Annotated in this window: 48 protein-coding genes (2 of these 48 cut by a window edge); 21 read left to right on the top strand and 27 right to left on the bottom strand. The window is 49.8% G+C overall.

Annotated elements, in window-relative coordinates; translation table 11 throughout:
* On the bottom strand, positions 1-1,297 hold the 5' portion of the coding sequence (locus Q0577_RS00890) for a hypothetical protein (protein WP_298731850.1). The gene continues 218 nt to the left of window position 1, outside the view; 1,297 of the gene's 1,515 nt are visible here — the first part of the coding sequence; it begins with the start codon at positions 1,295-1,297; its stop codon lies beyond the left edge, outside the window.
* A gap of 271 nt (positions 1,298-1,568) precedes the next feature.
* Here Q0577_RS00890 and Q0577_RS00885 point away from each other — a divergent pair, with 271 nt between their 5' ends.
* Entirely contained in the window at positions 1,569-2,498 is a 930-nt protein-coding gene (locus Q0577_RS00885; RefSeq protein ID WP_298731848.1) for a TIGR01777 family oxidoreductase, read from the top strand.
* A 161-nt stretch (positions 2,499-2,659) separates the two neighbouring features.
* Here Q0577_RS00885 and Q0577_RS00880 read toward each other — a convergent pair whose 3' ends face one another.
* The 7 genes from Q0577_RS00880 to Q0577_RS00850 form a co-directional block, all read right to left on the bottom strand.
* Positions 2,660-3,868 (bottom strand): anthranilate synthase component I family protein, encoded by a 1,209-nt coding sequence (locus Q0577_RS00880; protein ID WP_298731846.1) that lies wholly within the window; start codon positions 3,866-3,868, stop codon positions 2,660-2,662.
* Between the two features lie 111 nt (positions 3,869-3,979).
* A complete protein-coding gene (locus Q0577_RS00875; protein ID WP_298731844.1) occupies positions 3,980-4,441 on the bottom strand; it encodes a hypothetical protein in 462 nt (153 codons plus the stop codon).
* A gap of 93 nt (positions 4,442-4,534) precedes the next feature.
* Positions 4,535-5,800, bottom strand: coding sequence for an adenylosuccinate synthase (locus Q0577_RS00870; protein WP_298731842.1), 1,266 nt, complete (start codon positions 5,798-5,800; stop codon positions 4,535-4,537).
* 67 nt (positions 5,801-5,867) lie between these two features.
* Positions 5,868-8,111, bottom strand: a complete 2,244-nt coding sequence (locus Q0577_RS00865) for a RelA/SpoT family protein (RefSeq protein ID WP_298731840.1) — start codon at positions 8,109-8,111, stop codon at positions 5,868-5,870.
* Between the two features lie 196 nt (positions 8,112-8,307).
* Entirely contained in the window at positions 8,308-9,087 is a 780-nt protein-coding gene (locus tag Q0577_RS00860) for a 2'-5' RNA ligase family protein (RefSeq protein WP_298731839.1), read from the bottom strand.
* Between the two features lie 45 nt (positions 9,088-9,132).
* The gene (locus Q0577_RS00855) at positions 9,133-9,852 is read right to left on the bottom strand and encodes a response regulator transcription factor (protein ID WP_298731837.1); all 720 of its coding nucleotides are present in this window, start codon (positions 9,850-9,852) and stop codon (positions 9,133-9,135) included.
* Positions 9,853-10,060: 208 nt separating this feature from the next.
* The gene (locus Q0577_RS00850; protein WP_298731835.1) at positions 10,061-11,494 is read right to left on the bottom strand and encodes an alpha-L-fucosidase; all 1,434 of its coding nucleotides are present in this window, start codon (positions 11,492-11,494) and stop codon (positions 10,061-10,063) included.
* Between the two features lie 83 nt (positions 11,495-11,577).
* On the opposite strand from Q0577_RS00850, the gene Q0577_RS00845 reads away from it, so the two are divergent.
* A complete protein-coding gene (locus Q0577_RS00845; protein ID WP_298731833.1) occupies positions 11,578-11,751 on the top strand; it encodes a DUF6728 family protein in 174 nt (57 codons plus the stop codon).
* On the opposite strand, the gene lpxB is transcribed toward Q0577_RS00845, so the two are convergent.
* The 8 genes from lpxB to metG form a co-directional block, all read right to left on the bottom strand.
* Positions 11,740-12,843 (bottom strand): lipid-A-disaccharide synthase, encoded by a 1,104-nt coding sequence (lpxB, locus tag Q0577_RS00840; RefSeq protein WP_298731831.1) that lies wholly within the window; start codon positions 12,841-12,843, stop codon positions 11,740-11,742. The genes Q0577_RS00845 and lpxB overlap by 12 nt on opposite strands.
* Positions 12,844-12,992: 149 nt before the next feature.
* On the bottom strand, positions 12,993-13,310 hold the full coding sequence (locus Q0577_RS00835; RefSeq protein ID WP_298731829.1) for a hypothetical protein: 318 nt from the start codon (positions 13,308-13,310) through the stop codon (positions 12,993-12,995).
* 35 nt (positions 13,311-13,345) lie between these two features.
* On the bottom strand, positions 13,346-14,119 hold the full coding sequence (surE, locus tag Q0577_RS00830) for a 5'/3'-nucleotidase SurE (RefSeq protein WP_298731827.1): 774 nt from the start codon (positions 14,117-14,119) through the stop codon (positions 13,346-13,348).
* 55 nt (positions 14,120-14,174) lie between these two features.
* Complete coding sequence (locus Q0577_RS00825) at positions 14,175-14,954, bottom strand: ABC transporter permease (RefSeq protein ID WP_298731825.1); 780 nt, start codon at positions 14,952-14,954, stop codon at positions 14,175-14,177.
* Between the two features lie 5 nt (positions 14,955-14,959).
* Positions 14,960-15,847 (bottom strand): ATP-binding cassette domain-containing protein, encoded by an 888-nt coding sequence (locus tag Q0577_RS00820; RefSeq protein WP_298731824.1) that lies wholly within the window; start codon positions 15,845-15,847, stop codon positions 14,960-14,962.
* Positions 15,848-15,942: 95 nt separating this feature from the next.
* The gene (locus tag Q0577_RS00815; RefSeq protein ID WP_298731822.1) at positions 15,943-18,342 is read right to left on the bottom strand and encodes a 3-hydroxyacyl-CoA dehydrogenase/enoyl-CoA hydratase family protein; all 2,400 of its coding nucleotides are present in this window, start codon (positions 18,340-18,342) and stop codon (positions 15,943-15,945) included.
* 12 nt (positions 18,343-18,354) lie between these two features.
* Positions 18,355-18,660, bottom strand: a complete 306-nt coding sequence (locus Q0577_RS00810; protein ID WP_298731820.1) for a four helix bundle protein — start codon at positions 18,658-18,660, stop codon at positions 18,355-18,357.
* 132 nt (positions 18,661-18,792) lie between these two features.
* Positions 18,793-20,886 carry a methionine--tRNA ligase gene (metG, locus tag Q0577_RS00805; RefSeq protein WP_298731818.1) on the bottom strand — a complete coding sequence of 698 codons (2,094 nt, stop codon included), beginning with the start codon at positions 20,884-20,886 and terminating at the stop codon, positions 18,793-18,795.
* A 161-nt stretch (positions 20,887-21,047) separates the two neighbouring features.
* Here metG and Q0577_RS00800 point away from each other — a divergent pair, with 161 nt between their 5' ends.
* Positions 21,048-21,953 (top strand): LD-carboxypeptidase, encoded by a 906-nt coding sequence (locus tag Q0577_RS00800; protein WP_298731815.1) that lies wholly within the window; start codon positions 21,048-21,050, stop codon positions 21,951-21,953.
* A 7-nt stretch (positions 21,954-21,960) separates the two neighbouring features.
* Here Q0577_RS00800 and Q0577_RS00795 read toward each other — a convergent pair whose 3' ends face one another.
* A complete protein-coding gene (locus tag Q0577_RS00795; RefSeq protein ID WP_298731813.1) occupies positions 21,961-22,773 on the bottom strand; it encodes a HesA/MoeB/ThiF family protein in 813 nt (270 codons plus the stop codon).
* Between the two features lie 21 nt (positions 22,774-22,794).
* Positions 22,795-24,156 (bottom strand): HAMP domain-containing sensor histidine kinase, encoded by a 1,362-nt coding sequence (locus Q0577_RS00790; RefSeq protein WP_298731811.1) that lies wholly within the window; start codon positions 24,154-24,156, stop codon positions 22,795-22,797.
* Positions 24,157-24,610: 454 nt separating this feature from the next.
* Here Q0577_RS00790 and Q0577_RS00785 point away from each other — a divergent pair, with 454 nt between their 5' ends.
* Positions 24,611-25,162 carry a YqgE/AlgH family protein gene (locus Q0577_RS00785; protein ID WP_298731809.1) on the top strand — a complete coding sequence of 184 codons (552 nt, stop codon included), beginning with the start codon at positions 24,611-24,613 and terminating at the stop codon, positions 25,160-25,162.
* A gap of 273 nt (positions 25,163-25,435) precedes the next feature.
* Here Q0577_RS00785 and Q0577_RS00780 read toward each other — a convergent pair whose 3' ends face one another.
* The 3 genes from Q0577_RS00780 to atpD all read right to left on the bottom strand — a co-directional run bounded on the left by Q0577_RS00780 (position 25,436) and on the right by atpD (position 28,453).
* Positions 25,436-25,693, bottom strand: coding sequence for a helix-turn-helix transcriptional regulator (locus Q0577_RS00780; protein WP_298731807.1), 258 nt, complete (start codon positions 25,691-25,693; stop codon positions 25,436-25,438).
* Between the two features lie 894 nt (positions 25,694-26,587).
* Positions 26,588-26,839, bottom strand: coding sequence for an ATP synthase F1 subunit epsilon (gene atpC, locus Q0577_RS00775; RefSeq protein WP_298731805.1), 252 nt, complete (start codon positions 26,837-26,839; stop codon positions 26,588-26,590).
* Positions 26,840-26,950: 111 nt separating this feature from the next.
* Entirely contained in the window at positions 26,951-28,453 is a 1,503-nt protein-coding gene (gene atpD / locus Q0577_RS00770; protein ID WP_298731803.1) for a F0F1 ATP synthase subunit beta, read from the bottom strand.
* 401 nt (positions 28,454-28,854) lie between these two features.
* On the opposite strand from atpD, the gene Q0577_RS00765 reads away from it, so the two are divergent.
* Positions 28,855-30,216, top strand: a complete 1,362-nt coding sequence (locus Q0577_RS00765; protein WP_298731802.1) for a DUF6600 domain-containing protein — start codon at positions 28,855-28,857, stop codon at positions 30,214-30,216.
* A 412-nt stretch (positions 30,217-30,628) separates the two neighbouring features.
* Here the strand turns inward: Q0577_RS00765 and Q0577_RS00760 are convergent, their stop codons facing one another.
* Positions 30,629-31,231, bottom strand: a complete 603-nt coding sequence (locus tag Q0577_RS00760) for a hypothetical protein (protein WP_298731800.1) — start codon at positions 31,229-31,231, stop codon at positions 30,629-30,631.
* A gap of 195 nt (positions 31,232-31,426) precedes the next feature.
* Between Q0577_RS00760 and Q0577_RS00755 the strand changes: the two genes are divergently transcribed.
* A complete protein-coding gene (locus tag Q0577_RS00755; RefSeq protein WP_298731798.1) occupies positions 31,427-32,587 on the top strand; it encodes a hypothetical protein in 1,161 nt (386 codons plus the stop codon).
* 101 nt (positions 32,588-32,688) lie between these two features.
* On the opposite strand, the gene Q0577_RS00750 is transcribed toward Q0577_RS00755, so the two are convergent.
* A complete protein-coding gene (locus Q0577_RS00750; protein WP_298731796.1) occupies positions 32,689-34,815 on the bottom strand; it encodes an ATP-binding protein in 2,127 nt (708 codons plus the stop codon).
* Positions 34,816-35,129: 314 nt separating this feature from the next.
* Here Q0577_RS00750 and Q0577_RS00745 point away from each other — a divergent pair, with 314 nt between their 5' ends.
* The 8 genes from Q0577_RS00745 (at position 35,130) to Q0577_RS00710 (ending at position 44,131) form a co-directional block, all read left to right on the top strand.
* Positions 35,130-37,202, top strand: coding sequence for a hypothetical protein (locus Q0577_RS00745; RefSeq protein ID WP_298731794.1), 2,073 nt, complete (start codon positions 35,130-35,132; stop codon positions 37,200-37,202).
* A 41-nt stretch (positions 37,203-37,243) separates the two neighbouring features.
* Positions 37,244-39,130, top strand: coding sequence for a DNA polymerase III subunit gamma/tau (locus tag Q0577_RS00740; protein WP_298731793.1), 1,887 nt, complete (start codon positions 37,244-37,246; stop codon positions 39,128-39,130).
* 154 nt (positions 39,131-39,284) lie between these two features.
* Positions 39,285-40,946, top strand: a complete 1,662-nt coding sequence (locus Q0577_RS00735) for a pyruvate dehydrogenase complex dihydrolipoamide acetyltransferase (protein WP_298731791.1) — start codon at positions 39,285-39,287, stop codon at positions 40,944-40,946.
* A gap of 175 nt (positions 40,947-41,121) precedes the next feature.
* Entirely contained in the window at positions 41,122-41,511 is a 390-nt protein-coding gene (locus Q0577_RS00730; protein ID WP_298731789.1) for a VOC family protein, read from the top strand.
* A gap of 73 nt (positions 41,512-41,584) precedes the next feature.
* Positions 41,585-42,091, top strand: a complete 507-nt coding sequence (locus Q0577_RS00725) for a MarR family transcriptional regulator (protein ID WP_298731788.1) — start codon at positions 41,585-41,587, stop codon at positions 42,089-42,091.
* Between the two features lie 56 nt (positions 42,092-42,147).
* Positions 42,148-43,092: a TIGR01777 family oxidoreductase gene (locus Q0577_RS00720; protein WP_298731786.1), complete on the top strand. Its 945-nt coding sequence runs from the start codon at positions 42,148-42,150 to the stop codon at positions 43,090-43,092.
* Positions 43,093-43,126: 34 nt separating this feature from the next.
* Entirely contained in the window at positions 43,127-43,510 is a 384-nt protein-coding gene (locus Q0577_RS00715; protein WP_298731784.1) for a CoA-binding protein, read from the top strand.
* A gap of 144 nt (positions 43,511-43,654) precedes the next feature.
* Positions 43,655-44,131: a ribonuclease H-like YkuK family protein gene (locus Q0577_RS00710; RefSeq protein ID WP_298731782.1), complete on the top strand. Its 477-nt coding sequence runs from the start codon at positions 43,655-43,657 to the stop codon at positions 44,129-44,131.
* A gap of 260 nt (positions 44,132-44,391) precedes the next feature.
* Here Q0577_RS00710 and yihA read toward each other — a convergent pair whose 3' ends face one another.
* Positions 44,392-45,000, bottom strand: coding sequence for a ribosome biogenesis GTP-binding protein YihA/YsxC (gene yihA, locus Q0577_RS00705; RefSeq protein WP_298731780.1), 609 nt, complete (start codon positions 44,998-45,000; stop codon positions 44,392-44,394).
* A gap of 144 nt (positions 45,001-45,144) precedes the next feature.
* On the opposite strand from yihA, the gene ubiE reads away from it, so the two are divergent.
* From ubiE to Q0577_RS00670, 7 genes are all read left to right on the top strand, one after another.
* A complete protein-coding gene (gene ubiE, locus Q0577_RS00700) occupies positions 45,145-45,879 on the top strand; it encodes a bifunctional demethylmenaquinone methyltransferase/2-methoxy-6-polyprenyl-1,4-benzoquinol methylase UbiE (RefSeq protein WP_298731778.1) in 735 nt (244 codons plus the stop codon).
* On the top strand, positions 45,852-46,562 hold the full coding sequence (locus Q0577_RS00695; protein ID WP_298731776.1) for a porin family protein: 711 nt from the start codon (positions 45,852-45,854) through the stop codon (positions 46,560-46,562). The genes ubiE and Q0577_RS00695 overlap by 28 nt, the downstream gene beginning before the upstream one ends.
* 96 nt (positions 46,563-46,658) lie before the next feature.
* On the top strand, positions 46,659-48,005 hold the full coding sequence (locus Q0577_RS00690; protein WP_298731775.1) for a dihydroorotase: 1,347 nt from the start codon (positions 46,659-46,661) through the stop codon (positions 48,003-48,005).
* Between the two features lie 184 nt (positions 48,006-48,189).
* Complete coding sequence (locus Q0577_RS00685) at positions 48,190-49,518, top strand: DNA mismatch repair protein MutS (protein WP_298731774.1); 1,329 nt, start codon at positions 48,190-48,192, stop codon at positions 49,516-49,518.
* A 151-nt stretch (positions 49,519-49,669) separates the two neighbouring features.
* Positions 49,670-50,587 (top strand): AraC family transcriptional regulator, encoded by a 918-nt coding sequence (locus Q0577_RS00680; protein ID WP_298731773.1) that lies wholly within the window; start codon positions 49,670-49,672, stop codon positions 50,585-50,587.
* 43 nt (positions 50,588-50,630) lie between these two features.
* Positions 50,631-51,062 (top strand): MauE/DoxX family redox-associated membrane protein, encoded by a 432-nt coding sequence (locus tag Q0577_RS00675; protein WP_298731771.1) that lies wholly within the window; start codon positions 50,631-50,633, stop codon positions 51,060-51,062.
* A gap of 66 nt (positions 51,063-51,128) precedes the next feature.
* Positions 51,129-51,488, top strand: a complete 360-nt coding sequence (locus Q0577_RS00670; protein WP_298731769.1) for a hypothetical protein — start codon at positions 51,129-51,131, stop codon at positions 51,486-51,488.
* Positions 51,489-51,540: 52 nt separating this feature from the next.
* On the opposite strand, the gene Q0577_RS00665 is transcribed toward Q0577_RS00670, so the two are convergent.
* The 3 genes in view from Q0577_RS00665 to Q0577_RS00655 are tightly spaced (at most 19 nt apart) and all read right to left on the bottom strand, a layout consistent with a single transcriptional unit that may run on beyond the window.
* Positions 51,541-52,806, bottom strand: coding sequence for a TlpA disulfide reductase family protein (locus Q0577_RS00665; RefSeq protein ID WP_298731767.1), 1,266 nt, complete (start codon positions 52,804-52,806; stop codon positions 51,541-51,543).
* 19 nt (positions 52,807-52,825) lie between these two features.
* On the bottom strand, positions 52,826-54,187 hold the full coding sequence (locus tag Q0577_RS00660; protein WP_298731765.1) for a RagB/SusD family nutrient uptake outer membrane protein: 1,362 nt from the start codon (positions 54,185-54,187) through the stop codon (positions 52,826-52,828).
* Between the two features lie 13 nt (positions 54,188-54,200).
* A protein-coding gene (locus tag Q0577_RS00655) for a SusC/RagA family TonB-linked outer membrane protein (RefSeq protein WP_298731764.1) crosses the window boundary here: on the bottom strand, positions 54,201-57,671 show its 3' portion. 9 nt of this gene lie beyond the right edge of the window; 3,471 of the gene's 3,480 nt are visible here — the last part of the coding sequence; the start codon falls outside the window, past its right edge; it ends in the stop codon at positions 54,201-54,203.

The following is a 57,671-nucleotide window of genomic DNA, read 5'->3' as shown; positions in this document are numbered from 1 at the left end:
CGCTGCCGATGTTCACCAGCATGTAAGACAGGTACAGATCTGCCCCATCGTCAAACTGGCTTTTACGTACAAAATTGCTCCATTGCAGCTTGCCTTCCGGGTCAAAAGACAGGACGGCCACATTATCGTAATGATAGCGGTTGCCCTGTGAGTTGTTCCATCCCCAGGGACTGTAATACCAGGGGGAGTAAGGTGAATAGTAGTAGGAATACGGGGAAGACATGCCGTAAGGGCCGTACATGTAATTCCAGCGGTTCCAGGGCTGATAGCGCGAAGTGGTATAGAAAGATTCTGCCGTGATCAGGAAGCCCCCGTCTTTGGTATTGATGATCTTCCTGATGAAGTAATCGTTAAAGGCTGCATTGGTGGAAGATTCTCCCCTGGCGTTCATCTTCAGCTCGGGCGTAAAGGGGCTGAGCTTTTCATACACCAGCTGTTTCTGCGCAAAGTCATATTTGGCAATATACATGCCGTCCACATTCCCTCTTTTCTGTTTGTAGTAGAAGGCGCTTACCAGCAGGGTGTTGGAGTTGTTATCCAGCTTCATCTTCACTTCATCCAGCATCTGCTGCTGCAGTTGCAGGGGCGTAACCTCGAAAGAGTCTACCGCAGAGCGTTTGATGATCACGTCTGCCTTGATGGTATAATCCCGGTTGCTGGTACGTTCCAGGCGGTTAAATATCAGGTCGCCGCTGTTGGCCAGGGTAAAATTGCTCAGGATCGCCTTCTTTTCCATTGGCAGGGAAAGGCGGCTGTTATTCACGAAATTGAAGGAGCTGTCGTACTGGAAGGTGTAGAACACATTGTTGTCTTCCTTGTCCTGGTTGATCTTGTAGATCATGATCCGCCCCTTATCCTCTGAATATTCTACGGAATATACCTTGTTCTCCTTGGAGTAAAAACCAATACGGGTAGAATCTACCACGATGGGGGCCTGGTCAAACCGGCCTTCGGGGTTCATGGTGGCGCAAACGCTGTACACGGCATCTTTGCGCTGGAACTGGTATATCATGAATACTTTACCGGGGTAGGCAATAAAGTCAACACTGATCACTTTCTTGGGCAGGAAATCCAGCTTTACCCTTTCTTTCAGCTGCATGGCATTATCATATACGGACACGGCATTATCACCACGATCGCTCTTGTATACCAGGATATTGCCGCCAACACGGCCAATGATCTCAAACTCAGTGCTTTTATAGTCGTCACGCTCCGGTTCTGAATAGGTTATTTTCTGGGCCATCAGGGATCCTCCACAAAAAAGCAGGCAAACCAGGAGAGAAAATCGGTATAGCATTAGTATATGTTTTAAATAATGTGGTAACGTAAATACATCTAATATTGTTGTAGGCTGCGGGTACCTGACCTGATAAAATTTTACCAGTCAAACCTACACGAAAATTTGCGTTTCGCAAAGGGGGAAATAGTCCATGGTCAATAGTCCATCGTCCATAGCATGTTCCTGTACTGCAGGCGACCTCCTTAACAGGTCAGGCTATGGACGACGGACCATCGACTATCGACTATTTTCACTACTTTTAGCTAAATATTGAACCGTTCTTAGCCTGATGGAAACAGTGTTAATTACCGGTGGCACAGGATTAATAGGACAAGCGCTTACCAATCTGCTTACGGAACATGGATATCAGGTGATCATCCTGAGCCGCCAGCCACATACGGACAACAAAAATACCGAAAACAACCTGGTTAGTTATGCCGGGTGGGACATTCGCCGCCAGACCGTTGATACAGCGGCTTTGGCAGCCGCCGATCATATTGTGCACCTGGCAGGGGCCAATGTGGGCGCCAGAAGGTGGACAGCAGCCTACAAGAAAGAGATAATGGAAAGCCGCACCCTCAGCAGCCAGCTGTTATTCAAAGCCCTGGAACAGCATCCCAATAAGGTCAAAAAGGTCATCAGCGCATCGGGCACCGGCTACTACGGTGAGTATGACGGCAATAAAAGTTCCTTTACAGAAAGCTCGCCCGCTGCAGGCGATTTCCTGGGTACTACCTGCCAGGCCTGGGAAAACGGCGTGCTCGAAATGGAGCGCCTGGGTAAACAGGTTGTGATTTTCCGCACGGGCATTGCACTGAGCAGAGCCGGCGGCGCACTCAAAGAATTCTACAAACCCTTACAGTTCGGCTTTGCCACCATACTGGGCAACGGGGAGCAGTGGGTCAGCTGGATACACCTGCAGGACCTCATCCGCCTTTATTTCAATGCTATTGTGAACCCCCGGCTGCAAGGCATCTTTAACGCCGTAGCACCGCAGCCTGTACACCATAAAGAACTGATCCTGACCATGGCCAGGGCCGCCAAAGGTAAAAGCTTTATAACCGCCTATGTGCCTGCCTTTGCCTTAAAACTGGCGCTGGGTGAAATGAGTGTGGAAGTGCTGAAGAGCGTACGGGTATCTTCACAGAAAATCCAGGACACCGGTTTTGTCTTCTCCTACCCTAATATTGAAACCGCCATGGAACAATTGTTCTTGTAATTCCAAAGTCCGAACACCAAGAGGTAAAATCCAAATTCCAAATAACAAACTCCAAATTCCAAAAACGCGCAGATCTTCGAGAAGATCATTTTGGAATTTGGAATTTGTTATTTGGATTTTTATCTCCTGGAATTGGGCTTTTGGAATTTACCCCGGGATTTCTAGTGGTTCATCACCAGCATCATGGCCTCGGCTTTCAGGAGGCATTCTTCCCATTCTTTCAGGGGATCGCTGTAGAAGGTGATGGCGGAGCCGGTGGAGAAAGAAAGGTAATTGCGGGATGCATTGTACAGTATACTTCTGATCACCACATTGAGGTCAAAATCTCCCTCAGGGGTGATGTAACCAAGGGCGCCGGAGAAAAGTCCGCGGCGGGTTTGCTCATATTGTTCAATGAGCTGCATTACGCGGAATTTGGGCGCGCCGGTCATAGAGCCCATGGGAAACGCATGCCGCATGGCCGCTGTGAAAGGTACGCCTTGTTCACGGATGGCTTTAACGGTAGAGATCATGTGGTGCACCTGTGTGAATGAATAGATGCCGAACAGTTCTTCTACGGTTACACTACCTGAGCTGGCGGCGTGTGCCAGGTCATTGCGCACCAGGTCTACTACCATTACATTCTCTGCACGTTCCTTGGGGCTGTTGTAAAGACGGCTGCGCGCCAGCGCATCTGCATCGTTATCAGCAAGGCGGCGTGTTGTGCCCTTTATAGGTTGTGAAATGAGGGTACTGCCCTGCTGCTGCAGAAAGCGTTCGGGACTGGAACAAAGCAGGTACCGCTCACCCACGCGGTAGTAGGCAGCAAAGGGAGATGGTGAAACGCGGTTCAGTTTATCGAATAACGTTAAGGGATGTACGCGAATATCTGTAATGTAATTTTCGCGGCAGAAATTCACTTCATAGCAATCACCGCGATGTATGTGATCCTGCAGGGCTTTTACGGCGCTGAGATAATCCTCCCGGGAAATGCGGGCCTGCAGCGCAGGGGCGGATACTGCAGCGGCAGCCTGCTCTACCTGTCCGGGCATTTGCAGACAGGCCTCATAGATCTCCTGCGCCTGTTCCCGGTTCAACTCCTCCCCGCCTATCTGGACGGAATGCGGCTGCAGCAGCATAACAATGCGCGGGCGAAAGAAATACAGGTCGGGAAAACCAATACCATCGGGATGTACAGATGGGGCCATGCCTGCAGTTTCACCATTAAGATCATAGGCCAGGTGTCCGAAGAGCCAGTCCTGCCGGCTGTCATGGAACTGCTGTAAAGATGTGAATGCGGAGCCGGCGGGCAGTGAGAGATATTCGATGGCGTCTGCACCCAGCAGTGCCTCATAACGGTTATAGGGTGAGGGATACCCGTTATTGTCCAAAAAACAGCAAATGTTGAACCGGTTAGACCAATTCAACATTTGCTGTTTAAAAATCTTATGATTTGCTACTGGGAAATCGTGAAATATCCTGATAATGCTTTGTTTTAAAGCTTAGAAATCATCATCGTCATCATCGAAGCCCCTGTCGTTGAACAGATCCATGTCTTTGAACTCATCGTCAAAGCCCAGATCATCGTCATCGTCAGCAGATTTCTTACCGGGACGGCCACGCCTTGCTTTAGGCTTGGGCATGTCGAACTCTTCGAAGTCAGGATCATAGTTTTCATCCTGGTCTCCTTTCTCCCATGCATCATCATCATCGTCTATATCGCTATCATCATCGATATCGTCGTCATCATCGTCATCGTCGACTTTACGTTTGCCTCTTGAGGGTGCCGCATCTGATTTTTTAGAAACACCAGATTTACGGGGAGTTTCCTCCTCATCATCTTCCTCATCCTCGTCATCTACTTCTTTTTTAGGCTTGCTTGCAGCTTTGGGGGAGGCGCCTTTGGTTGATTTGGCAGAAGTAGTTTTTTTGGTCTCTTTTTCTTTATCAGATTTCGATTTCATAATAGGTTCACTTATTTCTTTAGCGTAAAGTTTTAACAGTTTTTTTTATTCGCCAAATTTTTTTTCTCTCTTTTTTTTAGTAATTTTTTGAATTCATTTTTCCAGTACCTGATCTCTGCCAGGCCCGTTGGAAACGAATTTCACGGGCACTTTCAAATATCCTTCCACTGCAGTTACAAATGCTTTCATTTCGGCAGGTAACTCGTTGTATTGCTTACTGTTGGCTGCCGCTTCATCACTCCATCCTTTATGTTTCTCCCATATAGGCTTTACTGTCAGTCCATTCAGCTGAAAAGGCATCTGGCGGGTTTGTGTGCCATTCACCTCATAGGCAGTACAGGCATACACTTCGTCAAAGGCGTCCAGCACATCGCTTTTGGTCATTACCAGCTGGGTAACGCCGCTGAGCATGCAGGTATAATCCAGTGCTACCAGGTCTATCCATCCGCAGCGGCGGGGACGGCCCGTGGTGGCGCCGAATTCACGGCCTATTTCTCGCAGCTTTTCGCCGGTGGCGTCATGCAGCTCTGTGGGGAAGGGACCGCTGCCTACACGGGTACAATAGGCTTTGGTAACGCCGATCACTTCACGGATCCATTTGGGAGCGATGCCCAGACCGGTGCAAACTCCCGCAGAAATAGTACTTGAAGAAGTAACGAAGGGATAGGTACCGAAGTCCACATCCAGCATACTACCCTGCGCACCTTCGGCCAGTACCTGTTTTCCTGCCTGCAGCTTTTCGTTCAGGAAGTATTCTCCGTTAACAATATTCATGGTTTTCAGGAACTCCACGGCAGAGAAGAACTCTTCTTCCCATGCAGAAATATCTTCATTGAAATGATATCCATCCAGCAGGTGCTGATGTTTTGCTTTCAGTTTCTCATACCTTTCCCTGAAATCGGGCAGAAGCACATCGCCCACACGCAGGCCATTACGGCCGGTTTTATCCATATAAGCGGGACCGATGCCTTTCAGTGTAGAGCCTATCTTCTCGTGGCCTTTAGCCGCTTCTGAGGCCTTATCCAGCGCACGGTGGGTAGGAACGATGATGTGGGTCCTTTCGGCGATGAACAGGTTCTGCTTCAGGTCTATCCCGAAGGCCGCTACTTCCCCGCATTCCCGGCGGAAGGTAACGGGGTCCAGTACTACGCCATTGCCGATGAGGTTAATGGTGTTTTTGTGGAACACACCGGAAGGAATGGTATGCAATACTACCTTCTTGTCATCAATGTATAAAGTGTGCCCTGCGTTAGGCCCCCCCTGGAAGCGGGCTATCACGTCATATTTACCTGCAAAGTAATCCACGATCTTACCCTTGCCTTCATCACCCCATTGCAGGCCTAACAAAACATCTACCATAATTTGTGTAAGTTTAGAAAAGAAGGGCAAAATTAAGTAAAAAGTATTTTTACTTTCTACTTTTTACTTATTCTTCCAGCCTGTGTACGGATTTTATGCCATCCAGTCTGTACAGGCGTTCCACCAGCTCATCCAGTTCCTCCTTGTCGTGTACAAACACCTTGATCAGGCCTTCGAACAGCCCTTCCCGGGATTCGATGGTAAGGGCGGCGATATTGATCTTGAGCTCACCTGAAATGATATTGGTGATCTTGTGAATGACGCCTACATCATCCATTCCCACAATGCGCAGGCCTGTAAGGAAGGATATTTCGCGGTTCTTGACCCATTTGGTCTTTACCACGCGGTGGCCGTAATTGGCCAGGAGCTGGGCGGCGTTGGGACAGTTGGTACGGTGTATCTTGAGGCCTTCGCTGGCGGTAACAAAGCCGAATACGTCGTCGCCGGGTATGGGGCGGCAGCAATTGGCCAGCTTATAGGCGATCTTATCAGAGCTTTCGCCGAAGATGATCAGTTCCGCATCTTTTTTAGCGGGCATCTGGTGATGCTTCAGCGGGTCGTCGGGCGTATGATCCGGCTGCTTCACCGGTTTGGGGGCTTCCAGCTTATCGCCCAGCACGTTGAACTGCTTAAGCTCTTTCAGGTCGATATTCTTAATAGCGATCTGGTAGTAGAGGTCCAGCGGCGAGGGTTGTTTATAGAACTGCACCAGCTCATTGATATTATGCTGGCTGGCGGTTATTTTCAGGCTGTCCAGCTTGCGCTCCAGGGCGGCTTTACCGTCCATGGCGATCTTCCGCTTTTCTTCCTTGAGCGCGTCTTTGATCTTGGACTTAGCTTTGGCGGTAAGTACAAAGTTGAGCCAGTCTTCAGAAGGTTTCTGCTTATTGGAGGTGATGATCTCCACCTGGTCGCCGCTGCGCAGCTTATGGCTGAGGGGCACCAGCTTGTAGTTCACCTTGGCGCCGATACACTTGTTACCGATGGCGCTGTGGATAGAATAGGCAAAATCCAGCGCGGTAGAGCCTACCGGCAGTATCTTCAGATCGCCTTTAGGGGTATATACATAGATCTCCTCGGTAAAGAGGTTGCTTTTGAAATCGGCCAGGAAGTCGAGGGTATTGGAATCCGGGTTGTTCAGGATCTCCCTGATCTGGCTGAACCAGAGGTCAAATTTGGATTCCTGGCTGGACACCTGGTTGCCTTCCTTATAACGCCAGTGGGCGGCCAGGCCTTTTTCCGCATAGTCGTTCATGCGTTTGGAGCGGATCTGCACTTCCACCCATTTACCCTGGGGGCCCATTACGGTGACGTGCAGGGCTTCATAGCCGTTAGACTTAGGATTGCTGAGCCAGTCGCGGGTACGCTCCGGGCTGGGATGGTAGAAGTCGGTGATGATGGAATACACTTTCCAGCAGTCGGCCTTCTCCTTTTCCAGCGCGGAGTTCATGATGATGCGGATGGCGAAAAGGTCGTACACTTCCTCAAAGGTGACGCCCTTGGTCTTGATCTTATTGTAGATGGAGTGTATGGATTTGGGACGGCCGTAGATCTCGAAATCAAAGCCTTCCTCCTGCAGTACCTCCTTGATGGGTTTGATGAACTCGTTGATATAGCGGGTACGTTCGCGTTTGGTCTCCTTCAGTTTCCGGGCAATATCGCGGTAGGTATCCTGCTCGGTATACTTCATGGCCAGGTCTTCCATCTCGGACTTGATATTATACAAGCCGAGGCGGTGAGCCAGGGGGGCATAGATAAATACCGTTTCAGAGGCTATTTTCAGCTGTTTTTCCCTGCTCATGCTATCCAGCGTGCGCATATTATGCAGGCGGTCTGCCAGCTTGATCAGGATCACGCGGGGATCGTCTGCCAGGGTAAGCAGTATTTTCTTGAAATTTTCCGCCTGGGCGGTGCTGGTGCTGGAATCTATCACGGTGGAGATTTTGGTGAGGCCGTCCACGATGTGGGCGATCTCAGCGCCAAATTCCCGTTCCACGTCTTCCAGGGTTACTTCTGTATCTTCTACGGTATCATGCAAAAGGGCGCAAATAGCGGAGCGTACCCCGAGGCCTATTTCTTCCACACAGATCTGTGCAACGGCCAGGGGATGCAGGATATAGGGTTCCCCCGATTTACGGCGCATTTCCTTATGCGCATCGGCTGCCATTTCGAAGGCGGTACGTACTAACTCGCGATCGCCTTTTTTAAGGCGGGGTTTGAGGGCCCTTAATAATGCGCGGTAATGCCGGACGATCTCCTTTTTCTCCTGTTCTTCGTCGAGATTATATTTTTGAACTGCCACTGTTTCCATCGACCCTAAAAATACGAAATAAATGGCAGACGTTAGGGGTCTGAAAGTTTGGGGGTTTCAGGGTTTGAGGTTTGAAGTCTGAGGTTCGTTAAACGTTAAAGGTTCAAAAATTGCCGGCTCGCCTCACGGGTAACCTGTACCAGGTAAAGCCCTTGCCCTTAACATTCAACTTTCAACAAACTTCAAACCTCCAACTTCAAACGTGCTGCGGTCCCAGGCGGCATTTATGTAGAACCTCCCACGAAACGCCGTTATGGCGGAGGAAGTAAAGGTTGTTGACCTTAAAGGAGAGCCGGAAGTCGCGGTGCTGGTATTCGGGCCAGGCAGCCTCGAACTGTTCAGAGGTAAGATCTCTGAACGCCACGGTGATGTGGGGGTTGAAATTATCCCGGGCCAACATATTGCTGAACCCGAACTCTTTACGCAGGAAGCTCATGAGCCTGCGATGGGTATCCATGATGGCGGGGTCTTTTTCCACGTTGATATACAGCACTTTCTGTTCCTTATGCGGATAGGCGCCAAAACCGTTCAGGCTTACTTCGAAGGGTGACAGGGTGGCTGCAAATTCCGTCAGCTCGCCGGTGATGGTTTTTTCCAGGAGGGGGTCTGCCGTAAAGGGTACCTGCAGGGTAATATGCGGCAGCACTTTTACCGCGTGGCGGGCGCCGTATTTTTCGGCGAATTCCTGTTTAAGGCGGATGATCTCTTTACCGGCTTCCGCGGTGGGCAGTAATGCGATAAAATAGATCTTGTTCTCCCTTTTAGGCGGCTGGGGCTTTTTGAATTTTTTTCGGGGCTGGGGGTTAGGCCTGTTTCCCTGGTTAGGTCTGCCGCCGCGCCGGAAGTTGCCTTCATTGTTCCGGTTGTAGCCTTCCCTGTTCCGATTGTCCTGGCTACCGTAACCGCCGCCATACCCGGATGGGCGGTTATTGCCCGTTTTCAGGCGACCGGGCTGATCTCGTCTATCAATGTTCATGACAAAGTTATTATCAGTGGGTTTAACACTTATAATTGAGGTGATTTAATGTTCATTGTTCTGTCCATCAACGGGGATGTTTAACCGGAATCCAACATTGTGCAAGGTTTCAAGCTGTATTTGGGGGTCTGCTCTGAAATGCTTACGCATGCGGGTTATAAAAACGTCCATGCTCCTGCCGCTGAAAAACCCGTCCTTTCCCCAGACATTGAGCAGGATCTCTTCCCGCTTCAGTATCTGGTTAGCATTGTTCTTGAAATACCGGATGAGCTCAACTTCTCTTGGGGTAATTTCTCCGATAACCGTTCCGCTTTCATCCTTTACGTTCAGGTATTCTACATTAAAAGTAAGCTTTCCCAGGGTGAATTCCCGTTTCTCATTATGAGCACGGGGTAATGTTCTTTTCAGGAATACATTTATCCTGGCAATCAGCTCCTGCATACTGAATGGTTTGGTGATGTAGTCGTCCCCGCCTACGCGGAAGCCTTCCAGGCGATCTTCATCCAGCTTCCTCGAAGTGATGAACAGGATAGGTATCAGCCCGTTCTTCTTACGAATGTCCTGTGCAAGGGTAAAGCCGTCCCGCTTAGGCATTACCACATCCAGCAGGATAATGTCAAAATCGGCTTTCAGGAATTTCTTCCACGCGATGTCCCCGTCAAAACATTGCACTACGTCAAAGCCCGCTGTTTCCAGGTGTTTTTTTACAATTCCCCCAAAATGATAATCATCGTCAACCAGTAATATTTGTGTTTTACGAATCATCTTGAAAACAATGGGATATGGTTAAAGCTTTAGTTGCTTGGTTCTTCTTTTTTGGCTGATAGTAAACAACAAACAGGTCGTCATTACAGGAATAGTAACCCCTGCAATATTGCTAAATTATCGTATTCTTCGAGTTAATAATTCGTTATTGAGCGTAATTTTTTAGCCGTGCTTAAGATCTAATTAACTTTCGGGAATGGCTGTATTACTATGATACCCGGTCTATCTTTATGGCCACCGCATGTTGCCAGTTTTTTTGCTGCAGGCTGGCAGGAAGACTGATCTCTACCTGGTTGCCTGTTTTTTTCCAGCTCAGTTTTTCTTTTGCACCCAGGAGGGTAACGCGGGCGCCCCTGGCAGGAGTGATCCCGCTGAAGGAGATCCTGGCAGGCAGTTTTTCACCCTCATCCAGCAGGTATATAGCATATATGCTGCCATCTTTTTTGCGGGTAAAGCATACCTTCCCATCTTTATATGGTGCCACCGCACGTGTACCATAGATGGCATCGCCATTTACCTGCATCCAGCTGCCAATACCCTGCATGGTAGTATAGGCTGCTTCGTGTAATTCTCCGTCAGGACCTGGCCCTACATTCAACAGATAATTGCCCCCTTTCGCCACAATGTCTACCAGATTATGCACGATCCGTGTAACGGATTTATACTTGTCATCCGGCACATAAGACCAGGAGCTTCCCATGGTCATACAGGTTTCCCACGGATAGCTGAGCGGTTTATCGGGGATCTGCTGTTCGGGCGTGCGATAGTTCTCAAAGGGGCCATGCACGCTGCGGTCTACCACGATCAGGCCCGGCTGGTGTTTCCGCGCCATGGCGGTTATACCTGCCATATCAATATCCTGGTCCTGCGGCGGTGTTTTGCTCCCGGAAAGGGATTCCTTTGTCTGTGTTTTACGGGGACGCACCCATCCTCCATCCAGCCATAGGATCTCTATCTTACCGTAGCCGGTCATCAGTTCTTCTATCTGGTCATAAGTAAACTTTTTAAACTTCTCCCAGCGATCAGCATATTTCTGCACATCATAGTTCACGTTACGGTCTTTAGGCGGGAAATAAGACCACCAGTAGTTTTCCGAATGCCAGTCTGGTTTTGAGAAATAGGCCCCGGCATGGATACCTTCCTGGCGGAAAGCATTGAACACCTCTTTGGCTATATTGGCGCGGGGATCTTTGCTGAAAGCGCAGTTGGGACCTGTTACCCGGTAGTTGGTCTGCTTTGTATCAAACATACAGAAACCATCATGGTGCTTGGTGGTGAACACCACGTATTTCATACCGGCGCCTTTGGCGGCCTTTGCCCATTTGGAAGGATCGAACTTAAGGGGGTTGAAGGTATTGCCAAGGGCTTCGTATTTCTGCAGGTACTCGTAATAAGGTATGCCGTAAGGTTTGCGCTGTGTCCAGCCTTCATCTTCCGGACAGATACTCCAGGATTCCACTACGCCCCATTGTGAATAGGGCCCCCAATGTATGATCATACCAAATTTCCAGTCCTGCCAGTCATCCAGCTTTTGCAACACCGCCTGGTCCGTTTCGGGAATATAGGGCTGTTCTTCATTCTCCTGAGCTTTAGCTGCCTGCAGCGCCAGCAAAGCGCACAGTAAGATCCAGATTTTACGCATGGTATAAATTATTTGAGTATAGGAAATACCCTGACAAAATACGTTTTATCCAGGAAATTCACACCGCTTGCTATCTTTGCAGGATGAAAAGTATCTGGCAGCAAATCTTGCGATACCTGTATATCCGGAAGAAAGACCCGGATGCGCCTAAAACCCGCTATGTGGCTATGATGCATGGCATGAACAGGATCTCCATCCTCCTGTTCATCATTGCGCTGATCATCATGCTGATCAGGCTGTTGAAGTTAAAGCACTGATTCGTTATAGATGATCTCTGCTGCCAGGCGGGATGCGTCCCTCTCTCCCAGCCTGTTCCATAATTCTGCATAATCTGCTTTCATCCTCTCGCGGGTAGCGCTGTCATTGAGCAGCAGTGTAAGCTCTTTCAGCAGTTGTGCTTCTGTGAGATCGTGCTGTATCAGCTCTTTCACCACCGGCTTATCCATTACCAGGTTTACCAGTGCAATGTATTTTACCTTGATGAGGCGTTTTGCGAAGAAGTAAGAAACGGGACTGCCTTTGTAGCATACCACTTCGGGAACGCCAAAGAGGGCGGTTTCCAGGGTGGCGGTACCGGAGGTTACCAGCGCAGCAGTGGCCTGGCGCAGCAAGGCGTAGGTCTGGCCTTTTACGGTAGATACATTGGGATGACGGCCGATGAGTTCCTGCATAAAATGATCATCCAGGCTGGGGGCCTGCGCCACTACGAACTGGTGATCCGGGAAGTGCTTTGCCATGGTAAGCATGATAGGCAGCTTTACGCTGACCTCCTGCCGGCGGCTTCCCGGCAGCACGGCAATCACCGGTTTATCTGCAAATGGCGGATCAGCGGGCCGCTCTTTCGCAGCGCGGATCACTTCCACCAGGGGGTGCCCCACATATTCCACTTCATATTGCCATTTGTGGTAGAAGTCCTGTTCAAAAGGAAGAATGCACAGCATCCTGTCCACACATTCCCTGATCTTTTTTACGCGGCTTTCTTTCCAGGCCCATACCTGGGGAGAGATATAGTATACTACGCGGTATCCCTGCTTCTTAGCCCATTCTGCAATACGCAGGTTGAAACCGGGATAATCTATCAGCACCAGCACATCGGGTTTGAACGCCGCTATATCCTGTTTACAGAAATCCATATTGCGCAGAATGGTGCGCAGGTTCATCACCACTTCCAGAAATCCCATAAAAGCCAGATCGCGGTAGTGCTTCACCACCTGGCCACCGGCCTGCTGCATCAGATCTCCTCCCCAGCAACGGATGGTTGCTTCTGTATCCAGCTGCTTCAATTGTCTGATCAGGTTACTGCCATGCAGGTCGCCGGAGGCTTCGCCGGCGATTAAGTAATATTTCATAATGAGCTGTTAGCTTTTGGCTGTTGGCTGTTAGCGTTGAGCCGTCAGCTGGCAAAAGTAAGAAAAAGGCGGAATGCCGGATGCGGAACGCTAAACGGGAAAGGTCTTCTGCCTTCGCAGACTGCGTTCAGTGTTTCGTTGGCAGTATACTAACCGTGAATGAGTTTCAGTAACAGAATAGTGATGGCGTACAGCATGGTGACCAGGAAAATGCCTTTGGCGGTAATGTCTTTGCGCTGGCGGGTGTACAGGTAAAACACCAGCCCGTTGGCCAGCAGGCATATACTGATGATCTTGGGGATCATCTGACGGTTGGATGCCAGGAGCCTGAAGAATTCTCCCAGGCCTATATGCAGCTTAGGTAAAAACATCAGCAGGTAACACAAAAAGAAGCCAATTACAGGTGTCAACAGCCCCAGCATAATGCCCAGGGGTAGGTTGTCTTTCTTGAACATAACGTAATTCATATGCGAATGTGCGGATTTGCAGATATGCGCATCGTTTAAAATTTCCAGCTAGCTTCCAGCTGATCCATAAGCTTATAGTGCGTAAGGTCAAACTGAACGGGTACCAGTGATGCGTAATTATTTTCCAGGGCCCATACGTCTGTATCTTCTCCCTGGTCCATATTCTTAAATTCGCCTGTCAGCCAGTAATACTTTCTGCCGCGCGGATCCCTGCGCTCGTCAAATTCTTCCACCCATTTGGCATGGGCCTGACGGCAGATCTTGATGCCTTTGAATTCCTGGCCGTTGCTGATCACGGGAATGTTCACATTGAACAAAGTACCGGCGGGCAGGCCCCCTTCCAGCACTTTACCGGTAACCTGGGCTGCAACCTGCTTAGGCAGGCTGAAATCGGCGCCAAAGCCGTAGTCCAGGTAGGAAAAGCCAATAGAGGGAATGCCTTCTATGGCCGCTTCCATGGCTGCAGACATGGTGCCGGAGTAAATGATGTTGATAGAATGGTTGGCGCCGTGGTTGATACCGCTTACGCAGATATCCGGTTTACGGTGCAGGATCTTGTCACGGGCCAGCTTAACACAATCTACCGGTGTACCGGAGCATTGCCAGGCCTCTATCCCCTCAAAAATATCCACCTCGTCAAGCCGTAAAGGCACCCCGATGGTGATGGCGTGCCCCTTGCCTGATTGCGGACTATCGGGCGCCATCACTACTATCTTGCCCAGCGGGCTCACGGCCTCTATCAGGGCGCGTATGCCCGGGGCGGTGATGCCGTCGTCATTGGTAACCAGTATAATCCTTTCATCAGCCATGACCATCCGATTTTTTACTTGTTACAAATTTAGTATGTATTGCATACATTTTATATTAATAATCCGTTTTCAGCATTCTGCGGAACACCAGGAAGATCATTAGTGCGATATAAACCAGCAGCATTATCAGATAAACGGAATCATCATAGCGGTTGGTATCCGGGATGAATTTATCTATGATAGGGAAGGGTATCAGCTCATCGGCAGCCTGCATGGGTAGCAGGCCTCCTATCTCTCCCACCTTGCGTTTGACGATCAGCACCAGCAGCTGGTCCACCAGCATAATATAAGCCAGGTACAGCACGATGGCCAATCCCGCCCTGCGCACCAGCACCGCTATCAGCAGGGCAATACCCATAGACACTTCCACCTGCAGGAAATAGTAGAACAGGAAACGGCTGTCTTCAAAGCTGAACGGGTGCAAAGCATAGGCTAAACCCAGGAGGGTACCCGTCAGCATCGTGGTTAGCAGGGCCAGCACGCCGAAGGCCAGCCACCAGTATAGTTTGGCCAGTACAAAGTCACGCCGTTCCCAGCCATCAATAATATTCTGGCGATGCGTTTTATACGTGAATTCATTGGTGACCAGGATCAGCAAAGGAAAACCGAAAACGGCCGTCATAAAGCTGTTGATCCAGCTTACGCTTTGCCAGATGATCGGGAAGTCATATAAATTGACGGGGATCTTGTTCTGCGCCTGCTCCCGGATCGTTTCAGTGATCTCTGCCACGATGAAGTTGGCCGCCGGGATACTCAGCACCGCTAGTAGCAGCAATACCCAAAATGTGCGGTAGGATCTTACTTTAAGCCATTCTGTACGGATGATCTGCAGCATAGGTATCAGTTATTGGTGATTTGCAGGAAGGCCTTCTCCAGGCTCTGCTTCCGGATGTGTAAATGGCTGAGCCATATGCCCTGGTCTGCGCACCAGGCGTTCAATGCAGCCAGATCAACCGGCTGACTGAATACCACCTGCAGGTGCTCATGGCGTTGCAGGATATGAGCAAATGCGGGATGGCCGGCGATGAGCTTTTCCAGCGCAGCATTGTTGCTGCAGGATAGTTCTACATAATCTTCGCGCACCAGTACTTCGGCAACAGACCCGGATAATAACAGCTTGCCCTTTTGCAGGATGGCTACGTGGCTGCATACTTTTTCCACTTCGTCCAGCAGGTGGCTGGCCAGTATAATGGTCTTACCGCTACGGGCCAGCTCAAGGATCAGCTGTCTTACTTCTGCAATGCCTGCGGGATCCAGGCCATTGGTGGGCTCATCGAGTATCAGCACCTCCGGATCGCCCAACAGGGCGGAGGCGATCGCCAGGCGTTGTTTCATACCCAGGGAGTAGGTCTTGAAACGGGAATGCTGGCGCGCTGTCAGTCCGGCGATCTCCAGTACACGGCTGATATCCTGTTCTGGACGCTGTTTGATGGAAGCGGCCACCTGCAGGTTGCGATATGCGCTCAGGTAGTGGTAGAAGTTGGGGGTTTCCAGCAAGGTGCCTATCTGCCGCCGCTGTGCAGCAGTGGGGGCTTCATCAAAGAGGCGGTAAGTACCCTCGTCGGCCTTCAGCACATCGGTCACAATCCCCAGCAGGGTGGTTTTACCGCTGCCATTGGGACCAAGAATACCGAACACGGCGCCGCGGGGCACCTCGAAGCTCACACCTGACAGGGCCTGGATGGCGCCGTAACGCTTGGAAATGGAGTGGAGAGATAAGATGGACAAGGGGAATTAAGAATTAGTGGTTTGATAGTTTGAAAGTTTGAGCGTTGAGGGTTTGAAATGTTTACGAACGTTTCAACCCTCAAACGCTCAAACATCTAATTGCGTATGGGCTTACCTGTTTTAATGACGCTTTGCAGGCGCTCCAGGGTTTTGCGTTCGGTGGCAAGACTGAGGAAGGCTTCGCGTTCAAGGTCAAGCAAGTATTGTTCGCTTACCAGGGTAGCTTCACTGAGATCACCGCCACACATGACATAAGCCAGTTTACGGGCGATTTTGGCATCGTGCTCAGAGATATACTTACCCACCAGCATGGCGTTGATGCCGGTGAGCAGGGTACCCAGGGCGGTGCGGCCGAGTACTTTCACATCTTTTCTTTCCAGGGGGCGGGTGTAGCCGTCATCCGCCAGATCGATCACGCTGCGTTTGGCGTCGGCGATCAGGCGTTGCTGGTTCATGGTGATCTCATCCGTGCCGGGGCGAAGGATACCGAAGTCAAACCCTTCATGCGCGGAGGTGGCCACTTTAGCCATGGCGATGGTCATGAAACGGTCTTTGAGCGGTTCTTCTTCAATGCGGCCTTCCTTAAACTCATCGCTGGCGCGGAGGGCCATCTCCTTGGTGCCGCCGCCGCCGGGTATCAGGCCTACGCCCATTTCCACCAGGCCGATATAGGTTTCTGCCGCAGCCTGTACTTTATCTGCATGCAGGCACATCTCGCAGCCGCCGCCCAGCGTAAGTGCGTGTGGCGCTACTACCACCGGTACGGAGGAATAACGGAGACGCATAGTGGTTTTCTGGAACATGCGTACTGCCATATCCAGCTCATCGTATTCCTGTTCTGCGGCGAACATGAAGATCATGCCTACATTGGCGCCGGCGGAAAAGTTGGCGCCATCGTTACCGATTACCAGGCCGCGGAAATCCTTCTCTGCGCGGTCTATTGCCTTATTCACCCCGTCCAGCACTTCGCCGCCGATAGTGTTCATCTTGGTTTTCCAGTCCAGGCATACAACCCCATCGCCAATATCATACAGGTTGCAGGCGCTGTTCTTCCAGATCACGTTATTGCTGCGGTTCTCCAGGATGATGAACGTATCTGCGCCGGGCAACAGTTTATAGTCGCCTGAGGCAAGGTCGTAATAGTATTTCTTTCCGTTATCTACTTTATAAAAGCTTTTGACGCCTTTGCCCAGCATGTCTTTCACCCAGGCTGCGGGAGCAAAGCCTTTTTCTTCCATGGCTTTCACGGAGGCTTCCACGCCCAGGAGGTCCCAGGTTTCAAAGGCCCCTATTTCCCAGCCAAAGCCCGCTTTCATGGCATCATCTACCTTATAGATATCATCTGCAATTTCAGGTATACGGTGAGAGATATACGAAAACAGGTGAGCATGGAACAGCTGGTAGAACTGTCCGGCTTTATCATTGGCGGCAGCCAGCATGCGGATACGCTGTTTCAGGTCTTCCACCTGTTTGCCGGCTTCAATGCTGGCGAACTTCGCTTTCTGTTTGGGGCCGTACTCCATGGTCTGGAGGTTCAGCGTTAATATTTCCTTACCGCTTTCGCCTTTGGTCTTTTTGTAGAAACCCTGGCCTGTTTTATCACCCAGCCACTTGTTCTCTACTACCTTCTGCAGGAAGGGGGGAATTTCGAATATCTTGCGGGCTTCGTCGTTGGGGCAGTTGTCTGCCACACCTTTGGCCACTTTTACAAGCGTGTCTATACCCACCACATCTGCCGTACGGAAGGTGGCAGATTTAGGACGGCCAATGGCAGGACCGGTGAGCGCGTCGATCTCGTCGATACCCAGGCCCATTTCCTGCATGATATGGAAGATGGCCATGATAGAGAACACGCCTATGCGGTTGGCAATAAAGGCAGGTGTGTCTTTACACAGCACGGTGGTTTTGCCCAGGAAGAGATCGCCGTAGTGCATGAGGAAGTTCACTACTTCAGGATCGGTGTGTGGTGTAGGAATGATCTCCAGCAGGCGCAGGTAGCGGGGCGGGTTGAAGAAGTGGGTGCCACAGAAATACTTTTTAAAGTCATCGCTGCGCCCTTCCGTCATCAGGTGGATGGGGATACCGGACGTATTGGAGGTAATGAAGGTACCGGGTTTGCGATACTTTTCCACCTGGTCAAATACGGACCGTTTAACATCCAGGTTCTCTACCACTACTTCAATGATCCAGTCGCTGTCTGCTATGCGGGACATATCATCGGTAAAGTTGCCCGTACGGATACGTTTTACCACATCTTTGGTGAATACCGGTGAGGGGTTGGATTTGATAGCTGCCTGTAAGGCATCGTTAACGATGCGGTTTTTAACGGCGGGACTGTCTAACGGTAAGTTCTTTGCTTTTTCCGCATCATTCAATTCCTTAGGGGCAATATCCAACAATAACACCTGTACACCTATACCTGCGAAGTGGCATGCAATACGGGAGCCCATCACTCCGGATCCAAGGACGGTAACTTTATTGATGTGTCTCTTCATAGCTTTTAGCATTTAGCCGTTGGCGCTTAGCCATTTATGCGAATCTTGTTTCAGTTTTTCGATTAATGAATTTAGCATTTTTTGTACTTCGTTTATCACAGGAAGGATTTTTTCTATGTTTTCTTTCAGATCAACATAACCCCCCGCTGCTATCAATAACTGCGTTTCTATTGCAAATGCAGACCCAACCGCATTTTCCAGTAATTTTTTAAAATGAGCGGCCGTTGACGTTGCGCATCCTTCAGCACTATTACCGTCAATTGATACGCTGGCTTTTCTTAGTTGGGTAGTGAGACCAGATGCATTGATTTTTGCCAAACCTTCAGGTTCTTAAAATTTCTCATTACTATGGGGCTTTTAATGAAGGTAACAAAAAAGCCAACACGACAATGTCGCATTGGCTTTTTCTATAGCTAAAAGCTAATAGCCGGAAGCCAGCAGCTTGAAAATTCAGCTCACCCCGCTACCCGGGCTCACCTGCTCGTTCGGATTCACAAACACCAGTTTCCCGTTATCTTCCGCCATCAGGATCATACCCTGGCTTTCAATACCACGCATTTTACGAGGCGCCAGGTTTGCTACCAGCGTTACCTGCTTTCCAACAATCTCTTCCGGTTTAAAATGCATTGCAATACCGGAAACGACTGTACGTTTTTCCGTACCGATATCCACTGTTAATTTCAGCAGCTTGTCTGCCTTTTCTACTTTCTCTGCATGCAGGATAGTCCCTACGCGCAGGTCCAGCTTCGCAAAATCATCATACTGGATCTCCGCTTTGGGTGCAGCTTCCGGCCTGGCGGCAGCAGGTGCGGCAGGAACCGCAGGTGCTGCCGCTGCAGCAGATTGTTTCAAACCGGCATGCAGTTTTTCTATCTGTGCCTTTACCTGTTCATCTTCTATTTTCTTGAACAGCAGCTCCGGCGGACGCAGTGAATAGCCCACGCTCAGTAGTTTAAGACTACCGGCATTTTCCCATTCCAGCATACGGTCTACCACTTTCAGCATGTGGGAGATCTTCTTTGCAGTGAAAGGAAGGAAGGGATTACAGAAAATAGCCAGGTTGGCGGTGATCTGTAAACACAGGTGCAGACAGTTATCGATCAGGGCCTGGTTCTGTTGCTGCAGTTCCGGTGTTTTAGCCAGTATCCAGGGCTGTTTCTCCTGAAGGTAACGGTTACCTTCACGAGCCACATTCATCATTTCCTGCAGCGCATCGCGGAAGCGGAAGTTCTCCAGGGCATCCTCGATCTTCTGTTTTGCCGTCTGCAGCATAGCGGCTACGGCATCATCCTTATCATCCCTGACATCGATGTGGAAAGGCGGCACCTTGCCCTTGCACAGCTTGTGCATGAGCACCATGGTACGGTTGATGAAATTGCCGAAAATAGCTACCAGTTCGTTGTTATTGCGATCCTGGAAATCTTTCCAGGTAAAGTCGTTATCCTTTGTTTCAGGCGCAGTGGCACATAGCACATAACGCAGCACATCCTGCTGATCGGGGAAGTCCTTCACGTATTCATGCACCCATACCGCCCAGTTACGGGAAGTAGATACTTTCTCTCCTTCAATGTTGAGGAACTCGTTGGCAGGTACATTTTCCGGTAAAACAAATCCGCCGTGCGATTTCAGCATTGCCGGAAAGATGATACAATGGAATACGATATTATCTTTCCCGATGAAATGCACCAGCTTTGTATCTTCCTTACACCAGTAATCGGCCCAGTTGGGCGTCAGCTCCTTGGTGGCGGAGATGTAGCCGATGGGCGCATCGAACCATACATACAGCACCTTGCCTTCTGCATCGGGCAGGGGCACTTTGATGCCCCAGTTGCTGTCGCGCGTCATGGCGCGGCTTTGCAGGCCGTTATCGATCCAGCTTTTGCATTGTCCGTATACATTGTTCTTCCACTCCTTGTGACCTTCCAGCAACCACTCTTTCAGCCAGGGCTCGTATTCCTGTAAGGGCATGTACCAGTGTTTGGTTTTGCGTTTTACGGGAACAGCGTCGCTCAGCGCAGAACGCGGGTTGATCAGCTCTTCCGGACTGAGCGAAGTGCCGCAGCGTTCACACTGATCGCCGTAGGCTTTTTCATTGCCGCAATTGGGACAGGTACCAATAATGTAACGGTCTGCCAGGAATACCTGCTTCACTTCATCGAAGTATTGTTCAGATTCCTTCACTTCAAAACGGCCGTCGTTGTACATCTTCAGGAAGAACTCCGCAGCCGTTTCATGATGTATCTGCCTGGATGTGCGGGAAAATATATCGAAAGATATTCCCATCGCTTCAAAGCTCTCGCTGATGATCTTGTAGTATTTGTCTACGATATCCTGTGGGGATACGTTCTCCTGCATGGCCTTGATGGTAATGGGAACGCCATGTTCATCCGTACCGCCGATGAATTTCACATCCGCTTTCTTTGCACGCAGGTAGCGTACGTAAATATCCGATGGTAAATAACAGCCGGCCAGGTGCCCGATGTGCACAGGCCCGTTGGCATAGGGTAAGGCAGCCGTTATTAAATATCTATTAAAATTTGCCATATCTGTTTAAAGAATACTTAAATGTTTGGGCTTTTGCTAGTTTAGTTCGTTTATTGATTTATTTTGGCCCTGGAGTTTGCCGGCTTATTTCCCAATATTACAGCAAGACCGGAACAAATAAACGGTGAACTAATCCGCAAAGGTAAATAAAGCGTACTAGAATGATAAAAATTCCGCCATATCTCAAAAAAGGTGACCTGATCGGTATTACCTGCAGCAGCAGCAAGATGGAACTGGCGGCGGCAGAATATGCGGCCGGTGTGATCAGTTCCTGGGGATACGCTGTACACCTGGGCATCACCGTGGGCACCAGCTTCCATAATTTTTCCGCTCCCGATGAACTGCGGCTGGAAGAACTGCAGGATATGCTGGACGATCCCGCCATCAAAGCCATTATATTTGGCCGCGGCGGCTACGGCATGGTGTGCCTGCTGGATCAGCTTGACTTCCGCCGTTTCCGCAAACACCCCAAATGGATCTGCGGCTATAGCGATATTACTACCCTTCATACACATATACAGGCCCGTTACGGTATTCCCACCATCCATTCCATGATGTGCAGCGGCATCCGCCCGGAAACCGCAGAAAATGAATATGTGGAAAGCCTGCGGCAGCTGCTGCGGGGCAAATCCTACAAGTATGGCGCGGAAGCGCATGCGCTGAACAGGTGGGGTCAGTCCAGCGGGGTACTGGTAGGCGGTAACCTGTCTTTACTGGCCAACCTCTCGGGCACCCGGTCTCAACCAGATACCAAAGGTAAGATCCTGCTGCTGGAAGATATCGGCGAATACCGCTATAATGTGGATCGCATGATGTACAACCTGAAGCGCGCCGGCTGGCTGGACAAACTGGCCGGAATGGTAGTAGGCGCCTTTACAGACGGCAAGGAAACGGAAACCCCTTTTGGGCAAGCCGAATTCGACATCATTGCCAATATTGTGAAAGCGTACGATTATCCCGTGTGCTATAATTTCCCTTCCGGCCACCAGGCAGAGAACTATGCCCTGCAGCTGGGGGTAAAACACCAGCTGAAAGTGGGGCCTAAAGGGGCTGTGCTGGCTAATTAAGCGGCCCTTAATCCTCTACGTCGGGCACGATCTCCAGTCCGTATATTTCCGCCGTTAATATGCCATTTGCCTTTGTTTCGGCTATAACAGCCGGGTCGGGCGTCAGGGGATGCACCTGGAATTTGTTATGCAGATAATCCATACTGTAGCACTTGTTCACCAGCCCGTCTGGCACTGCCGCCAGGTATTTCAGGATCTCGTTCACCATCAGCAGGCCCGTAGCACCGTGGGTAACCCCCATGGCGCCGGAGTCGAAATTGCGGTATTCATCGGTGAGGGCAAGGCTGCAACGGTAGGAAGCGGAAACCGCACCATCCTCCAGGGGAATATTGAAGCCGGCCCACCAGGCTACCCAGTTATGCACCTCTCCTATTACAAAAGGTTTATTGTATACAACACAGGCATCGTTCACCACCAGGTGGGTGGGCACGTGCTGCGAGCAGTCTATTACCAGGTCCATTTCGTTGAGCAGCTGCCCCGCATTGTCGGGCTTTATCTGCACTAACAGCGGGTAATGTTTTGTAAAAGGGTTGCTGGCCCATAAACGGCTGGATGCCATTTTGGCTTTATGCTTGCGCAGATCCTGCATCTGGTAAATGGGCTGGCGATGCATATCTTCATCTGTGATCACGCCATAGTCTGCTATGCCAATCACGCCTATACCGCTGGCGCTGAGGTATTGTATAACCGGGCAGCCCAAACCGCCTGCGCCTATTACCAGTATTCTTGTCTGCTTCAGTTTTTCCTGCATAGCCACTCCCATACCGGGTACGGCTATAGGAAATTTAAAATGCTGTAATTCTTTATCCGTTAATGCCATTCCAAATATGTTTTATACCTGCTACTCCTGTGGAAATTCAAGTGTGAATTTACTGCCCTTACCTACGGCGCTTTCCACTTTAATCCTGCCCTTGTGCGCTTCCACGATGGCCTTCACATAGCTAAGGCCCAGGCCGAAACCTTTTACATTATGCACGTTGCCCGTATGCGCGCGGTAGAACTTCTCAAAGATACGGGAAATCGTATCACGGCTCATGCCGATGCCGTTATCAGAAATGGTGATATTAAGATGCTTGCGGGTATTGTAGGTGCTGATCACAATCTCCAGGTTTTGTTTGGAATACTTGATCGCATTGTCCAGCAGGTTGAAGACCACGTTGGAGAAATGTACATCGTCTGCCTTGATGATGGGATTGATGGCATCCAGGCGCAGTTCTACCCTGCCGTCTTTAGCAGCCAGCTGTAACTGGATATTTTCTACAGAATGCTGGATCACCTGGTGGGCATCGATCACCTGCAGGTTCAATCCTATTTCGTTTTTCTCCAGCAGGGCAGATTGCAGGATGCTTTCCACCTGTTTGTTCATGCGCTTGTTCTCTTCCTTGATGATGCCTGAAAAGTACTGTATCTTCTCATGGTTCTCCATCACCTTCTTGTTGCCGATGGCATCGATGGCCAGGGAGATAGTGGCCAGCGGTGTTTTCAGCTCATGCGTCATGTTGTTGATGAAATCCGATTTTATTTCCGAGAGTTTCTTCTGGTTCAGCAAAGTACGTATGGTCAGGGCAAAGGCCGTAACGATGATAATGGTAAATACCACACAACCGGCAATAACCCAGCTCAACCAACTCATCATTAATGAGCTGCTGTTGTGGAACACTATGTGTAATACTTCCATCTGATCGTTCATGAACTCGAAGCTGGTAACAAGCGGTACGGTTTGTATGGAGTAATTAATTGTGTCTTTGACAGCCATATCGAATAATCGTCCGAAGCTGCCCGACTGCATCTTGATGATGTTGTCATTGCTGAAGGCGCTTCTGCCGATAATGCCGAATTCAAATTTGGTATTAAGCTTCTGCTTCCGCAAAGTACTGTCTATCAGGTGCTGCACTTCTTCCGTGGTAAAGCGGTCGCTAACGCCAACGGTGATATTACTGAGCTCATACTTCTCCAGGTTAAAGCTGTTATCGGCTCCTTTGGTGATGGTGGTGCCCCCCATTTTGAAGCGGATGGGCGGCGCCTGGCGGCGTACCATTTCGTTGCGCACAGCATCCGTTACGCTGACGAAACGCTGTTCCTGCTGCTCTTTCCGGAGGATGGCCGCGTTACGGATCCAGCTGACCTGGATGGCTATGATACCCAGTAATGATAACGTGATGAGAACTACTATGATCGGGAATGTTTTCTTTAGCGGTAGCATGTATTTTGTAAAAATCTTAAATAAATCGCCTTTGTTGTTTATAACCTTCTAAGATAATATTCCGTGCTTTAAAAACTGTCGAAATCAATTATTGCTATAGCAACAATGATACAAAATTAGACTCCTCAAACCGTTTACCAGTCTAATTTTAACAAAAGAATATCACTTTAACGTAATTTTAACGGCGGTGGGCTGATTTTTTTATTGTGAGTTTGCTTACCTTTGCTTCAGAAACTGGTACTAATTTTGATAGGTTACCAGTGACGATAAAAAAGCAAATTAAACTTTCTACATACATCGACGTGGATTTCGTTCCATAAGCGATTTAGATTTTGGTTGATAAAATGGTAAGGGGGCTGTCTAGCCTCCTTTTTTTATTGTCTTTTTACCAGCCTGCTATGCAATCACGATCAAAATTGGCTAAATTTGGATACGTGATCAAAATTGTTGGCGTATGGTTTCCCTGGCTCCCGGAATATTACTTATAGCTGATCCTTTTCTCAAAGACCCGAATTTTGCGCGTACGGTTGTGCTGCTCTGCGAACACCAGGAGAAAGGAAGTTTCGGTTTTGTTATCAATAAACTCTTCGATCAATCCCTTGATGAACTGGTACCCGAAGTACTGGTAAACAACATTCCCGTATTTTTCGGAGGCCCGGTGCAGATGGATACCATCCATTTTGTGCATCAGCAACCTGAACTGATAGAAGGCGGTTTTGAGATCATTTCAGGCATTTACTGGGGCGGGCGTTTTGAAAGCGTGGTGGAACTGATCAATGAAGGCCGGCTGGACATGAATAAGATCAAGTTCTTTATTGGTTACAGCGGCTGGAGCAGCGGACAGCTGGAGAATGAGTTCAATGAAAAATCATGGATACTTTCTGAAAGCGACGCCGGATTAATATTCGACGAAAAAGAGCAGAACATCTGGCAGCAGTCGTTGAAAAACCTGGGCAATAACTTCGCCATTATGGCAAATTTCCCGATAGACCCTTCACTGAACTGAGCAGTAATCCTATTGACGTAATCTATACAAAATAGAAATGACATAGCCTGCCGCTATGTCATTTTTTCATTATACCAGCCCGATCCCAAACCTTGCAGGAATAATTTATCCACCAGGGATTTAGGAGAAGGATGAAATAAGTATCAACTTTATATAGCCTGAAGATTTTGCAGTGCCCCCAAAATATCCATACCCGGCACATTATTCCTGTAACCATCCTATGATGCAACCAGACAAAGACCGGCACACCGGTCTTTGCTCTTTATTGCGGCCTCAGACAAGCGTTTCCGGGTCAGCTTCCAGCAGCTCTCCGGGGCTTATTTTCAGCAGCGTACATATTTCAAATAACCGGTTAAGGGTTAAGGGTGTTTTGCCGTTTTCAAGGCGGCTGTAGGCGTTCTGTGAGATATTCAGCATAAAGGCCATATACTCCTGTGAATATTCCATTTTACGACGTAATAGCCTGAGTGTTTCGGTTACTCGCTGTATATGGTAAGGCGAGACAATTTTGGGAATAGTGGACATGGGCATACATACTGATTTAACAACAAACAACTTTCATCTACTGGTTGAGGCAAATGAGCCAAAGGTGTATTCTATCGCTTTTCATGGATATGCTTATATGCTATAAAAAAAATCCCGGGAATTCACGGTCAGTAAGTTAGTGTTTTCCGCATCCCGGAATTCTTAATGAGATGTTAACAAGATGTTAATACACCCTGCAAGTCCAGCAGCCATAAGCATTGCAGCTTTCCATACTATTACATTTATAATGAATGTATTTGCAGTTTCTTTCGTTTAATATGCATTGCTGCTGAAAGAAAATCTATAGTTTTTACCATCGCGATGTTCATAAAAAATGTTGAAAAAAATTTTTAATGCATATGCTTTGAAGTCCAACGACTAAGGTCGTCTCATATCTTATTCCTAACAAAAATGACTAAACGGAGCAAGGTTTTTCAAAACAATTTAAATATCTTGCTAATGTAAAATAGATACGGTAGGATCAACCAATGAGTGTATTGTAAGCCTATTTACACTTGTGAAGAGCAGATGCAACGAGCGCGTTATAGCTATGAAAGCTAAACCTATGAGAACGATATAAATACAGGCTCTTTTTTGGGGACTGGAAAAACAAAAAACAAATTAACAAACCCTGAACTTATTTATAATTCCCTTTGCTCTCCTGGCAGGCGGCCACCTTTCAGGAGCGCTTTAAACATATTCATTTTCATAGGAATAGGGTTATATGCCTGCTGCATGATAGTAGCTTTTGCTTATTATCATAACGGCAATAACCTGCTCGTAGAATAACCCGGCCAGTAATCTTACTGCGCTTTAACGGGGTCTTCTTAGATTGGAATAGTTAGGACAAAAAAAAAGGCCGGGTATTCATACCCGGCCTAATTATTTGTATGCAGCCAGTTAAATAGCAGAAGCTCCTTCTACCAGCACAGTGGCTTTATTTCGCAATACTTCCACAAAGCCTCCTTCTATCTGGTAAAACTCTGCCTGCACTTTATCTTTCAGCACCTTCATTTTGCCTTTACCAAGGGCTGCGATCAGCGGTGCGTGTTTATCCAGCACTTCGAATGAGCCATCGATACCAGGCAGCTGTACGCCGTATACTTCGCCGGAGTACAGTTTCCTTTCAGGTGTTAATACTTCTAATAACATGTGTATAGTTTGAAGTTTGAGGTTTGAAGTTTGAGGTTCGTTTGAGGTTTGAAGTTGAACAGGCAGCCGCCCTTCACTTCAAACCTCAAACTTCAAACTTCAAACTATTTATTAATTCTTTGCTGCTTCCAGGAGTTTCTTACCTTTCTCGATCGCGTCGTCTATCGTACCTACCAGGTTGAATGCCGCTTCAGGATACTCATCTACTTCACCATCCATGATCATGTTAAAGCCACGGATCGTTTCTTCGATGGGCACCAGTACGCCTTTCAGACCGGTGAACTGTTCTGCCACGTGGAAAGGTTGTGACAGGAAACGCTGTACGCGGCGTGCGCGGCTTACAGTGAGTTTGTCTTCGTCGCTCAGCTCATCCATACCCAGGATCGCGATGATGTCCTGTAACTCTTTATAACGCTGCAGGATCATCTTCACACGCTGTGCGCAGTTGTAGTGCGCCTCACCTACGATGGCAGGTGTAAGGATACGGGAAGTAGAATCCAGCGGGCTTACTGCAGGATAGATACCAAGGTCGGAGATCTTACGGTCCAGTACGGTGGTAGCATCCAGGTGGGCAAAGGTAGTGGCCGGAGCAGGGTCGGTCAGGTCATCCGCAGGTACATACACCGCCTGTACGGAGGTGATAGAACCGTTCTTGGTAGAGGTGATACGTTCCTGCATCAGACCCATTTCTGTAGCCAGTGTAGGCTGATAACCCACCGCAGAAGGCATACGGCCTAACAGCGCGGATACTTCAGAACCTGCCTGGGTAAAACGGAAGATGTTGTCAACGAAGAAGAGGATGTCGCGGCCGCCTGTGGCAGAGCCATCGCCATCACGGAAATATTCTGCAATGGTCAGACCGGAGAGGGCCACACGGGCACGGGCGCCGGGGGGCTCGTTCATCTGGCCGAATATAAATGTAGCCTGGGATTTTTTCAGCTCCTGCATATCTACAGCGCCCAGTTCCCATCCGCCATGTTCCATGGACTCGCGGAACTTCTCGCCATATTTTACGATACCGGCTTCGATCATTTCACGCATCAGGTCATTCCCTTCGCGGGTACGCTCACCTACACCCGCAAATACGGACAGACCTTCGTAACCTTTAGCAATGTTGTTGATCAGCTCCTGGATCAATACGGTTTTACCTACACCCGCACCACCAAACAGACCGATCTTACCACCTTTTGCATAAGGCTCGATCAGGTCGATCACTTTAATACCGGTGTACAGTACTTCTGTATCAGTGGCCAGGTCTTCAAACCTGGGCGGCTGACGGTGAATGGGGTAACCATTGGTAGTTTCGATGTTGCCAAGGCCATCTATCGCCTCACCTACCACGTTGAACAAGCGTCCTTTTATCTGGTCGCCAATTGGCATTTTGATAGGAGTGCCTTTGTCTTCTACAGCCATGCCCCTAACGAAACCGTCAGTAGAGTCCATTGCCACGCAACGAACGCTGTCTTCGCCAAGGTGTTGCTGCACTTCCAGCACTACCTTCTGTCCATTATCACGTGTTATTTCCAGGGCGTTGTAGATCTCGGGTAATTTGCCTTCAAAATGCACGTCCACTACGGGACCGATAATTTGCTTGATCTTACCTGTGTTAGGCATATTTTAAAGAGGTTTATAAATACTTAAATGAGCGGTTTATAAAATTTGCCGCAAAGGTAATGGTAAAAGGGGTAAAATTCAAATAAACAAGGCGAATAGTGGCCTCCGCCTCAAATTAGGGTTCTGTTTAATATTAAAGTGACTCTGTTTAAGGACAGTGGCGCATCAGAAGCCGCCATTCCGTCAGAAGTGTACGGCGCCCCAAAGCACCCGGCCACCCGGAATGCCGTGCAGGGGAACCCGTTAAGCTAAAAAATAGTTAAAACGGGACCCGGAACGTTAAATAGCGTTAAGAAAAGGGCCCTGCACCACCTCTGGTACGATAATCGCATTTACTTAAGCGTTATGTTTTTTAGGAAATGAAGCGAGAGGATTTCCTGATACCATTAAAAGTTAGAGTTATGAAAAGTAAAGTATCCCTTTATGCGAGCGTATTGATCACCTGCCTTTTCCTTACTGTGTTTGGCAGCAGTTGTGTAACGGCCAGACCGCAGCAGGTTCAGGCAAATGTATCTTTCTCCGCTTTTTATGACGCCTTAAGTCCCTATGGCCAGTGGGTTACCTACGGTAATTACGGCCAGGTATGGGTGCCGGATGCCGGACGGGATTTCAGGCCTTACTATACCAACGGTCACTGGGTGTATACAGACTACGGGTGGACCTGGATGTCTGATTACTCCTGGGGTTGGGCGCCCTTTCACTACGGGCGCTGGACATATGACAACTATTATGGATGGGTATGGGTACCCGGCGAAGAATGGGGCCCTGCCTGGGTAAGCTGGCGTAACAGCAGCGATTATTACGGATGGGCGCCGCTAACGCCTGGTGTAAGTGTGGGTGTTAACTTCAACATCCCTACTTCCTACTGGTCTTTTGTGCCCTGCCGCTATATCACCAGCCCGAACATCCACAACTATTATGTGGACCGCAGCCGCAATGTGACCATCATCAACAACACTACCGTTATCAACAACGTGCGTACGGTGAACAGGAACACCCGTTATTACTATGGTCCTGAAGCAAGGGATGTATCCCGCGTAACACGTTCTGAAGTAAGACCGGTAAGGGTGGTAAACAGCGACCGTCCGGGCAGCTCACTGTCCAACAACCAGCTGCGCATATTCAGGCCGCAGGGCGAACAACTGCGCCGCCCGCTGGCTGATAATGCACCGAGGAGGATCAACGACAATAACCGCCGCGTAAGCCCTGCGCCTAATAATGTGACGCAGCCAGGCCAACCGGGCCGCACTATCCGGAGGGATGTTGACAATAACAACGATCCCGGCAACAACAACAATAATTCAACAACACCCAGGCGGATCTTCAACAACCCGGATAACCGTCCTGCCACGCCGACACCAGCGCCCAATACAAGGCCTGACAATAACCCGGCTCCTGACAGAACGCCGAGGCGCACATTTGAGCAGCCCAGTAACAGGCCCGCTCCTGTGCCCAATAATAACAACAATAACAACCGGACGGCTCCGGAGCAGACAATGCCCAGGCGTACCTTCAGCCAGCCGCAAAACAGGCCTGCACCGCAGCCCCAGGCTCAGCCAAGGGTGAATCCTGCGCCACAAAGGTCAACACCTGCACCGCAGCAAAGGGCAAATCCTGCACCGCAGCAAAGAGCCACCCCGGCGCCGCAACGCAGCACGCCGCAGCGGTCATTCTCCAGTCCGCAACCGTCATCCCCGCGCCCGCAACCTGCGCCACAACAACGCAGTAACAACAATAACAATACTCCCAGGCGGGTACAATAAGGGGATCGTCTCTATATAAAAGCACGAGGATAATGTGAGGGTGAAAACAGGGCCCGTTCGCCAATGGCGGACGGGCCCTTTCGATGTTTATTGCACTGCACCCTATCAGGGCTGGATATATTTCCGGTATGATACCGGTAGTTAAGCGGCAGATGAAAGGTAGATGTCTGGTACCTTATAAGATACCGGACATCTACCCTTCATCTACGGGACATATACCGGACATGTACCGGACATCCTGCATAAAAGACTGTACTGTCTAGTCCTAAAATAGCTATACAGGTGAATAAAATAGTCCTGATACTGGTTATACATCCGATACCAGCGGGTTCCGGTAGTATATTAACCTAAACTGTCCTGGTAAAGGAGAAGCCTGGGTGAAGCGAAGGAGAAGACAGGTAAATTACCACCATTACTGCTCTGAGCACTGAAAGGGGTCAGGGTTGTCTGCAGGCGCCTTTTTGTTGTACGACCAGCAGAAATTCATGGCCTGGCTGGTAATGCTCATGAGCTTCAGCTGCACTTTCATGCCTTTACGGCTGCCCGCTGCTTCTATGGAGCGGCTGCCTTTGGCGGGTATTTCGTTGATGGTATAGGGTTCCGTCTTGAAAACCTCGCCATTACTGCGAAGGTATTGCACATTGACCACTACATTATCCAGCGGGTATTCTGTCTGGTTGCGTACCACCAGCTGCAGGTTCTTGATCCCGCCCAGGAGACCGGTGCGGTAATCGTTGGTGCTTACGGCAATAAATTGCTGCCAGTTGCGGCGATAGTAGGCGCGGCGTTCTACAAACCTGCCCTGCATACGCTGCTGCTGATCTTTTCTTTCGGCGATCTGCTGCGCGGTACCGCTTACGGAATTGAGGCTTTCCCGGAGGTCGCGGTTCTCATTCAGCAAACGTTCGTTCTGCGCCAGGATCTTCTTTACCCGCTGCTGCTGGCGGAAATAGCCCACCGCCAGGAGTACGGCAATGAAGAAACAAATGATGGTATAAAGTGAAGCTCTTTTCATATGGTTACCTTAACTGTCCCTGTAAAATGCTGTTACTGTCTCTGCTCCCCCAGAAAAAATAGTGCCATTATGCTGAAGGCCAGCTGCTGAACGGTGCATGCAAGTTGCCGGGTGGCTGCTGCGTCAGTCCCCCTGCGTTCTGCGTTTCGCGTTCTCCGTTCGGCGTTAAGCCTAAATCATTATTTTTGCTCCCCTATGGAGCTTGTCAAAGTAGATAACGCAAAAACGGCCCGGCTGTTTATACAGGTACACGCAGATCTCAACAAACAGTATCCTAACTGGATACGTCCGCTGGACAAAGATATAGCAGAAGTATTTGACCCGGAGAAGAACAAGACCTTCCGGTTTGGAGAATGTGAGCGATGGCTGCTGCGCAATGAGCAGGGCACCTGGATAGGCCGTATTGCAGCATTTGTCAATAAAAAGTACAAGACCAAGGGCGATACCCAGCCTACGGGTGGCATGGGTTTCTTTGACTGCATCAATGACCAGGCGGCCGCCAACATGCTGCTGGATGCCGCTAAACAATGGCTGCAGGAAAGAGGCATGGAAGCGATGGACGGCCCGATCAACTTCGGGGAAAGGGACCGCTGGTGGGGATTGCTGGTAGAGGGGTTCCATGAACCGCTGTATTGCATGAACTACAATCCGCCCTACTATAAAGAGCTGCTGGAAAATTACGGCTTCCGGCCTTTCTTCCACCAGATCTGCTTTGCCATGAAGGTAAGGGAACCCCTGCAGGAAAAGTTCTTCATCCGCCATCAGCAGTTATCGCAGGACCCCGGCATTTCTGCCAGGCATCTGCAGAAGAAGGACCTTGAAAAATATGCTACCGACTTCTCTATTGTATACAATAAAGCCTGGGCAGGACATGATGGCGGCAAAGATATCACGCCCGCACAGGCGCTGCGCATCTTTTCAAAAATGAAAGCAGTGATGGATGAAAGGGTGATATGGTTTGTTTACTACAACAATGAACCCATTGCCTGCTGGCTGAACCTTCCTGAACTCAACCAGTTCTTTAAACATATGAACGGAAAATTCGGCCTGCTGCAAAAGCTGCAGTTCCTGTGGCTGAAACTTACCCGGCGATGCCGCAAAATTACCGGCATCGTGTTTGGCGTGGTGCCTGAGTTCCAGGGCAAGGGCGCAGACGCCTACATGATCGTGGAAGGCGCCAAGATCATCCAGGGCCAACAGCTCTATGATGATTATGAAATGCAATGGATAGGTGACTGGAACCCCAAAATGATCAACATCGCCGAAAGCCTGGGCACCTACCGCAGCCGCCAGCTCACCACTTACCGCTACCTGTTTGACAGAACGAAAGAATTTAAGCGGCATCCGATGGTGTAAAAGTTTGAAGCTTGAAGTTTGAAGTTCGTTGAACGTTACAGGTTCGTGACCTGTAGCAGGGGCACTGATAAAAACATCTGACATTTAACCAACTTCAAACCTCAAACCTTTAAACTCTCATTGGAAATATGCCCCACTATCATTTTGTAAATGTCCTTTTCACGGAAGGGTTTCAGCAGCCAGTCATTGAAGCCGGCCTTACGGAAGTTTTCTTCATCCTGGCGGGTGATGTCTGCAGTTAAGACAATTACGGGCACGGCCGCCTTACGGGGGTTGATGTCTGTTCTGATACGGTGTATCACATCCAGGCCGCTGAGCTGCGGCATCTGCAGATCGAGCAATACGAGATCATAATTGTTTGTTTTGAACATCTCATAGGCGGTGGCGCCATCTTTCGCCATATCGAAGCGGCATTTCCAGCGGGTCAGCATCATCTTCAGCAGCAGGAGGTTCATCTCCTGGTCGTCTGCTATCAGCACATAAAGACCTTCCAGCTGGTTACTGTTCAACTGTTCAATATCCTGCCGGGTAACGATCATTGTCTGGGGCGGATGGGCCAGTTCATAGGGAATATGACCACTGAAAACGGAACCCTTACCCAGTTCGCTTTCTACAAATATATCGCCGCCATGCAGCCTTAACAGCCGCTGCGTAATGGCCAGTCCGAGGCCAGTGCCCTTTATATCCAGCCGGGGGGAACGCGCCTGGTAGAAACGTTCAAAGATCCTGGGCAATGCCTCCGGCGGCATGCCAGGCCCTGTGTCTGTTACAGAGAAGGTGAAGAGTCCGCGGTATGTACTTTGGTGTTCCAATTTAGCCTTCACCGTTATACTGCCTGTTGATGTGTATTTAATGGCATTACCAATGAGGTTGATGAGGATTTGTTTGAGGCGGAACATGTCGCCCTGCACGTGTTGCTGCTGACTGCCTTCAAAATAAAAATGCAGCTCCAGCTGTTTGCCCTCCGCCTGGATACGCATGGTATTGATCACATCCTGTATGGCCTGGTAGAGTGTGAAAGGCTGGCGCTGGATGGAGATATAGTCGCTTTCCAGCTTGGAAAAGTCCAGTACATCGTTCACCACTTCCATGAGCATATCAGCGGAAAGTGTTATCCCGCGCAGCAGTTCGCGCTGTTCTTCATGCAGCTGGGTGTGGCTGAGCTGTTCTGTAAAGCCTACCAGCGAGTTAAGCGGGCTGCGGATCTCATGGCTCATATTGGCAAGAAAAACAGAACGTGCGCGGGCCTCTTCCAGCGCCTTTGCCTTTTCACGGGCCAGCTGTGCGGTCTTGCGGCGATATTCGCGATACAGAAAAACACTGCCGATACTGGTGAGCAGGAAGAAGACGAACAGCCATATAAAGTTGACGGTCATCCTGCTGATATTGGTGCCGGTATTGAGCCCGGCGCGGAACCTGCGGTCCATCTCATTCTTCAGCGCCTGTTCCCGGAGTGTTTGCAGGGTCTTTTTCAGATCATCCAGCAGTGCAAGATTGGTGGCCGCAAGTGATTGTTCTGCCAGGTTGATCTCCGTACGGCCCTGCTGCTGTTGCCGCAGCACATTCCTGTAATAGTTGTTCACATCTGCCAGTACGCGTTGCAGGCGGCCTGCTTCGTAGGTGTGCTGCGGTAATACTTTACCGTCTTTGGTTCTTACTACAATGGTCTGTGTTGACCTCACGGTATCCGGCCTGTTGGCGATCGCCTGTCCCAGGCGTTTGAGCAATCCCTTCTTAGCGGGCTTTCCATCGCTATAACCTAAGGTGTCTATTATCACTTTATCATCGGCCATACGGCCGGGGGTATACGAAGGGATGTTGCTCAGCATTTTCTCTACCCTGTCATCGCTGGCATAATGCGCCAGCAGTTCATCAGTGTTGTGTTTGATGCCGGCTATCTTTGCAGCCAGCCCTTCTTTGGCCCGCAACAGGTCTGACAGCTGAGCGCCCAGCAGGTAGGTCACCGTATCCAGCTGAAGGCGGAAAGCCTGCAGGTAGTCAGGTGTATACAGCACGGTATACAAACGGAAATTATTGTCTGCGGCATTGAATGTGATAAGGGCAGAATCTATCAGCCGCAGGCCGGGATTATCCTGCTTCAGCGTGTCTATGGAAGTCTGCAAATGGCGCGCACCGGAGCGGTACGCATTAAAAGTTTTAACGCCAAGCAGGATGGTGATGACAAACAATACGGGTACCGTAATACGTAAAACAACTGAACGATTCATTTCAGCAGATTGAATTTAATTTAATGGGTTGTGCCTGGTTTATTTTGGTTAGCCTGGATTAACTAGGGAAATCTACTCCTGGAAACACGTTATTTAGGGACCATCCCTGTAAGGTAAATAAATTTACAGACATTCAGGTGATTAGTTGCGAGCCCGTCACTAGCGCCGGTTTAACGCATTATTATTTTCTTCAATGAGATTTTTACTTACATTATTTTAATTTAAATTTATGGTCTTTTACCCCCCGGGGGTGTTACAACGCCGGGGGGTGGGACGCAAACTATCCTGCTTTATTTCTCTAACCTGTATGAACTATGTCCAACGATAATCCGGTTAGCCAGCCGGTTCAGGCCCCATTCCCGCCGCTGTTTAAAAGGCAGGTGCTAAAGGCCTCCGGCTTCATCTTACTATTCTTTACTGCATACATCCTGTTGCTGATCCTCACCACTGCACTGGCGGCCGCCTGTATGGCCGGAGGAGTGTTTTTGCTGATGAGCCTGCGGCAGGTGCTGCCCGTCATCCTGGCATTAGGCCTGGTATTGCTGGGCCTTATGCTGCTGTTCCTGCTGGGCGGATCTCTTTTCAGCCGCAGGCAGGGAACACGTCAGTTGCGCACCTTGCTGCAACCGGCAGAACATCCCCGTTTATTCCATTCCATCAGCGAAATATCAGCGGCTACCCGCACCCGGTTCCGTGGTAAAGTATTTGCTGTGCCCGGTGCTAGGGCGGCTGTTTTTCACGGGCCGGGCAACCTGCGGCTGACCGGTAGTCAGCTGGAGATCGGGCTGGGACTGGTGAACAGCCTGAACGTGGGAGAACTAAAGATGATACTGGCGCGTACGCTGACCAGGTTCTCCGTGCCCGGCATGCAGCTGGGCAATTATGTATCGGGCCTGCATCAATGGATCTATCAGCGCTTATACGAAAATGAACGCCTCCATATGACCATCATCCAGCGGCTGGGGCGAAGTTATCTGCTGCGGCCTTTCAGCCAGACCACCATGGGCATTGCCAATGGCATACAGTATTTACTGCAGGGGCTGTTTGCACTGGTAAACCGTGCATACATTCCTGTAAGCCGCGAAATGGAGTTCTATGCAGACGCGGTGGGCACGCTGGTAAGCGGCAGCCACACCGCTGTATCGGCACTGCATCGTGCAGAGATAGGCGGCCATTGCCTGGAACGTTGCCTGGACGAACTTCCGGGGCTGAACGCCCGGGGCCTGCGGTTCCGCAACCTGTACGAGGCGCAGGGCGCATTGATACGGCGTTACGCCGCGCATAATTACCTCCGCACAGATGCAGCCGGTTTGCCGCTGATCACAGATACCTACCTGCAAACATTTGTAAAAAGCAGGGTACAGTTCAGACGGCAGGCCGCATCGCAACCCGGCCTGGATGAAAGAACGCATCGCATCAAAATCATCAGGGCCGCAGACACGGCAGAAAAGGCCAGCGCCTGGGACCTGTTCAACGAGCGGCTTCGCCTGCAGGAAGAGATGACGGCACGGCAGTACGGCGCAACAACGCTACCCGAAAACCAGCAGTGGTATGGCGTAACAGATTTCATGGCGGCATTGCAACAGGCAGAACAACAGTATGCAGCGCCGGCTGCCTTTTCAGGGTACTATGACAACCGGCTTTTCACACCGCTCACTGCTGACTGGAAACAGCCCCTGACGGAAGCGGAAAAGGCTTTGTACACATTTGATGCATTGTATGACCCTGCCAATAGCATCCGCATCAGGTCTTATTTCCGGGACCGCCTGGACCTGGAAACACTGGAAGCCATCGCGGAGCGGCAGATTCCCCTGAGTCATTTTGAATTTGACGGGCAAACCTATCCTGCTGCGCAGGCGGCACCTCTTATAATGGAACTGAGCGCTGCCCTGACCCGGGAGGAAGCCTGGCTGCAGGCGCACGACTGCCTTGCTTTCCGTTATCATTACACGCGGGCGCTGCAAAAGGGAACAGCGCCCGCGCAACAGCTGCTGCAGTTATATGAGCAGGTGATACTGCACCAGGAAATGGCGGAGCAGCTGGGAGCAATAGTTGCAGACGCTGTTGACCGCCACACCATGTTCACCGATGCTGACCTGCCATCAACGGAGTATTTAGCTGCCATGGACGATATACTACAGGCAGACTATCACCGGTTCAGGGGGCTGATCGAAATACTCTGCCAGTACCAGGAAGTGGTGAATCACTGGGACGAGGAGCTGCGCGAAAAAGTGAAGGAGCTGATACAGGAGCGTTCCATGCTGACAGTGGAAGATGTGGGGCCGCAGGTACTGCAGCAGTATGATAACTATGTGGCGCTGACCAGGAAAGCTTACCTGGATCTGGTGCTGGAGTTCAGTCCGCAGACCATCGTCCAGGAGTATTAAAGAAATTATGTACTTTCGATCTTTGCGAATGCCTTGTATATATGGAGAATTTTATCGTTTCGGCACGGAAGTACCGTCCTCAGAATTTTTCGACGGTAGTAGGACAATCCCACATTACCACTACACTTAAAAATGCGATCCGCAATAACCAGTTGGCGCACGCCTTCCTGTTCTGCGGTCCGAGAGGGGTGGGAAAAACCACCTGTGCGCGCATCCTGGCCAAAACCATTAACTGCGAGAACCTGCAGGCGGATGGAGAGGCCTGTAACGAGTGCCATTCCTGTAAATCATTCAACGAAGGCAGCTCTTTCAACATCCACGAGCTGGATGCTGCATCGAATAACTCGGTAGATGATATCCGTACGCTGGTAGAACAGGTACGGTTTGCTCCGCAGGCAGGTAAATACAAGATCTATATCATAGATGAGGTGCACATGCTCAGCTCCTCGGCTTTTAACGCTTTCCTGAAAACGCTGGAGGAACCTCCCTCCTATGCCATTTTTATACTGGCCACTACAGAAAAGCACAAGATACTGCCCACCATCCTGAGCCGGTGCCAGATATTCGATTTCAAGCGTATCACCATCCAGGATACGGTAGACCACCTGCAGGAGATCTGCCAGAAAGAAAATATCCAGGCAGAAGCGGATGCCCTGCACCTGGTAGCGCAGAAGACAGATGGGTGTATGCGCGACTCATTAAGTACACTGGACAAGATTGTGAGCTTCACCGGCGGACATCTGACCTATCAGAATACGCTGGAGCATCTGAACATACTTGACTACGATTATTTCTTCAGGGTGATGGATGCCGTACTGCAACAGGACGTTGCCAGTGCCCTGCTGATATTTGACGAAATCCTGCAGAAAGGTTTTGAGGGAGATAATTTCCTGAACGGCTGGGCAGAGTTCCTGCGCAACCTGCTGATGTGTAAGGAAGAAAAGGTTTTACACCTGCTGGAAGTATCGGGCAACCTGAAGGACCGTTATAAGCAATTGTCCGGAAAGATCAGTCCTGCATGGCTGATCACCGCCCTGCACCTGTTGAATGATACGGAGATCAACTACCGCCTGGCCCGTAATAAACGCCTGCACGTGGAAATGGCGCTGATCAAGCTGTGCTACCTGCAGCAGGCCGTAACCCTGGTGAGTGATGACCAGAGCGGCGAGGTGGTAAAAAAAAAGTTAGTACCTGACGGGGCTACGCCTCAGCAGCTCAGGGCGCCGTTTGCCCAGGCCGCCTCACCGAAGAGTGCGGGTAAACCCGCCACAGCGGCTTCTATCGCCCAGAACGAATCTGCACGTCTTACCATAGAAACACCGGCAGCCAAAGCAACGCCCGCGGCTACTCCGGCGGCTACAGCCACCCCGCCTCCGGCTGCAAGGCCAGCTGCTGCGCCGGTTTCACCTGTCAGTACGGCTCCGCGCCCGGCAACCGGTACACCGGCGGCAAAGCCTGCCGGCGCTACGGGCAGCAAACTTACCGGGCTGGCTGCCATGAAGGAAGCGCTGGCTGCCAGGCAGCAAACCGCCGTGGTGCAGCAAACTATTCCCATTACCGCCGGGGCGCTGGCAGTATACTGGGAAGAGTTCATTGATATTTTCCGGCAGGCTAATAAAATGACCGTGGTCAGCAACCTGCAGCTGGCAACCGTAAAGCTGCTGGCGCCTGAGGAGATCGGTATCTCCAGCAGGAACATTGTGCAGTTCCGTTTCATGGAGGAAGAGAAGCTGGCTATTTCAGAGTTTTTCAAGAAGAAGTTCAATAATCCCGCTATTATTCTCACGCTGCAGCTGGATGAGAGCCAGCAAACGCAGGATATCGGGCCTGCGCCGATGAGCAGCCGGGAACAGTTCCAGGCCATGATCGAGAAATATCCGCTGGTGAAAGAGCTGAAGGATAAACTGAATATGGAGCTGGACTTTTAACAATGCATCATTAAGAATAAATAATTAATAATATGGACGGCACGGGAGTTCAGGTGAAACACAGGTACTGCGGGCATTATTAATTGTTCGGTTATTAATTATTAATTTTTTCGTCTTTCTTTTGTAGGTTTGGGCAAAATTTTGAGTAAACATTATGGCAGAAGTTATCAGAATGCCCCTTTTAAGCGATACGATGACAGAAGGGGTGATTGCGGAATGGCATAAAAAGGTGGGTGATACCGTAAAATCAGACGACGTAATAGCTGAAGTGGAAACCGACAAGGCTACCATGGAGGTTATAGGATATGTTGACGGCACTCTATTATATATAGGTGTTGAGAAAGGGAAGGCTGCCAAAGTAAATGAGATCATTGCTATTGTGGGTAAACCCGGGGAAGATTACAAACCCCTGCTGGAAGGCGGCGCCGCTGCCGCAGCTCCGGCCAATGGCAAGGCTGAAAGCGCACCTGCGCAACAGTCTGACGCTCCGGCGGCTACTCCTGCTCCTGCTGCGTCTAACGGCGCCGCTGCCGCTGCACAGGAAGCGCTGAAGAATGCTACCGTGATCCGCATGCCGCTGCTGAGTGATACCATGACCGAAGGCAAGATCGTAGCCTGGAACAAAAAGGTAGGCGATACGGTGAAGAGTGATGACGTGCTGGCTGAAGTGGAAACTGATAAGGCAACCATGGAAGTGATCGGCTATGCAGACGGCGAACTGTTATACATCGGTGTAAAAGAAGGCACTGCTGCCAAAGTAAACGATATTATCGCCATTGTAGGCAAGAAGGGCACCAATGTGGATGCCATCCTGGCTGCAGAAAAAGGAGGCCCTGCCCCCGCGGCGGCTCCGGCAGAAGAAAGCAAACCAGCGGCCAGCGCGGCTCCGGCAGCGCCTGTAGCGGAGGCAGCAGCCCCCGCGGCAAACGGTGGCCGGGTGAAAGCTTCTCCGCTTGCAAAGAAGCTGGCAGAAGAAAAAGGTATTGACATCAGCCAGATAACCGGCAGCGGTGATGGCGGCAGAATAGTGAAGAAAGATGTTGACAACTTTGTACCGGGCGCGAAAACCGCGGCAGCAGCCACTGCTCCCGCAGCCGCGAAAGCAGCCGCTCCGGCCTTTGTACCGGCAGGACAGGAAGGCTACACCGATATCGAGGTAAGCCAGATGCGTAAAGCAATTGCACGCCGCCTCAGCGAAAGCAAATTCACTGCCCCCCACTTCTATCTCAAGATCGATGTGAACATGGATAAAGCCATGGAATCCCGCAAATCCATCAATGAGATCTCTCCTGTAAAAGTTTCCTTTAATGATATGGTGATCAAGGCAGCTGCCCTGGCGCTGCGTCAGCATCCGTTTGTGAACAGCAGCTGGATGGGTGATGTGATCCGTCAGAATCAGCATATCCATATCGGTTCTGCCGTAGCTATAGATGAGGGCCTGATCGTACCGGTGATCCGTTTTGCCGATCAGAAATCCCTGAGCCAGATAGCAGGCGAAGCAAAGGAACTGTACGATAAAGCCAAGAACAAAAAGCTGCAGCCGCAGGAATTCAGCGGCAGCACCTTCAGCATCTCCAACCTGGGCATGCTGGGCATCGACGAGTTCACCGCCATCATCAACCCGCCCAACTCCGCCATCCTGGCTGTTGGTAATATCAAAGAAACAGTGGTATCAGAAAAAGGCCAGTTCAAGGTGGAAAACATCATGAAGCTGACCCTCAGCTGCGACCACCGTGTGGTAGACGGTGCAGTAGGCGCCCGCTTCCTGGCTACCCTGAAAGGGTTCCTGGAAAACCCGGTGACCATGCTGGTGTAAAAAGCAGACTAACGAAAACAGCTATATGAAGAGCGGAGCCGCACAGCTTCGCTCTTTTTTATTGAATAAATGATTGTGAACATGATAAGGAGGATGTTAATTTGTAAATAAATTCACTTATAATTCGTAAATTAGTGAGCAGCCCCAGCTCATCATCCTGATAATTTATCCTGTCATGAAACCTCCCGTAAATACACTTAACTGGTTCGAGATACCCGTAAATGATTTTGACAGAGCCAGGCAATTCTACAGCCGCCTGTTTGACTATCACATGCAGGATACACTGGCAGGACCCAACCGCAGGGGTTTCTTACCACATGACCCGCAGGGAGGCGGCGTTGGCGGCGCTATTGTACAAGGCCCGGATTATATACCCAGTCAGCGCGGCTGCCTGGTGTACCTGAATGCAGGCGATGACCTGAGCATTGTACTGGCGCGCGTAACGGATGCAGGCGGTAAGATCATCCAGGAAAAAACCCCGGTATCTGAAGAGCAGGCACTGGGCTACTATGCTATTATACGGGATTCTGAAGGGAACCATATCGCCTTACACTCCATGCAGTAAATAAATCTGGTCCTCTCCTGCTTATCTTTCAATATATTTTGAAACTTCAATAACTTTCCCTAACTTTATATGGATGAAACTAGCGGAAGCAAAAGCACAGTTTATTCAAACCTGGGGCTCACTGGGCGCCCAATGGGGTATTAACCGTACCATGGCGCAGATCCATGCGCTGTTAATGGTAATGCCTGATCCGCTAAGTGCTGATGAGATCATGCAGGAGCTGAACATTTCACGCGGCAATACCAACATGAACGTACGGGAGCTGATCAACTGGGGCCTGGTAGAACGGGTGCTGGTGCCCGGGGAACGCCGCGAGTTCTTTACTGCTGAAAAAGACATCTGGAAAGTGGCCACCTTAATTGCCAGGGAAAGGAAGAAGCGCGAGCTGGACCCCATCATGAAAGTGCTGAACCAGCTGCAGGATGTGGAAGGAGACCAGAAAGACAAATATGTAAAAGCCTTCAGGGATTCTATTCATAATATCAACAAGTTTGCCCACCAGACAGACAAGACCATCACTTCTTTCGTTAAGGCCGAAGAAAGCTGGTTCTATGGTACCCTGATGAAGCTCTTCAAGTAATATTTTTTTCTCATACTGTTTCAATAATTATTGAAAGTATTGAAATTACACAGATCATGAAAAACAAAAAAATAGTGATTGCCGGGGGCACCGGCTTTATAGGCCAGGGTCTGCTTGACCATTTTGGCGACAGGAACGATATTGTCATCCTTGCGCGGCATCCCAAAGTGAACCACGGGCGTACACGCTATGTATACTGGGACGGAGAAACCCTGAACGGCTGGGCGGGCGAGCTGGAAAATGCAGACCTGCTTATTAACCTGGCAGGTAAAAGTGTAAACTGCCGCTACACAGAGCGGAACAAAAAAGAGATCTTTGACAGCCGTACAAAGGCCACAGCGATATTAGGCGAGGCGAGCAGCCGCCTGATAAACCCGCCGCAGCTCTGGATCAACGCGGCATCTGCCACGATATACCGCCATGCGGAAGACCGCCCTATGGATGAATTTACGGGAGAGATGGCCAACGACTTTTCCGTACAGGTATGCAAACGCTGGGAACAGACCTTTAATGATATAACCCTGCCCCATACACGGAAAGTGATATTACGTATAGCCGTTACACTGGGCCACCAGGGTGGTGTAATGCCGCCCTACCTGAACCTGGTGAAATACGGGCTGGGTGGCCGCCAGGGCAACGGGCAGCAGATGTTCAGCTGGGTGCATATCACCGATCTGTGCAGGATGATCGCCTGGTTGTATGCGCATCCCAACCAGGAGGGTATCTTTAACTGCAGCGCCCCCTATCCCGTAAGGAATAATACCTTTATGGAAACGCTGCGGAAAGTGAGCGGGCATGTAACGGGTCTTCCCGCTCCCGCCTGGCTGTTGTTCTTAGGCGCCTGCCTGATAGGCACGGAAACAGAGTTGCTGCTGAAGAGCCGCTGGGTATTACCTACCCGCATTACCCGCGAAGGCTTCCGGTTCAGGTACCCTCATTTGCAGGGCGCGTTTGAGCATATACTGCAGCAGCTGCCGCGGCGGCAATATCACCTGTTCTGACCCTGTTTCAGTAAAATAACTTATTTTAGTGGTAATGGAAACCTCGAACAATGGCGATAAGAAATTAACGGTGGTGCTGGGCGCCTCACCCAATCCGGCGCGGTACAGTTACCTGGCGGTGTCGCGGCTAAAGGCGCATGGGCACCCGGTTGTAGCCATTGGCCAACGCGAAGCGGAGATTGCCGGTACGCCTGTGATAAAAGATCATCCCCCGCTTGAAAATGTGGATACGGTTACGCTGTACCTGAACCCACAAAGACAGCAGGAGTATTATGATTACATTCTCCAGTTGCGTCCTAAACGCATCATCTTTAATCCCGGTACGGAGAACGAAGAGCTGGAGCAACTGGCGTCCCAACATGGCATCAGGCCCATGGAGGCCTGTACCCTGGTACTACTGAGCACCGGGCAGTACTGATCTGCTGCTTTTTTCGTATATTCGGTAAATTTCTTTCTATCCATCTACCCCATATCCGCCTGGCTACAGATACAGATCGGCTTTTCTCCAACAGATTGATAGCGTATAACACTAACGCCTATTCACTCTTAATTATACATACACATGTTAAAATGGAGAAGATTCAATGGCGATCCTATTCATCTGCCGATCAAGGATGAAGTACGGGAGGCCATCATCCGGGAAAGCGCCCGGGGGTTCAAGCTGAAAGTTTGCATTGGTACTGACTCACAGGTAAAGGGCGCAGAGACCGAATTTGCTACGGTGATCGTTTTTCTGCGCGAAGGCCACGGTGGTTTTATGTTCATCCACAATGAAAAGACACGCGATTCCTATTCTATCAAGGAACGTATGCTGATCGAGGTGGCCAAGAGCATTGAGATCGCCTATGAGCTGTGCGACCTGTTCACAGAATACGATGTGGATATGGAAGTACACGCAGACATCAACACCAATCCCCAGTTCAAGAGTAACCAGGCGCTGCGCGAAGCAATGGGTTATATACTGGGTATGGGCTTTGCCTTTAAGGCCAAACCCGAAGCCTTCGCCAGCAGCAGCTGCGCCAATAAGGTGGTGAACTAAGCCCGCGAGGTGCAATGCCCCAAAACACGCAAAAAAGGATGTGTTCCGCACGTCCGGTAACTTTGTCTCCCCTATACTTCCCCCATTTTTCTGTTTCCTGTACAAACAGGCATGTTCCTCCCTTTTATTTATACCTACATCCACTATTCATGAAACTTGCCATCTACGTACTGTTAGCTGCTTCCACACTTATACCTGCTGAAGGCTGCCCGCAATAATGATAACACCTTCCGCAGCTATGTAAAAGCAGGGAAGCCGCCTTAAGCGATTGCCCGGAATTGGGCGTTCATTTCATCTATAAAAGTGAGGATGGCATCACGGCCGGACTTCTTGACCGTGGATGTTACAAAGTGGGCCGGAAGGAATTCCCAGTCCTCTTTCAGCCGGTTCAGGAAGGCTTTTACATTGCGGCTGGTCTCAACCTGGGTGTTCTTATCTGCCTTGGTGAACACCAGGTTAAAAGGTACCTGCCACTCTCCCAGCTGGTTAATGAAATCAAGGTCCAGCTTCTGGGGGGTATGACGGCTGTCTATCAGTACAAATACATTGACCAGGTTCTCCCTTTTGCGCAGGTAGTTCTCTATCATCTGCTCCCAGCGGCGGCGCTGCGACTGGCTCACCTTGGCAAAGCCGTAACCCGGAAGATCCACCAGGTACCAGGCCTGGTTGATAATGAAATGGTTGATCAGCTGGGTCTTTCCAGGCGTACCCGAGGTTTTGGCCAGCTTTTCATTATTAGCCAGCATATTTATCAGTGAAGACTTCCCCACATTAGATCGTCCTATAAACGCATACTCCGGCAGAATTGGCTTGGGACATTTATCCCATTCTGCATTACTGATAAGATACTCTGCCGACTTTATAATCATTGATGTTACAATTTTACTGTTCTGACAATTAACAATTAATAACGCTTTTAGCACCTGTGCCACTTAAAGCACACCCGTGCGCCGGGCATGTTAATTATTAATTATTCATTATTAATTTCAACGGCTTACCTAACTTTGCCCCTTATGTCGGACAAAAAGGTAGTTCCCTACGCGGAGTCAAAATTAAGTAAGAAGGAGCAAATAGCGGACATGTTCAATAATATCGCTTTCCGCTATGATTTCCTGAATCATTTCATGTCGCTGGGCATTGATGTGATCTGGCGTAAAAAAGCACTAAAACAACTGAAAACCCTCCAACCCAAACAAATGCTGGATGTGGCCACCGGCACCGGTGATTTTGCCATCATGGCCAACCGCCTCCTGCAACCCGACAGTATTATTGGTATCGACATTTCTGAAGGCATGCTGGCTATCGGCCGCAAAAAGATCGAAAAGCTGGGGCTTGGCAATAAAATTACCCTGCAGACAGGCGACAGTGAAACAATAAGTTTTCCTGACCAGACGTTTGATGCGATAACGGTTGCCTTTGGCGTCCGGAATTTTGAGCACCTGGAAAAAGGGTTGTCTGAGATGCGGCGGGTGTTAAAACCGGGTGGGAAACTGGTGATACTGGAGTTCTCTAACCCAACAGTTTTTCCCATTAAACAATTATATAATTTGTATTTTCGTTATATAACCCCCCTGTTAGGAAAATGGATTGCAAAAAGCCAGGCGGCCTACAGCTATCTGCCGGATTCAGTAAAGGCTTTCCCACAGGGACCGGTAATGTGTAATATTTTAACTAATACTGGTTTCCAGTCGGTTACATGCAAAACGCTCACTTTCGGCATATGTTCAATTTATTGCGCAACGCGCTAACCTTATCCCTATTGACGATCCTATGGAAGCCTGCAACGGCTCACGCCCAGCAAATGATGAATATGCTGGAACATGACGCCAAACCCTACTACTTCGGTATAACGCTGGCTGCCAATCAATCTGCTTTTAAACTGCACCAGGCGCCGGTATTCCTTAAACAGGATTCCATTATGGTGGTAGAGCCGCTGAAAACCGTAGGCTTTAACCTCGGACTTTTGGCTAACGCCCGTTTAAGCCAGTATTTTGACCTGCGCTTTAACCCGCAGCTGGTGTTTGCTTCCAAGAATCTTTACTACCGCGAAAACTACCAGGAAAAACCGGAAACCGATAAAAAGATCGAATCCATCCTGCTGAGCTTTCCCATACAGATAAAATTCAAATCTGACCGCATTGGTAACATGCGGGTATACACGATCGCCGGACTGAAATATGACTATGACCTGGCCGCCAACGCCCGTTCCCGTCGCGATGACCAGCTGGTGAAAGTAAGAACGGGCGACTACGGCTATGAGCTGGGCGCCGGCTTTGAATTCTATTTCCAGAGCTTCATCTTCTCTCCAGAGTTCAAAGTCAGCAATGGCTTTGGCAATGTACACGTAAAAGATCCCAACCTGCGCTACTCCAATGTGATCGAAAAACTGCAGTCACGGATGATCGTGTTTTCGATACATTTAGAAGGATAAGCAACTAGCTGCTGGCTGTCAGCTGTTGGCATTAAAGCGGATATAATGGCTTTGGCTAACAGCTAATAGCTTTTCCCAATTGTCTATCTTTGCTCCATGCAAAATTACCTCATCAGAAATATTGCGGTGGTGAATGAAGGAAAGACTACCGTACAGGACGTATGGATCCGCAACGACCGCATTGAAAAGATAGCTCCGCAGATCAGCATTGAAGGCAATTACACTGAGATCAACGGTGAGGGTAAACACCTGCTGCCCGGCGTAATAGACGACCAGGTGCACTTCCGCGAGCCCGGCCTTACTCATAAAGCCACCATCTATACCGAAGCGCGTGCAGCAGTGGCAGGTGGGGTGACCAGCTTCATGGAAATGCCCAACACCAAACCCGAGGCAATTACGCAGGAAAGGCTGGAAGAAAAATATGAGATCGCCCGTGCTCACTCACTGGCCAATTACTCTTTCTTTATGGGCGTGGCCAACGACAATGCTGAAGAGGTGCTGAAAACGAACGATAAAAAAGACCGCGTGTGCGGTGTTAAGATATTCATGGGCTCTTCTACCGGCAACATGCTGGTGGACAATTACCTTACCCTCGAAAAGATCTTCTCTGAAAGCGAATTGCTGATTGCCACACACTGTGAAGATGAAAAGATCATCCGTGAGAACATGGCCCGCTTTAAAACGGAAAAGGGAGAAGACCACCTCACCGCGGCCGATCATCCGCTGATCCGTAATGAAGAAGCCTGCTTTGAGTCTTCCCTGGTGGCCATACAGTTTGCACAGAAACATAATTCCCGCCTGCACATCCTGCATATCTCCACAGAAAAAGAACTGCAGCTGTTCAGCAATATGCTGCCGCTGGCCGAAAAACGTATAACCGCAGAGGTATGTGTGCATCATCTTTACTTTACCGCTGATGATTATGTGCGCTACGGTAACCTGATCAAATGCAATCCCGCCATTAAAGCGGAACATAACAAACATGCACTGTGGAATGGACTGCTGGACGACCGGCTGGATATCATCGCCACCGATCACGCCCCGCATACCTGGGAAGAAAAACAACAGCCCTACCTGCAGGCGCCCTCCGGCGTTCCATTAGTGCAGCACAGCCTGCTGATGATGCTGGAACATGTAAGCAAGGATAATATTACGCTGGAAAAAATGGTAGAGAAAATGTGCCATGCGCCTGCGGAATGTTTCCGCATCAGTGAAAGAGGTTACCTGCGCGAAGGGTATTTTGCAGACTGTGTGATCGTTGACCTGCAGCAGGCCTCAACCATAGACAAAGACAATATCTTCTATAAATGTAACTGGAGTCCCTTTGAAGAGCATACCTTCCCGGCAGCCATTACCCATACTTTTGTAAACGGCCACCTGGCCTGGCAGAACGGCGTCTTTAATGAAAGCAGGCAGGGTCAGCGCTTATTGTTCAGGTGCTGAGTTGCCGGTTATCAGTTGTCAGTGAACAGAAACGGAATTATTTTATATCTTTTGTAACAAATAAACGGGGTCAGTATTATGGAATTTGCAGTATACTGCATCTGTACATATAACAAATAAGTGTTTTGCGTCAATCTGACAACTACCTGGTGACAACGGATAACTGACAACTAATAACTAACAAATGGAGCTGGACAAGACAACCTATTACGACCTATCTATCTTTAACCGGGAAGAGGAGTATTCCTTATTTCACCGGCTGGATTTTACCACTACTGCAGGAGGGAGAGAATACCTCCGTCAGCTGTTCAGCGCGCCGTTACAGAATATTGCCGCCATTCAGCAAAGACAGGATGCGTTACGATACATTTTAGAGAAGGAAGCCGCCTGGCCAGAGATCATCACCAACGGTACCATAGTGGTGATGGAGAACTACCTGGAAGCGCAGATCTCTCCTATCTCCAATACCGCCGGCCCGGGATTACTGTTCAATGCAGTGATCACCAAAACCATTTATGCACCTGATTACGGTTTCATCAAATTCTCTTTCACACAGCTGCTGAACCTTGTAAAAGGTTTCCTGTCGCTGGTACAATCATTCAATTCAGACGAAACTCCGCTGGTGCTGAAACAATTGCTGGACAGAGCGCAGCACCTGTTACGCCAGCGGGAGCTTGCTGATCTGTTAACGATCACAGCGCCGGAGCAGTTGAACTTTATACAGATACTGCGTTACGATAACCTGGTACGTAACCGCCAGAAAAAACATCTCTGGGAACTGCTGGAGCTGTACCAGAAGCTGGACGCCTATTATGCCATGGCCAAAGCAATGAAGCACTACAAACTGCAGTTCCCCGAGTTTGAGAATACGGCGCATCCCTTTGTGCATGCAAAGCAATTGTATCATATGATCCTGCAGTCACCCGTATCATATGATATCAACCTGGACCCGGACGCCCATTTTCTTTTCCTTACAGGCGCCAACATGGCGGGCAAAACCACCTTCATCAAAGCGGTGGGGGTAGCGGTGTTCCTGGCGCACATCGGGATGGGCGTACCTGCACAACAGATGCGGCTCAGCTTCTTCCATGGTATCTTCAGCAACATACAGGTGCAGGATAATATCTTTAAGGGAGAAAGTTATTTCTACAGCGAAGTACAACGCATCAAGAACACCATCATCAAGATCAGCAACGGCAAACATTGGCTGGTGCTGATAGATGAGATGTTCAAGGGCACCAATGTGGAAGACGCCAAAAACTGTTCGCTGGCCGTTATACAGGGATTACTGCGCAGCAGCAACTGCCTGTTCATACTATCCACGCACCTGTACGAACTGGCGGAAGCCTTACAGGATGAGCCCAATATCCGGTTTAAATACTTTGAGTCTGAAGTGATAGCAGACAACCTGCATTTTACCTACCAGCTGAAAGACGGTATTGCCAAAGAAAAAATAGGATACCTGATACTGAAGCGGGAAAAAGTACTGGACCTGCTCAAAGAGATAAAATAGACAAGTTTGTATTACTAAAATTTTTAACGCCACTGCAAGACAAGTGCAGTGGCGTTTTTTAATTTCAGGCATTACCCAATGTTATGGAAAACCCGGCCTGCCAACAATTATACCGTTTTATAATCATCATGTTAACCAAAATTACGAGCCCATGAAGTACTCTTTTCCCGATGTGCCGGCGCATTTGATCAGTGCCGGTGATGAGATACCCATCCCCTATAGAAGCTACCAGTACCCTTTTGCGAAAAGCCTTTTGTCTTCCACTCCTGTAGCCGTGATACTTGAACAGCAAACCAGTATCCGGAATTACACGCTCTCTCATCACTGGATATTTGTAAAAGGGCCTGTAAAACTGCGGCTTTCATCGGAGGAGAAGGGGCCTGTACTTTTTTGCATGTTACAGGGCAGCGTGGATTGCCGCATCAATGGTGCGCGGTCAAAACGGTTGTACCAGGGGCAGTATAACCTGTTGCAGCTGCGTAATGCTACACATGAGATACAGTTAAATCCCGGTTTATATGCTTCCTGGGGCATAGACGGGCCCGATGCGCTGCCGCCTGTTTCGGGCATTATCCGCCATAAGCTTTACCAGCTGATTCATGAAACGCTCCAGATTGCGCCGGATAAAAAAACGTCAGAGATACAGCTGTACAGCAAGCTGCTGGAGATACAGGCATTGGTGCTGGACGAAACGGGAACTGAAAACCCTGCAGGCGGAGATGCCAACAGCCGCCTGTTCGAGACCATCCGCGCCTATCTCTGCAACCGCCTGGACACCAGGCCCGACCTGGCCCAGCTGGCCCGCAATTTCTGTATCAGCCAGTCAAAACTGAAACAGGGCTTTAAGAAGTACTACATGACCACCGTGTGGAACTACCATCACAAACAGCGGATGGAGAAGAGCATGCAGCTGTTGCTCCAGAGCAATAAGAGTGTATCTGATATTGCAGCCGAACTTGGATATATGCCTACCAACTTTACCAGGGACTTCAAAAAATTTTACGGATATCCGCCCAGGGTTCACAGAACTAATGGAGTTAGTATAGTGGGAAAAGGATTTTTGCAGTAGTTTTACGGCAACGCCTGAATGAAGCCAACATTAGAGAACTCCTATGTACAGAAAACTCATTGTAGAAATTATCGGGGGCCTGTTTATATTGCTATTCCTTTACACGGCCCTGAGCAAGCTCAGTGAAATTGCGCTTTTCCGCCTGGTACTCCGCAGCTCTCCGCTGATCTCGGGTTATGCAAATCTTGTGTCTGTATTGATACCTGTGAGCCAGATACTGGTTTCCTTACTGCTATTCATACCAGGCACCCGGCGCAAGGGCCTGTATGCTGCATTTATGCTGATGCTGATCTTCACTTCTTACCTGGCTTACATGCTTTGTTTTACCAGTCCGCTGCCCTGCTCATGCGGAGGTGTGATCAGCCGCTTTACCTGGAAACAGCACCTGGTGTTCAATATTGCTTTTACACTGCTCGCCTTGGGGGGAATCCTGCTAAGCCGGGAGCCGCGGCGCAGCAGCTTATCAATTCAATAAACAGGCCGTGCCGAAAACCTGCATAAAAGAGTAGGCGCATTGCATAATCATTAAACCATTTGTTATATGAAAAAATTTACCATTGGCTTATCAGCCGTTGTGCTTGCGGTAGCAGCAGTAACCTATACCAAGGCGAGTAAAAATATGCAAGGCGCTTTTGTCCCGCAGTGGTTCCTCTATTCCGACGGGGGGGATGATATTGCATCCAATATTACTGAAGCAAGGAATGTGAACAATTATATTGTTGTGGGCGGCAGCTATCCGGTAGAGTGCACCAGCAATGTTCATCTCTGCGCCATCCAGACAGAAATGAACAGCAGCGGGCAACCGGTGATCATACAGGGCACTCCTCTCGACAACCAGCTTGTTACTTATTTTAATACTTCCGGTGCATCCGTAGGCTACCTGCTCAGGGAAAAACCGTAAAAGCAGATACTAAAGGAAAGGTCACCTCACAACACAGGGAGGTGGCCTTTTTTTATTCGGACAGCACAAACACTTTCAGCTCACGCACCGCAGGCACCAGATCCAGCCCATACCCCTGCAGCGCGGAACGGAGACCCGGGAGGTCTTTCAGCAGGGAGCCATCGAGCGTTAAGGCCAGCGGCGCATCTATACCCGTTTCATTAATGATGGGGGGTATGCCTTCCGTAAGGTTGAGCGACAACACCATTTCATCTGTATGTGTGAACAGAAGCACGCCTCTTTTGCCCTGCAACGGCGCATTGTCGCGGCGCAGGGGTAGCAGGCGGGACTTCTTTGTTACCAGGCGCAGGCAATGCATCCGCCTTCTTTCAAAACGCCCCCGTAAGCCGAGATACCTGTTAAGGTCCGAGCGCATGGCGTTCAGCACGACCTCCTCTGTTGCAGACAAAGGCATACGGGCTTCGTACGTATACGCGTTGCGGCTCATCCATTCTTCGTAATAGTATTTTGCAGGATCGTAGAAAAAACGGGAGGAATCTTTTGTTACTACAATAAAGCGGTTGTGATGCCCGTAAAGATCAGTGTACTTTAAAGCCTGTTTATAGAGACCAATAACAGGCTGGTTAAGCGCATAAAACCGCACGTAACGTTGGGCGCTGTCAATACTGAATTCGGCCATAGGCCTGATTCCGGATGGCAGGTATTCCGTAATGGCAGAGTAGTAGATCCTTCCCGGTGTGGCTGGACCATTATCCGCCGGCATCAACAGTGGAGCGTCATAACGGAAATCGTAGTTGGTGCTGTTAACAGGCCAGTTGACGGTTTCGCCGTTTAGCAGGCGCTGAATGTTGGCGGCGTTCACATACTGCTCTGTGGTGATGCCGCGCACAATGCCGTTGCCATCTATCCATACTTCATGCGGTACGCCTTCGTGCGGGAAGCAGGCGCTGAGCGCGGTATCATCTACCACAGAAGGGATGGAAAGCTCCCGGGTGTAACGGTTATTTTTCCAGAAGGCCGCTATCATTTCCTTTTGCTGGGTGGTGACGGGCAGGATCAGCACCCGGTTGCCAAAAGCCTGCTGCAGCGCCTCCATTTTAGGCAGGGCGGCTACACAGGGAAGACACCAGGTAGACCAGAAATCGAGTATCACCAGTTTTCCTTTGAAGTCTGAAAGACGGGCGCTGCCGCTGGGGTGGTTGATAATGGAGGAGATAAAAAGGTCGGGGCATTTATCTCCTACGCTCAGTCCCTGCTGATGCACAGGGATCATGGATTGCAACAGGAGCTGCAGGTTTAAGATGGTTGCTGTCAACATTTCACATGTGGTTATCTGATCATGGATTCTGCGGCATTCCCGTTTGCTCGATCACGGAACGTGGCAACTGCAATGCGTAGCGGGAACTATTGGGCGCAAGCTCATACTGCCGGCCATTAATAATACGTACAGGCGTTACCGAAAACTGTGGGTCATCTTTCAGGCGGCGCAGGTCTGACCAGCGTGCGCCCCTGAAAAGCAGTTCCTTTCTTCTTTCTGTCAATATTTGCTGTAATGCCTCTGCAGGGTTTGCAGCCGTGAGGGGAACAAAAGCGCCTGTTCTCCACCGCGTTAGCAGCAGCGCATTCAAAGCCTGCATGGCGGCAGTGGTATTAGCGGCCCTTGCAAGGCTTTCTGCCTTCACCAGGTACATTTCATCCGCAATAATGCCGGTAAATATATTGAGGTTCCTGGCGGCGCCCAAGCCACTATAATCACCTTTAAAAACGGTATAGCCGTTGTTATTGCTGAAATATATTTCCCTGCGAAGATCATTAGCGGCATAGGACGCGTACAGCGGCGTATCTATCCTGCACAGCGCAGCTGCAATATCAGCAACCGGCGCTAATGCCTCGAAGATCACTTCATCGTTGAAGCGCTCAAAAGGATCGTCTGCAGTGGGATCCAGGGTGTTATAATCAATGAGGTGGTTGTACAACTGTAAACAGGAATCAGCGTAAGCCCCTGCGTCAGCATATTGCTGCATGTCGAGATACACACGGGCCAGTAGTGCGTATGCCGCAGGCCTCGCGGGGCGGCTTTTGATAGCGGGGGTTACCGGCAGCAGTGATATGGCCTGCTGCAGGTCTGTTATGATCTGCCGGTACGTTTGTTCCTGAGAGGACCTTACTGATACCTGTGTATAATCTGCGTTGAGGCGTAAGGGTATGCCCCAATCTGCCGCCGCGCTGCTGCTATTGTAGGGCAAAGTGTATACCTGTGCAATACCATAAAAGTAAAAAGCACGAAAGAACAAAGCGGAGCCTTTCACATTGTTCCAGGCGGCCTGTTCGCCCGGGCTGTGTGGCACAATGTTGATATTTTCCAGCACAATATTGGTGCTGAGCACTGCCTGGTAGGCGGCTGTCCACCGGTCAAGGGTCTGATCATTCTTCTGCCAGGAGTAGATGTCCCGGTCCAGTTGGTTGAGCGTGTTCCAGTCGTCTGTTGCAAGGTAGAAATTATCGGCAGCCAGCTCTTGTGCGTAGGGATATTGCGTGTTCAGGGTGTTATAATCATCCAGCAACAGTTGCAGGTCTGTTATGGTAGAAGGCAGGGACAGCCTGTCATCAGGCTTTGCATCCAGGAACTTTTGACAGGATGAAAGACCGCACGCCATCAGCACGATCATACAGGCAGACAATATATAATCACTCCTCATGCAGGCAATAGTTTTAAATATCCATTTTTACTCCCAGGGCAATGGTACGGGGCGGCCTTAAGCCATTGGGTACATCCGGATCCAGCCCTGCTTTGTTGGCTTTCCATATCAATGCATTCAGGTTGCTCATATAGGCGTATACCTGGTAATTTCCATACCGGTAGCTCAGGCGGACATCCTCCAGCCGGATATGATCACCTTTCTCAACGGTAATCTCAGAATAAGTGTAAAATTTATCCCGGTTAAAACTTGGGTTGGGATAGATCATAGAAGGCACATTGGTGAACTTTTCATCACCGGGCTGCTGCCAGCGCTTCAGGTAATCGCTATGCCCCGTCCCGGATGCGTATAGTGAGCCATAAGCGATGGTACTCCTCCTGAAATAATATCCTAGTTTATAAGTAATGTTCGCTGAAAGTGAAATGCCCTTCCAGGAGAAAGTATTCAACAGGTTCCCCGAAACAGGCGGCAATGCAGGACCATGGGTCACCTGTTCGCTGATGGGTGCCTGCGTCAATGCGGCATAGTCCTTACTGATATGACCGTCTATATACCCCTGTGGGTCGCCGGTGAGGGGATCCAGTCCTGCCCATTTGTAGCTGACCACCAGGTAAGGATTATAGCCGGGCAAAGGATTAATGGAACTACCGTCCGAGACAAAGCCATCGGTAGGGGCCGTAGAAAGATAGCGCCCTACTTTATAGTCGGCATAATTCAGCATAAAGCTGGTCTGCCATTTAAAAGCGCCACCGGTAATATTCCGGCTGTGCAGCTGCAATTCAACACCTTTTCCTTTCACATCCGCAGAGTTGGTCAATATCGTGCCCAAACCTGTGGTAGGGTCCAGCGGTTCTAAGCCTATCACGTCCATGGATTGTTTATGATAGAATTCCAGGCTGCCCGAGAGGCGGTTATTTTGCAGGGCAAAATCAAGCCCGATATTCAGGGTACTTACTTTTTCCCAGCGCAGGTGAGGATTGGCAATATTCGCGATGCTGGCAAAGGGGATGTTGGTACTCTGGAAAGCCGCCGGTGAGCGCAGGATGGTGGTCAGCGCCGTAATGGTGTTATTTACATTACCGCTGGCGCCATAGGTGACCCGGAAATTGAGGTAAGGCAATAATGCGAAATTATAAAAGCGCTCGCTGGAAATCTTCCAGCCGATACCGGAAGACCAGAGCGGTACTCCTTTGCGGTTGGTTTGCACGCCAAAAAGGTTGGAAGCATCTTTACGCGTGCTGGCGGAAATAGTATACCTGTCATCATAGGTATAGGCCGCATTGAGATAGAGCGACACAAAGCGATCCAGCAACCCGGTAAGATCTGCAAAGGATGGAATAACATCCATCCCGCCGGTAATGAGCGGATAGCGGCTCACATAATCAACGTTGGCAGCACCGGTATGATTGTCTGATCCGTATACACGATGGCTGTTACCAAGGGTATGCAGCTGCCGCATTTCAGCCCCGGCGATGGCGGCCACTTCATGTTTGCTGTTCCACTCGTGGTTAAAATTCAGTTGACCTCTTAACATATGCCCTTCCTGGTTGGTATTGGACAAATCCAGTATGCCCCCGCGGGGAACAATATATTCTAGGCTTCCGCCGTCAAGCTGCGTGAAGCGGTTGATCAGGTCGCGGGCATAAAAGCTGCGTTCATCATAGTACACGCGGGAGATTCTGTCTGTTCGCTGATACTGGTATTTTACTTCGGCGCTGAGCGAAGGAAAGATGTCATACTTCGCACCGATGTTGGCCATCAGCAGTTTAGTGTTTGTAGTGTTATCATTCAGCGCCAGCTCTTCCAGGGGACGGTATCTCCAATCGAGCAACATACCCCTGCCCACGGTATCCAGGTAAGGCGCCCGGTATTTGTTGCTGATGGGAAGGGGATTGCCATCATCATCTGCCAGGAGTGCGTATGGAGGCAGCGCCCTGTTAAGCAGGCGGTAATTAACGGAGCCATATCCCCCCGGGCTGTTGTTGGCCAGATTACCCTGTGTATACTGTACCCCCGCTGTCAGCTGCAGTGAAGGCAGGGCCTGTATGGTATTTTCTGAACGGATGGTGATACGCCGGTAGTCATTCCCCCTGAGGGTGGAGAGGTTCCTGTCAAAGCCCGTTGAGAAGAAGTACTTCACATGCTTACCACCGCCGCTGATGCTGGCGGCATACTGCTGGTTAACCCCTTTGCGGTAGATATACTTATCAAAATCATTCCGCACATCTGTATTGCGCAGCGCATTGATGGCGGCGTCTGTTTCCGCAGCAGATATAAGGCCGCTCTGTTGTTTGGCCAGCAGTTCCACTACGGGTGTTAAAGGACGCCTGAAGCCGGAAAGCTGCCCGTTATAATAGCCCTTATTAAATAAATACCGCTCCAGATCAATATAGTCTGAAGCGGGTATCTGTGGAAGGGTGTATAGATCAGGTTTATCCAGGATGGTTACATTCGTGTTAAGTGAAACAACAGGCTTTTGATCAAAATTGCCTTTTTTAGTAGTGATCACGATCACACCGTTTCCTGCTTTAGCGCCCCAGATGGAGGCTGCTGCGGCATCTTTCAGTATCGTCACGCTTTCTACATCGTTCGGGTTAAAATTATTGATGTCTCCTTCGTAAGGAAAATTATCCACCACGATCAGCGGCTGCGCAATGGTAGAGGTAAGGGTATAGAGGCCACGGATCTGGATCTGTGGATTAGCCGGATCACGGCGGTCAAACAGCACGCCGCTGCTAACACCCTCCAGGCGGTCCAGTATACCGGTGCTCACTTTCCTGCTGAGCAGGTCATTACCGATCTTCACAAAGGAACCGGTAGCTCTTTCTTTAGGAAGGGTTTGATAGCCGGTAGACACTACAGACACGCCTGCTATGTCGATAATATTTTTTTCCAGCTGAATATTGAGCGCTGCCTGCGAGCTCACTTTCAGCTGGCGGGTTTGATAGCCTGCAAAACTGACGATCAGCGAAGCGCCGGCGTTTATCTTTGACAGGGAGAATTTCCCTTCTTCATTGGTGACCTCTCCCCTGCCCGTTCCTTTCGCCAACACAGTGGCGCCCACAAGGGGAGCGCCAGCTGCATCGGTTACTTTGCCTGTGATCATCGTCAGGAGGGAGTCCCGCCCCTCTGTTAATATTTTGTCAGCCTTTGCTGCCTTTCTGATGAGAATTACGTTTTCGCTGTAGGCCCATTCCAGGCCTCTTTCTTTGAACAGGAACTGCAACACACTTTCCAGCGGAGCGTCCTTTACATGTATACTGATCTTCTCGCGGCTATCCAGGTGTTCTCCGGAATAGAAGAAATGGTAGCCGGTCTGCTTCTGTATGATAGCAAACACTTCCCGCAGGGCGATATGATCACCCGAAACCGTTACTTTATCTTTGGCCTGGTAAAAGCCATAGGCATAGGAACAGGACAAGCTGCCGGCAAGCAGTAAGATCACCAGCCATAGGTTAGCCCATATACCTGGGTATGGAAATCT

This window comes from uncultured Chitinophaga sp., from assembly GCF_937898475.1.
GTDB lineage: Bacteria > Bacteroidota > Bacteroidia > Chitinophagales > Chitinophagaceae > Chitinophaga.
Note: the sequence above shows the minus strand (reverse complement) of the source record. Positions and strands in the feature narration are given on the sequence as shown.

Excerpts from the sequence above, each read along its gene's own strand:
- Q0577_RS00885 (WP_298731848.1), top strand. The coding sequence starts at position 1,569 with ATGGAAACAGTGTTAATTACCGGTGGCACAGGATTAATAGGACAAGCG.
- surE (WP_298731827.1), bottom strand. The coding sequence starts at position 14,119 with ATGGCTGATGAAAGGATTATACTGGTTACCAATGACGACGGCATCACC.
- Q0577_RS00845 (WP_298731833.1), top strand. The coding sequence starts at position 11,578 with ATGAAAAGTATCTGGCAGCAAATCTTGCGATACCTGTATATCCGGAAG.
- Q0577_RS00710 (WP_298731782.1), top strand. The coding sequence starts at position 43,655 with ATGTTAAAATGGAGAAGATTCAATGGCGATCCTATTCATCTGCCGATC.
- Q0577_RS00815 (WP_298731822.1), bottom strand. The coding sequence starts at position 18,342 with ATGAAGAGACACATCAATAAAGTTACCGTCCTTGGATCCGGAGTGATG.
- Q0577_RS00790 (WP_298731811.1), bottom strand. The coding sequence starts at position 24,156 with ATGCTACCGCTAAAGAAAACATTCCCGATCATAGTAGTTCTCATCACG.
- Q0577_RS00695 (WP_298731776.1), top strand. The coding sequence starts at position 45,852 with ATGTTCAATTTATTGCGCAACGCGCTAACCTTATCCCTATTGACGATC.
- Q0577_RS00740 (WP_298731793.1), top strand. The coding sequence starts at position 37,244 with ATGGAGAATTTTATCGTTTCGGCACGGAAGTACCGTCCTCAGAATTTT.
- Q0577_RS00680 (WP_298731773.1), top strand. The coding sequence starts at position 49,670 with ATGAAGTACTCTTTTCCCGATGTGCCGGCGCATTTGATCAGTGCCGGT.
- Q0577_RS00800 (WP_298731815.1), top strand. The coding sequence starts at position 21,048 with ATGATAAAAATTCCGCCATATCTCAAAAAAGGTGACCTGATCGGTATT.
- Q0577_RS00765 (WP_298731802.1), top strand. The coding sequence starts at position 28,855 with ATGAAAAGTAAAGTATCCCTTTATGCGAGCGTATTGATCACCTGCCTT.
- ubiE (WP_298731778.1), top strand. The coding sequence starts at position 45,145 with ATGTCGGACAAAAAGGTAGTTCCCTACGCGGAGTCAAAATTAAGTAAG.
- Q0577_RS00720 (WP_298731786.1), top strand. The coding sequence starts at position 42,148 with ATGAAAAACAAAAAAATAGTGATTGCCGGGGGCACCGGCTTTATAGGC.
- Q0577_RS00785 (WP_298731809.1), top strand. The coding sequence starts at position 24,611 with ATGGTTTCCCTGGCTCCCGGAATATTACTTATAGCTGATCCTTTTCTC.
- Q0577_RS00860 (WP_298731839.1), bottom strand. The coding sequence starts at position 9,087 with ATGAACATTGATAGACGAGATCAGCCCGGTCGCCTGAAAACGGGCAAT.
- Q0577_RS00780 (WP_298731807.1), bottom strand. The coding sequence starts at position 25,693 with ATGCCCATGTCCACTATTCCCAAAATTGTCTCGCCTTACCATATACAG.
- Q0577_RS00850 (WP_298731835.1), bottom strand. The coding sequence starts at position 11,494 with ATGCGTAAAATCTGGATCTTACTGTGCGCTTTGCTGGCGCTGCAGGCA.
- atpC (WP_298731805.1), bottom strand. The coding sequence starts at position 26,839 with ATGTTATTAGAAGTATTAACACCTGAAAGGAAACTGTACTCCGGCGAA.
- Q0577_RS00725 (WP_298731788.1), top strand. The coding sequence starts at position 41,585 with ATGAAACTAGCGGAAGCAAAAGCACAGTTTATTCAAACCTGGGGCTCA.
- Q0577_RS00760 (WP_298731800.1), bottom strand. The coding sequence starts at position 31,231 with ATGAAAAGAGCTTCACTTTATACCATCATTTGTTTCTTCATTGCCGTA.
- Q0577_RS00735 (WP_298731791.1), top strand. The coding sequence starts at position 39,285 with ATGGCAGAAGTTATCAGAATGCCCCTTTTAAGCGATACGATGACAGAA.
- Q0577_RS00690 (WP_298731775.1), top strand. The coding sequence starts at position 46,659 with ATGCAAAATTACCTCATCAGAAATATTGCGGTGGTGAATGAAGGAAAG.
- atpD (WP_298731803.1), bottom strand. The coding sequence starts at position 28,453 with ATGCCTAACACAGGTAAGATCAAGCAAATTATCGGTCCCGTAGTGGAC.
- Q0577_RS00755 (WP_298731798.1), top strand. The coding sequence starts at position 31,427 with ATGGAGCTTGTCAAAGTAGATAACGCAAAAACGGCCCGGCTGTTTATA.
- Q0577_RS00795 (WP_298731813.1), bottom strand. The coding sequence starts at position 22,773 with ATGGCATTAACGGATAAAGAATTACAGCATTTTAAATTTCCTATAGCC.
- Q0577_RS00745 (WP_298731794.1), top strand. The coding sequence starts at position 35,130 with ATGTCCAACGATAATCCGGTTAGCCAGCCGGTTCAGGCCCCATTCCCG.
- Q0577_RS00750 (WP_298731796.1), bottom strand. The coding sequence starts at position 34,815 with ATGAATCGTTCAGTTGTTTTACGTATTACGGTACCCGTATTGTTTGTC.
- Q0577_RS00675 (WP_298731771.1), top strand. The coding sequence starts at position 50,631 with ATGTACAGAAAACTCATTGTAGAAATTATCGGGGGCCTGTTTATATTG.
- Q0577_RS00825 (WP_298731825.1), bottom strand. The coding sequence starts at position 14,954 with ATGCTGCAGATCATCCGTACAGAATGGCTTAAAGTAAGATCCTACCGC.
- Q0577_RS00875 (WP_298731844.1), bottom strand. The coding sequence starts at position 4,441 with ATGAAATCGAAATCTGATAAAGAAAAAGAGACCAAAAAAACTACTTCT.
- lpxB (WP_298731831.1), bottom strand. The coding sequence starts at position 12,843 with ATGAAATATTACTTAATCGCCGGCGAAGCCTCCGGCGACCTGCATGGC.
- Q0577_RS00715 (WP_298731784.1), top strand. The coding sequence starts at position 43,127 with ATGGAAACCTCGAACAATGGCGATAAGAAATTAACGGTGGTGCTGGGC.
- Q0577_RS00660 (WP_298731765.1), bottom strand. The coding sequence starts at position 54,187 with ATGAGGAGTGATTATATATTGTCTGCCTGTATGATCGTGCTGATGGCG.
- Q0577_RS00730 (WP_298731789.1), top strand. The coding sequence starts at position 41,122 with ATGAAACCTCCCGTAAATACACTTAACTGGTTCGAGATACCCGTAAAT.
- Q0577_RS00665 (WP_298731767.1), bottom strand. The coding sequence starts at position 52,806 with ATGTTGACAGCAACCATCTTAAACCTGCAGCTCCTGTTGCAATCCATG.
- Q0577_RS00870 (WP_298731842.1), bottom strand. The coding sequence starts at position 5,800 with ATGGTAGATGTTTTGTTAGGCCTGCAATGGGGTGATGAAGGCAAGGGT.
- Q0577_RS00670 (WP_298731769.1), top strand. The coding sequence starts at position 51,129 with ATGAAAAAATTTACCATTGGCTTATCAGCCGTTGTGCTTGCGGTAGCA.
- Q0577_RS00685 (WP_298731774.1), top strand. The coding sequence starts at position 48,190 with ATGGAGCTGGACAAGACAACCTATTACGACCTATCTATCTTTAACCGG.
- Q0577_RS00855 (WP_298731837.1), bottom strand. The coding sequence starts at position 9,852 with ATGATTCGTAAAACACAAATATTACTGGTTGACGATGATTATCATTTT.
- Q0577_RS00865 (WP_298731840.1), bottom strand. The coding sequence starts at position 8,111 with ATGGAAACAGTGGCAGTTCAAAAATATAATCTCGACGAAGAACAGGAG.
- metG (WP_298731818.1), bottom strand. The coding sequence starts at position 20,886 with ATGGCAAATTTTAATAGATATTTAATAACGGCTGCCTTACCCTATGCC.
- yihA (WP_298731780.1), bottom strand. The coding sequence starts at position 45,000 with ATGATTATAAAGTCGGCAGAGTATCTTATCAGTAATGCAGAATGGGAT.
- Q0577_RS00835 (WP_298731829.1), bottom strand. The coding sequence starts at position 13,310 with ATGAATTACGTTATGTTCAAGAAAGACAACCTACCCCTGGGCATTATG.